The 40852-nt window shown below is 40.9% G+C and carries 37 protein-coding genes and 1 pseudogene; 35 read left to right on the plus strand and 3 right to left on the minus strand.

All coding sequences use genetic code 11. The annotated features are described in order from the left end of the window. Positions 1-152 precede the first annotated feature (152 nt). From argH to CYP05_RS10340, 3 genes and pseudogenes are all read left to right on the plus strand, one after another. Entirely contained in the window at positions 153-1553 is a 1401-nt protein-coding gene (argH, locus tag CYP05_RS03395) for an argininosuccinate lyase (RefSeq protein WP_103641999.1), read from the plus strand. Positions 1554-2010: 457 nt separating this feature from the next. Further along, positions 2011-2316 (plus strand): annotated as a pseudogene (locus CYP05_RS10335) (methyl-accepting chemotaxis protein); the annotation flags it as partial. Between the two features lie 57 nt (positions 2317-2373). Continuing rightward, positions 2374-2682: a CZB domain-containing protein gene (locus CYP05_RS10340; RefSeq protein WP_430747659.1), complete on the plus strand. Its 309-nt coding sequence runs from the start codon at positions 2374-2376 to the stop codon at positions 2680-2682. Positions 2683-2759: 77 nt separating this feature from the next. Here the strand turns inward: CYP05_RS10340 and CYP05_RS03405 are convergent, their stop codons facing one another. Then, entirely contained in the window at positions 2760-3113 is a 354-nt protein-coding gene (locus tag CYP05_RS03405) for a histidine triad nucleotide-binding protein (RefSeq protein ID WP_004317216.1), read from the minus strand. Positions 3114-3231: 118 nt separating this feature from the next. Here CYP05_RS03405 and pheS point away from each other — a divergent pair, with 118 nt between their 5' ends. The 9 genes from pheS to CYP05_RS03450 all read left to right on the plus strand — a co-directional run bounded on the left by pheS (position 3232) and on the right by CYP05_RS03450 (position 13691). Next, on the plus strand, positions 3232-4227 hold the full coding sequence (pheS, locus tag CYP05_RS03410; protein ID WP_103642001.1) for a phenylalanine--tRNA ligase subunit alpha: 996 nt from the start codon (positions 3232-3234) through the stop codon (positions 4225-4227). Next, a complete protein-coding gene (pheT, locus tag CYP05_RS03415) occupies positions 4224-6560 on the plus strand; it encodes a phenylalanine--tRNA ligase subunit beta (RefSeq protein ID WP_103642002.1) in 2337 nt (778 codons plus the stop codon). The genes pheS and pheT overlap by 4 nt, the downstream gene beginning before the upstream one ends. Then, positions 6557-7843 (plus strand): 3-phosphoshikimate 1-carboxyvinyltransferase, encoded by a 1287-nt coding sequence (gene aroA, locus CYP05_RS03420; protein WP_103642003.1) that lies wholly within the window; start codon positions 6557-6559, stop codon positions 7841-7843. Before pheT ends, aroA begins: the two co-directional genes overlap by 4 nt. Next, positions 7824-8648 (plus strand): 4-hydroxy-3-methylbut-2-enyl diphosphate reductase, encoded by an 825-nt coding sequence (locus tag CYP05_RS03425; protein ID WP_103642004.1) that lies wholly within the window; start codon positions 7824-7826, stop codon positions 8646-8648. Before aroA ends, CYP05_RS03425 begins: the two co-directional genes overlap by 20 nt. An 80-nt stretch (positions 8649-8728) precedes the next feature. After that, a complete protein-coding gene (locus CYP05_RS03430) occupies positions 8729-10405 on the plus strand; it encodes a 30S ribosomal protein S1 (RefSeq protein WP_103642005.1) in 1677 nt (558 codons plus the stop codon). Between the two features lie 5 nt (positions 10406-10410). Next, positions 10411-10893, plus strand: coding sequence for a hypothetical protein (locus tag CYP05_RS03435; protein ID WP_004317226.1), 483 nt, complete (start codon positions 10411-10413; stop codon positions 10891-10893). After that, positions 10887-12467 (plus strand): phosphoglycerate dehydrogenase, encoded by a 1581-nt coding sequence (gene serA / locus CYP05_RS03440; RefSeq protein WP_258031505.1) that lies wholly within the window; start codon positions 10887-10889, stop codon positions 12465-12467. The genes CYP05_RS03435 and serA overlap by 7 nt, the downstream gene beginning before the upstream one ends. A gap of 21 nt (positions 12468-12488) precedes the next feature. Continuing rightward, entirely contained in the window at positions 12489-13055 is a 567-nt protein-coding gene (gene efp, locus CYP05_RS03445; RefSeq protein WP_004317246.1) for an elongation factor P, read from the plus strand. 24 nt (positions 13056-13079) lie between these two features. Then, positions 13080-13691 carry a DUF4304 domain-containing protein gene (locus CYP05_RS03450; protein ID WP_103642006.1) on the plus strand — a complete coding sequence of 204 codons (612 nt, stop codon included), beginning with the start codon at positions 13080-13082 and terminating at the stop codon, positions 13689-13691. On the opposite strand, the gene CYP05_RS03455 is transcribed toward CYP05_RS03450, so the two are convergent. After that, positions 13681-14787 carry an FtsW/RodA/SpoVE family cell cycle protein gene (locus CYP05_RS03455; protein WP_103642007.1) on the minus strand — a complete coding sequence of 369 codons (1107 nt, stop codon included), beginning with the start codon at positions 14785-14787 and terminating at the stop codon, positions 13681-13683. The genes CYP05_RS03450 and CYP05_RS03455 overlap by 11 nt on opposite strands. 52 nt (positions 14788-14839) lie before the next feature. Here CYP05_RS03455 and CYP05_RS03460 point away from each other — a divergent pair, with 52 nt between their 5' ends. The 23 genes from CYP05_RS03460 (at position 14840) to CYP05_RS03570 (ending at position 40102) form a co-directional block, all read left to right on the plus strand. After that, complete coding sequence (locus CYP05_RS03460) at positions 14840-15811, plus strand: RluA family pseudouridine synthase (protein WP_103642008.1); 972 nt, start codon at positions 14840-14842, stop codon at positions 15809-15811. Continuing rightward, positions 15744-16418 carry a fibronectin type III domain-containing protein gene (locus CYP05_RS03465; protein ID WP_181001161.1) on the plus strand — a complete coding sequence of 225 codons (675 nt, stop codon included), beginning with the start codon at positions 15744-15746 and terminating at the stop codon, positions 16416-16418. Before CYP05_RS03460 ends, CYP05_RS03465 begins: the two co-directional genes overlap by 68 nt. A gap of 118 nt (positions 16419-16536) precedes the next feature. Continuing rightward, positions 16537-16950, plus strand: coding sequence for a hypothetical protein (locus CYP05_RS03470; protein WP_103581881.1), 414 nt, complete (start codon positions 16537-16539; stop codon positions 16948-16950). Continuing rightward, positions 16950-18137: a tRNA (guanosine(46)-N7)-methyltransferase TrmB gene (gene trmB / locus CYP05_RS03475; protein WP_103642009.1), complete on the plus strand. Its 1188-nt coding sequence runs from the start codon at positions 16950-16952 to the stop codon at positions 18135-18137. The genes CYP05_RS03470 and trmB overlap by 1 nt, the downstream gene beginning before the upstream one ends. Continuing rightward, entirely contained in the window at positions 18121-18792 is a 672-nt protein-coding gene (locus tag CYP05_RS03480; RefSeq protein WP_004317228.1) for a cell division ATP-binding protein FtsE, read from the plus strand. The genes trmB and CYP05_RS03480 overlap by 17 nt, the downstream gene beginning before the upstream one ends. Next, on the plus strand, positions 18779-19594 hold the full coding sequence (locus tag CYP05_RS03485; RefSeq protein ID WP_004317184.1) for a cell division protein FtsX: 816 nt from the start codon (positions 18779-18781) through the stop codon (positions 19592-19594). Before CYP05_RS03480 ends, CYP05_RS03485 begins: the two co-directional genes overlap by 14 nt. Next, complete coding sequence (locus tag CYP05_RS03490) at positions 19591-20808, plus strand: murein hydrolase activator EnvC family protein (RefSeq protein ID WP_103642010.1); 1218 nt, start codon at positions 19591-19593, stop codon at positions 20806-20808. The genes CYP05_RS03485 and CYP05_RS03490 overlap by 4 nt, the downstream gene beginning before the upstream one ends. Before the next feature lie 73 nt (positions 20809-20881). Then, complete coding sequence (gene pyrH, locus CYP05_RS03495; RefSeq protein WP_103596963.1) at positions 20882-21598, plus strand: UMP kinase; 717 nt, start codon at positions 20882-20884, stop codon at positions 21596-21598. 18 nt (positions 21599-21616) lie between these two features. After that, positions 21617-21832, plus strand: coding sequence for a DNA-directed RNA polymerase subunit omega (locus tag CYP05_RS03500; protein WP_004317259.1), 216 nt, complete (start codon positions 21617-21619; stop codon positions 21830-21832). Continuing rightward, positions 21819-24008 (plus strand): RelA/SpoT family protein, encoded by a 2190-nt coding sequence (locus tag CYP05_RS03505; RefSeq protein WP_103642011.1) that lies wholly within the window; start codon positions 21819-21821, stop codon positions 24006-24008. The genes CYP05_RS03500 and CYP05_RS03505 overlap by 14 nt, the downstream gene beginning before the upstream one ends. Positions 24009-24017: 9 nt before the next feature. Further along, complete coding sequence (gene tyrS, locus CYP05_RS03510; protein WP_103612969.1) at positions 24018-25226, plus strand: tyrosine--tRNA ligase; 1209 nt, start codon at positions 24018-24020, stop codon at positions 25224-25226. Then, a complete protein-coding gene (locus CYP05_RS03515) occupies positions 25227-26318 on the plus strand; it encodes a nitronate monooxygenase (RefSeq protein WP_103642012.1) in 1092 nt (363 codons plus the stop codon). Beyond that, the gene (locus tag CYP05_RS03520) at positions 26315-27760 is read left to right on the plus strand and encodes an N-acetylmuramoyl-L-alanine amidase family protein (protein ID WP_103642013.1); all 1446 of its coding nucleotides are present in this window, start codon (positions 26315-26317) and stop codon (positions 27758-27760) included. The genes CYP05_RS03515 and CYP05_RS03520 overlap by 4 nt, the downstream gene beginning before the upstream one ends. After that, positions 27757-29622, plus strand: a complete 1866-nt coding sequence (mnmC, locus tag CYP05_RS03525) for a bifunctional tRNA (5-methylaminomethyl-2-thiouridine)(34)-methyltransferase MnmD/FAD-dependent 5-carboxymethylaminomethyl-2-thiouridine(34) oxidoreductase MnmC (protein ID WP_103642014.1) — start codon at positions 27757-27759, stop codon at positions 29620-29622. The genes CYP05_RS03520 and mnmC overlap by 4 nt, the downstream gene beginning before the upstream one ends. 73 nt (positions 29623-29695) lie before the next feature. Further along, positions 29696-30340 carry a cupin domain-containing protein gene (locus tag CYP05_RS03530; protein WP_012140225.1) on the plus strand — a complete coding sequence of 215 codons (645 nt, stop codon included), beginning with the start codon at positions 29696-29698 and terminating at the stop codon, positions 30338-30340. A gap of 119 nt (positions 30341-30459) precedes the next feature. Further along, complete coding sequence (locus CYP05_RS03535) at positions 30460-31620, plus strand: multidrug effflux MFS transporter (protein WP_103642015.1); 1161 nt, start codon at positions 30460-30462, stop codon at positions 31618-31620. Then, complete coding sequence (locus CYP05_RS03540; protein WP_103642016.1) at positions 31613-32251, plus strand: uroporphyrinogen-III synthase; 639 nt, start codon at positions 31613-31615, stop codon at positions 32249-32251. Before CYP05_RS03535 ends, CYP05_RS03540 begins: the two co-directional genes overlap by 8 nt. A gap of 232 nt (positions 32252-32483) precedes the next feature. After that, complete coding sequence (gene purD / locus CYP05_RS03545; protein WP_103642017.1) at positions 32484-33731, plus strand: phosphoribosylamine--glycine ligase; 1248 nt, start codon at positions 32484-32486, stop codon at positions 33729-33731. Then, a complete protein-coding gene (locus CYP05_RS03550) occupies positions 33713-34177 on the plus strand; it encodes an RDD family protein (protein ID WP_258031503.1) in 465 nt (154 codons plus the stop codon). The genes purD and CYP05_RS03550 overlap by 19 nt, the downstream gene beginning before the upstream one ends. Further along, a complete protein-coding gene (locus CYP05_RS03555) occupies positions 34170-36332 on the plus strand; it encodes an LPS-assembly protein LptD (protein ID WP_103642018.1) in 2163 nt (720 codons plus the stop codon). The genes CYP05_RS03550 and CYP05_RS03555 overlap by 8 nt, the downstream gene beginning before the upstream one ends. Before the next feature lie 13 nt (positions 36333-36345). Further along, on the plus strand, positions 36346-37044 hold the full coding sequence (locus tag CYP05_RS03560) for a sodium:proton antiporter (RefSeq protein ID WP_002941705.1): 699 nt from the start codon (positions 36346-36348) through the stop codon (positions 37042-37044). Beyond that, complete coding sequence (locus CYP05_RS03565; protein WP_103608246.1) at positions 37034-39232, plus strand: polyribonucleotide nucleotidyltransferase; 2199 nt, start codon at positions 37034-37036, stop codon at positions 39230-39232. Before CYP05_RS03560 ends, CYP05_RS03565 begins: the two co-directional genes overlap by 11 nt. A gap of 18 nt (positions 39233-39250) precedes the next feature. Beyond that, on the plus strand, positions 39251-40102 hold the full coding sequence (locus CYP05_RS03570) for a universal stress protein (RefSeq protein ID WP_009294271.1): 852 nt from the start codon (positions 39251-39253) through the stop codon (positions 40100-40102). 281 nt (positions 40103-40383) lie between these two features. On the opposite strand, the gene CYP05_RS03575 is transcribed toward CYP05_RS03570, so the two are convergent. Then, positions 40384-40852: methyl-accepting chemotaxis protein (locus tag CYP05_RS03575; RefSeq protein ID WP_258031504.1), on the minus strand; the 469-nt coding region annotated here is incomplete at its 5' end.

The following is a 40852-nucleotide window of genomic DNA, read 5'->3' on the forward strand; positions in this document are numbered from 1 at the left end:
ATATAAAATTTAATATAACTTTTTATCTTGATTTATATCATAAGCTTATAAAAATAAAGTCAATTCAAAGCATTTACATTAATTTTAAAGCTAATTGAGCGCCTTAAGCACCATTTTGTTAAAATCACGCAAAACTAATCAAAGGCAAAGCTATGAAAAAAGATGAAAATACTCACAAAAAGATGTGGGAGGGTAGATTTAGCGAGGCTAGCTCGAAGTTGCTTGAGGAATTTAACGCTTCTATAAATTTTGATAAAAATCTTTTTGAAGAGGACATCGCTGGCAGTAAAGCGCACGCTAAAATGCTGGGAATTTGCGGAATTTTGAAAAAAGACGAGTCAGAGGCGATCATAAAAGGGCTTGATGAGGTTTTGGCTGAGATGAGAGCTGGTAAATTTGCTTTTAAGATAGAGGACGAGGATATCCACATGGCGGTTGAAAAGCGCCTTAGCGAGATCATCGGAGCTGAGCTTGGTGGCAGACTTCACACAGCTAGAAGCAGAAATGATCAGGTCGCGCTTGATTTTAAATTTTATGTTTTGAAGAAAAATTTAGAAATTTCATCTCTCATTAAAGAGATCATCGCCACGCTTGCAAATTTAGCCAAAAACCACAAAGATACGCTAATGCCAGGCTACACGCACCTTCAGCACGCCCAGCCAGTAAGCCTTAGCTACCATTTGCTAGCTTACGCGTTTATGTTTAAAAGGGACTTTGAGCGATTTGTCAGCTCGTATGAGCGAAATAATCTAAGTCCGCTTGGCTCAGCAGCCCTTGCAGGCACGCCTCATAAGATAGATAGAACTATCGTTGCAAGCGAGCTTGGCTTTGCAGGTTGCACGCAAAATGCGATGGATAGTGTGAGCGACCGCGACTTTGCGCTTGAAATTTTATTTAACATTAGCGTTTTTATGACGCACGCTTCTAGGCTTTGTGAGGAGCTCATACTCTGGAGCTCGCAGGAATTTGGCTTTGTAAGCATTAGTGACGCTTACAGCACGGGTAGCTCCATCATGCCTCAAAAGAAAAATCCAGACGTCGCTGAGCTCATACGCGGCAAAACTGGGCGTGTAAATGGAAATTTAGTAGCGCTGCTAACTACGATGAAGGGCTTGCCACTTGCTTACAATAAAGATATGCAAGAAGATAAAGAGGGCGTTTTTGATAGTGTTGCGACCATTTTAAGCTCGGCTACTATCCTAAACGAGATGATAAAAACTGCTAAATTTAATGAAAAAAATATGCTAAAAGCGACAAAAACAGGGCATCTAAGTGCCACTGATCTAGCGGACTACCTAGTGCGTGAGAAAGATATCCCATTTAGAACGGCGCACTTTATCACCGGCAAGGCTGTTGCAAAGGCAGAAAGCTTGGGGCTTGATCTAAGTGAGCTAAGCAAAGAGCAGCTAAAAAGTGTCGATGAAAATTTAGATGAAAATGCCATCAAATTTCTAGATCTGCACGCTTCAAAAGAGGCTCGCACTTCAAAAGGTGGCACGGCAAATAAAAGTGTTGAAGAGCAAATTCAAATTTTAGACGACTGGCTTAAGTAAAAAGAGTTATAATTACGTGTAATTTACAAATTTTAAAGGGTGAAAAATGTTTTTTGACAGCAAAAGCAAAGAGCTTGGTAGTAAAAATGAAGCTTTAGAGAGAGAAAATGAAGCTTTAAGGGCTGAAATTTTAGCACTTAAAAATGAGCTAAAAAATGCCAAAACTTGCGAGCCAAAAGAGCAAGCTAAGGATAAGCAAGAGGCTGTAAATTTGCTGCTTACTAGCTATCAAGATGGTATGAATTTCTTGCAATCAACCATTGAAGAAAACCTAAAAATGCTTGAAAATATAAACCATTTAAATGAGAAAACTTTTAAAGAAACAGGCGAGCTAAAGTCTCAAACGGCTGAAATTTTAAGCTCGATCGAGCAAGTGAGCCAGATGAGCGGCGATCTCTCAAACGACGCCTCTTCGCTTGATGGAAGCGTAAATTCTATCGTTGAGATCATAAATCTCATAAAAGACATCTCAGATCAGACAAATTTGCTAGCGCTAAATGCTGCTATAGAGGCGGCTCGTGCTGGTGAGCATGGACGAGGCTTTGCTGTCGTTGCAGATGAGGTTAGAAAGCTTGCAGAGCGCACGCAAAAGGCGACGCTTGAGGTTGAAGTAAATATAAATGGCCTTAAGCAAAGTGCAAACACAATGATCGAAATGAGTGAGAGTTTCTCTAAAATTTCAGCAAATGCGATGCAAATTTTAGGCGGTTTTGAGGGCAACATCTCAAGCGTAAATGCCAACACGCAAAACATCCTAAATCAAGCCCTAAACGTAACAAACGAGGTCAATGTAAGTAACGGCAAGATAGATCACATCAACATGAAGCTAAATGGCTACCGAGGCGTCTTGCTTGGCGAGATAAATAAAATTCAAGACGTGCATGAGTGTAGATTTGGAAAGTGGTATGAAAAAGATGTGAAAAATACCATCATAAAAGATCCAAAAACTCTCTCAAGCATAGCTGCGCACCACGAAAATGTCCATCACGGACTAGATAAGGCTATGGCGATTTTTGCTGACAAAGATAATGGACATTTAGCAGGTGTCGAGATACTAAAAGATGTCGAGCACTCAAGTAAAGCAGGCTTTGAAGAGCTACTTGAAGCGGTAAAAGCTGCTAGGAAATAAATTTATTTAAATTTAGATGTTTTAAAAGTAAAAATTTGAAGTGAAATTTAGACTCAAAAAGAGTCTAAATTTTATTTTTAAAATGTGCTTTGTGGATCAGCTACGCCTTCGCTCCAGCCAAGTTTTGCGCCAGCAAGTAGGTGAAAGTGTAGGTGCATAACCTCTTGACCGCCGTTTTCGCCGCAGTTTGTTATAAGGCGGTATCCGCTCTTATCAACGCCCATTAAGCTCGCCACTTCTTGGATAAATTTGGTCATCTCACCCATCAAAACTGGATCCATCTCTTGGAAGTTTTTGTAGTGTTTTTTAGGGATGATGAGGATGTGGATCGGCGCTTTTGGGTTGATGTCGTTAAAAGCTAGAAATTTCTCGCTTTCAAGCACTTTGTTACAAGGAATTTCACCAGCAACGATCTTTTCAAATATGGTCATTTTAGCTCCTTTGAAAGTTTGAGAAATTATATCAAAGTGTGCTTAAATTTCGCGCTTTTTATCTTGATTTTAACTCTTTTTCTATAAAATCGATGCAAAAATTCATAAAGGTAAAAAATTGCAAGATTTCATTAACAAAATCAAAAATGAAATTTCAACTCTTGATGATCTTGAGAAGGTCAGGGTAGAAATTTTTGGCAAAAAGGGCATCTTGGCGCAAGGCTTTGCGAAGCTAAAAGAGCTTGGCGAGGATGAGAAAAAGGAATTTGCAGCAAATTTAAATAAGCAAAGAGATGAGCTAAGCGCGCTTATCGAGGCGAAAAAGACCGAGCTTAGCGAGCAAGAGATAGATAGCAAGATGAAAAAAGAGGCCGCTGATATCACGCTCTTTAACGAGCCTGTTGCTAGCGGGGCGCTGCATCCTGTGATGGCCACGATGGATAAGATAATTGAATACTTTTTGGCGCTAAATTTCTCACTTGAAACTGGACCGCTTATAGAAGATGATTTTCACAACTTTGAGGCGCTAAATTTACCAAAATACCACCCAGCAAGGGATATGCAAGATACATTTTACCTAGATGATTTTAGACTTTTAAGGACGCATACGAGCCCAGTTCAGGTGCGAACTATGTTAAATCAAAAGCCGCCTATTCGCATGATAGCGCCAGGCACTGTCTTTAGACGTGATATGGACTTAACGCATACACCGATGTTTCACCAGGTTGAGGGCCTTGTGGTGGAGGACGCAGACAAAGTTAGCTTTGCAAATTTAAAATCAATGCTAGAGGGCTTTTTAAAGCACATGTTTGGCGACGTTGAAGTGCGCTTTCGCCCTAGCTTTTTCCCATTTACGGAGCCTAGCGCAGAGGTTGATATTAGTTGTATATTCTGCCATGGCAAGGGCTGCAGGGTGTGTAAGCAGACTACATGGCTTGAGGTGCTTGGATGCGGCGTCGTTGATCCAAATGTATTTAAGGCGGTTGGCTATAAAAATGTAAGTGGATATGCCTTTGGCCTTGGCGTTGAGAGATTTGCGATGTTGCTTCATAGAGTGCCTGATCTAAGGTCACTTTTTGAGGGAGATTTAAGATTGTTGGAGCAGTTTAAATGATAATTTCAAAGCATTGGTTAAACGAGTGGATCGACCTTGGCGAGGTTAGCGGCGAGACACTTTCAAAGACATTAAATTCAATCGGTTTAGAAGTTGATAGCTATAAAGAGATAAATTTACCAAAAAGCGTTGTGGTGGGCTATGTAAAAAGCAGAGAAAAGCACCCAGACGCCGATAAGCTAAGCGTTTGTCAGGTTGATGTTGGTAGCGAAACGCTTCAGATCGTGTGTGGGGCTAAAAACGTCGAGGCTGGTCAGTTTGTGCCAGTTGCGCTCATTGGCACAACGATGCCAAATGGTCTTGAGATCAAAAAGGCAAAGCTAAGAGGCATCGAGTCTTGCGGTATGATCTGCTCTTCAACTGAGCTAGGGCTACCTAAGACAAATGACGGCATCTTGCCACTTGATGAGAGTATCGGCAAACTAAAACTTGGCACAAGCCTTGGTGAATTTGAAGCGTTTAAAGATGTGATCATCGAGGTTGATGTCACAGCAAACAGAGGCGACTGCCAAAATTTACACGGCATCGCAAGAGAAATTTGCACTGCGCTTGATATAAATATGAAAGATAGCCACGAAAATGAAGATAGTGAAAATTTACTAGGCATCGGCAGGATCGCATCTGTGCGGACTGAAGATAAGGTAAATGGCTCATTTTTATATAAAGCATTTGAGCTAAAAAATGCATTAAGTGAAAATTTATTAACTAGGTTGAGGCTAGCTCTAATTGAGTGCCAAAAGACAAATTTAGTAGAAAGACTGCTTGAATACGCGACATTTTGCACGGGCGTTTTATTTAGAGCTTATGATCACGCTAAGCTTGTGGACGAGGGCGAAAAAGCAGTTTTTGACATCAAAAATGGCGAAAATGGCGAGTGCGTGGTTTTTTGCGAGGATAAAAATTTAGGTGTTGCTGGAATTTACCAAAGCGATGAGGCTAGGGTTGATGAGGGCTCAAAGGTGATCTTGATAGAGGCTAGCTATGTAAAACCAGATGTTGTCTCAAAAGCTATTTTTGAAAATAAAAATTTACCAAAAGGCGATCAAGTTTATCGCTCAAGCCGTGGTAGTGAGCCAAATTTAGCTTATGGGGCGGACTATCTTTTTAAAAGACTAGCTAGCTTTAAAGATAGCCTAAGTCTTTTTGCGGGCTCGCAGCAGTCGCTACTTGGCACCGAGCCTATCACGCTTAGCATCTCACTTGGCGAGCTTAAAAATATGATCGGTCAAGAGGTTGCAAGAAACGATGTCGTTAAAATTTTAAAGAAACTTGGCTTTGAGATCGCGGTAAATGTTGAGCAAGAGAGCTTTAACGTAAAAGTGCCGTTATTTCGCCATGACATCGTAAATTCTCATGATATCTGCGAGGAGATCGTAAGGATAATAGGTATCGACAATATCGCCTCAACGCCGCTAAATTTCTCTGAGAAAAATAGGCTAAATAAGACATATTTTGACTATAAAAATGCTTTAAATTTAAGGCACCGTGCAGCTGACAATGGCTTTTTTGAAAGCGTGCACTACGTATTTGACAGCCTTGATGAGCTAAGTGAGCTAAATTTCAAGCCTTGCAAGATCAAGATACTAAATCCTATAAACAACGAGCTAAACACGCTTAGACCGGCACTTGTTAATCACCTTCTAAGCTCAAGCGAGAAAAATATCAAAAACTCAAAACGCTTAGTTAGGCTTTTTGAGCTTGGCGAAGTTTTTGATGAAAATGCAAACCAAGGCTTAAATTTAGGCTTTGTCGTATCAGGTCTCTTAAAAGAGCCAACACTTATAAATGGCGCAAAGGGCGAGGAGGCAAATTTCTACGCATTTGCAGCGATGGTTCAAAATGTCATAGGCAAATTTGAGCTAAAACCTTGCCAGGGCATTTCATATCTTAGCCCATACGAGCAGGCACATCTCTACCAAAATGGCGAAAAGATCGGCTATATCGGCAGAGTCGATGCAAGAGTAGAGGCAAAAAGGGATCTGCCAAAAACTTATGTCTGCGAGATTGATTTTGCAAAGCTTAAATTTGAGCCGATCTTAGCAGTGTCATACTCAAAATTTCAAAGCACTATAAGGGATCTTAGCCTCATCGTGCCTGAAAATTTCGAGGCTGGACGAATTTATGAGTGCATAAGAGGGCTAAATTTAAAAGAGTTAAAAGAGTTCTTGCCAGTTGATATCTATAAAGATGCAAAACTAAATGGCGCGATTAGCCTTAGCCTTAAATTTACATTCCAAGATATGGAAAAAACGCTCGAAGATGACGATATAAACGCGCTTATGGATAAAATTTTAAGTGAGCTAAAAGAGAAACTAAATATCGGAATAAGATGAGAATTTATCCACTAGAAAAAAGTCTAAATTTAACTATCGATGACATCGCGGCTGATAAGTCTATTTCGCATAGATGCGCGATGTTTTCGCTTTTAAGCGACAAGCCATCTCATGTTAGAAACTACCTAAGAGCAGGCGACACGCTAAATACCTTAAAGATCGTCGAGCTCCTTGGCGCAAAGATCGAAGATAACGGAGCTGAGATAACGATCACTCCACCACAAAAGATAAAAGAGCCAAATGAAATTTTAGAGTGTGGCAACTCTGGCACGGCAATGAGGCTTTTTATGGGGCTACTAGCTGCACAGGAGGGCTTTTTTGTATTAAGTGGCGATAAATACTTAAATTCTCGTCCGATGGCAAGGATAGCAAAGCCTCTAAATGATATGGGTGCAAAGATAGATGGTGCAAACGACGCAAACAACGCTCCTCTTTGCATAAGAGGGACTAAATTTGAAAGATTTAGTTTTGATAGTAAGATCGCTTCAGCCCAGGTAAAAAGCGCGCTTTTGCTAGCGGCTCTTTACTCAAATGGCTGCAAATTTAGCGAGCCAGAGCTAAGCAGAGATCACACTGAGCGCATGCTTGCTGGCATGGGAGCTGATATAAAGCGTGACGAGCTAGAGATCACTCTAGAGCCGATGAAAGGCCCACTTGCGCCACTTGACATAGACGTGCCAAATGACCCAAGCTCGGCATTTTTCTTTGCAGTTGCAGCTCTAATCATCCCAAATTCGCATATCATTTTAAAAAATATCTTGCTAAATAAAACTCGCATCGAAGCTTACAGAGTTTTAGAGAAAATGGGTGCTGAGATAAAATTTCACAAAACCTCAAGCAAATACGAAGATATCGGTGATATTGAAGTTAAGTACTCGCCAAATTTAAAAGGTGTAGAGGTTAGCGAAAATATCTCGTGGCTCATCGACGAAGCCCCAGCTTTAGCAATCGCATTTGCCTGCGCAAAGGGTCAAAGCAAGCTAACAAACGCAAAAGAGCTTCGCGTAAAAGAGAGTGACAGGATAGCTGTCACGATAAATGCGCTGAAGCAGTGCGGTGTCGACGCTAGCGAGCTTGAAGATGGCTTTATCATAAATGGCTCTGAGGCTAAATTTGCCACGATAGATAGCCACGGAGATCACAGGATCGCCATGAGCTTTGCCATACTTGGACTAAAATGTGGCATGCAGATAGAAAAGAGCGAATTTATTGCCACTTCGTTTCCAAATTTTGCTGAAATTTTAAAGAAAATGGGAGCTAGAGTTGAAGATCGAGCTTGCTAGTAGTTATGGCTTTTGCTTTGGCGTAAAAAGGGCGATAAAGATAGCTGAAAATGCTGGAGATGCTGCAACTATCGGCCCGCTCATCCATAACAACGAAGAGATAAACAGGCTTGAGAAAAACTACAATGTAAAGACACTTGAGGGTATAGATGAGCTAAAAGATGAGAAAAAGGCGATCATCCGCACTCATGGCATCACTAAAAACGACCTTTCAGAGCTAAAAAAGACCGATATAAAAGTGATCGACGCAACTTGTCCGTTTGTAACAAAGCCACAACAAATTTGCGAAAAAATGAGCGAAGAGGGCTATGATGTGGTGATCTTTGGTGACGTGCACCACCCAGAGGTAAAAGGGGTGAAGTCGTATGCCAAGGGCAATGTCTATGTCGTGCTTGAAGAGAGCGAGCTAGAGGGCATTAAATTTAAGCAAAAGGTCGCGCTCGTTAGCCAAACTACTAGAAAAGTTGAGAAATTTATGCAGATCGCAAACTATCTCATGCTTCATGCAAAAGAGCTACGCGTTTTTAATACGATCTGCAACGCGACATTTGAAAACCAAGAGGCTGCTAAAAATTTAGCAAAAAGAGCCGACGTCATGATAATAATCGGCGGCAAAAACAGCTCAAACACAAAACAACTCTACCTAATATCTAAAAATTTCTGCGAAGATAGCTATCTCATTGAAAGCGAAGAAGAGCTTGAAAGATCATGGTTTGACGGTAAAAATTTGTGTGGCATAAGTGCGGGTGCTAGCACACCTGACTGGATCATACAAAAAGTCGTTGACAGAATCAAAAAAGTATAAAATTTATCCTAGCTAAAGCCACAATTAACTATAATAAGCCAATTTGCCTCTACTGGCATAATAAAATTTAAAGGATCAAGATGGCTGTGAACAAAAGTGTTCAATTAGGAAAAGCAAAAGACGAAGATATCGAAGATATCGATTTTGCTGCGATGTTAGAGGAGTCTTTTAAAAAGACTGAAGAAGATAGTGACGCAAAGATCGTCAGTATCAATGGCGATGAGGTTTTAATCGACGTTGGCAAGAAGTCAGAAGGCATTTTAAATGTTTCTGAGATCACTGATGCAAACGGCAACCTGACGCATAAAGTTGGCGATACGATCAAAGTTGTAATAACTGGATCAAGAAATGGAAGACCTATAGTGTCGCACAAAAAAGCACTTAGAAAAGAGAAAGTTAAAGCTTTCATCGAAGCTTACGATCCTGAAAATTCTGGCGAAATCGACGTAAAAGTAGTTGGAAAAAATAAAGGTGGTTTTATCACTCAAGATGCAAATGGCGTAGAATTTTTCTTGCCAAGAACGCACAGCGGATTTAAAAACGCTGATGGTGTAGTTGGAAAATCATACAAAGTAAGAGTTATAAAAGTTGATAAAGAAGAGAATAGCATCGTTGTCTCAAGAAAGAAAATTTTAGATGACGATCGCAAAAAACGTAAAGAAGCTCTATCAAACATAGTAGAAAACGATAGTGTTATAGAGGGCACAGTTAAGAAAATCACAACTTATGGTATGTTTGTTGATGTAGGCGGTGTAGACGGACTTGTGCATTACAGCGAGATAAGCTACAAAGGTCCAGTAAATCCTAGCTCTTTATACAAAGAAGGCGATAAAGTTTTAGTTAAAGTTATCAGCTATGACAACGAAAAACGCCATCTATCTCTATCTATCAAGGCTGCTACTCCAGATCCTTGGGAAGAGATCATAAATGATGGTCTAGAAGTTGGCGACACTATCAAAGTAACAGTTAGCAATATCGAGCCTTATGGCGCATTTGTCGATCTTGGAAATGATATTGAAGGATTTTTACATATATCTGAAATTTCATGGGATAAAAATATCAAAAATCCAAAAGATCACATTAGCGAAGGCCAAGAGATCGATGTTGAGGTTATCGAAATAGACGCAAAAGGACACCGCTTAAGAGTGAGTCTTAAAAATTTACTTCCAAAGCCATTTGATGAATTTAAAGCTAAATTCAAAGAGGGTGACGTAGTAAAAGGCGTTGTGACGACTATCACAAATTTTGGCGCATTTGTTAGAGTAGGCTGCGTTGAGGGCTTGCTACACAACGAAGATGCATCTTGGGATAGAAATGACAAGTGCAAAGATATGTTTAAAGCTGGCGATGAGCTAGAAGTAAAGATCGTCAAAATCGACAGCGCTGAGCAAAAAATTTCTCTAAGCCTAAAAGATCTAAAACAAAGTCCAGTTCAGGCATTTGCTAATAAATTTAGTGTAGGCGACATCGTAAAAGGAACGATCCGTGACATTAAAGACTTTGGCGTATTTGTTGAGCTTGGCGATAATGTCGATGCGTTAATCCGCAAAGAAGATCTAGGTAGCGTAGATGCTAGCACGCTAAAGATCGGCGATGAGATCGAAGCTGCTATCGCATTTATCGATGAGAAGAAAAATAGAATTCGCCTAAGCATACGCCGTTTAGCAAAACAAAAAGAGCGTGAAGTGTTAAATGAGATCAATGACAACGACGACAAAGTAACACTTGGCGACATCATAAAAGAACAATTACGCTAGTATAAATGGGCAGACGCACGCTTTTATTAGTAGTTGTTCTGCTTTTTGTGATGTTGGGTTTGGTTGGAGTTTATCTTGTTAAATTTGCAAGTGTAAATTTCAGCCAAACTACTGAAAAAAATATTACAAGTGAGCAAAATATAACCAAAAACACAGCTGGCAGTGAAAACTGGATCAATGAGCTGGCAACTATTAAGAAAAAAGATTACGTATTGCCCGTAAATGAAATTTTTATAGAATACAACCGACCTAAGATAGAAAAGCCAAAGATCACAGCATACGAACTTTTGATAGATAAAAACGACATCTACTCTATGTTCTGCTTGATGCAGACTTTGCGAAATAGCGAGGTTGATTTTACTGTAGTAAGAGATGGGGCTAAGAGCCAGATCTTTTTAAATACCCAAGACTCAAGGCTTTTGCAAAATATCATTTTGCAGCTAAGAGTTTACGATATCCACTCAAGTGTGAGAGAGGTAAAATTATGAAAACTATCATTGTTTGCGATGCGATACACCCAGTAGGTTTTGAACTTTTAAAAAAAGAACAAGATATAAATGTAATAGACGCAGTTAATACCCCAAAAGACGAGCTTTTAAAAATTTTAGGCGAGGCTGATGTCGCGATCACTAGAAGCTCGACTGAGGTAAATGAAGCGTTTTTAGAAGCTGGCAAGAAGCTAAAAGCTATCGTTAGAGCTGGTGTTGGCGTGGATAACGTTGATATAGATGGCTGTTCAAGAAGAGGCATCATCGCTATGAACGTCCCAACTGCAAATACTATCGCAGCAGTTGAGCTAACTATGGCACACATGCTAGCAGCTGCAAGATCACTTGAATACGCTCACAACGACCTAAAGCTAGATAGAATTTGGAAACGCGAGAAGTGGTATGGAGTTGAGCTGTTTAAGAAAAAGCTAGGTGTGATCGGTTTTGGCAACATCGGCTCAAGAGTAGCAGCTCGCGCAAAAGCTTTTGGCATGGATATCATTGCGTACGACCCATATATCGATCCATCTAAAGTTATCGATATGGGCGGCACTTACACTAAAAATTTTGATGATATCTTGGCGTGTGACTTCATCACGATCCACACTCCAAAAACAAAAGAGACCACCGACATTATCGGCGCAAAAGAGATAGCGAAGATGAAAGATGGCGTAAGGCTTATAAACTGCGCTAGAGGCGGCCTTTATAATGAAGAGGCGCTTTATGAGGGGCTAAAAAGTGGCAAGGTAGCTTTTGCTGGTATCGATGTTTTTACAAAAGAGCCAGCGACAAGCCATCCACTTCTTGATCTAGACAATGTAAGCGTCACACCGCACCTTGGAGCAAACACACTCGAGTCACAGCGCAATATCGCAGTTGAGGCAGTCGAGCAGGCTATCTTGGCAGCACGCGGCATAAGCTATCCAAACGCTCTAAATTTACCGATCAAAACAGAAGATCTACCGCCATTTGTTGAGCCTTATATCGAGCTTACAAGCAAGATGGCTTTCTTGGCAGCTCAGATCAACAAAAGCGCTATCAAGGCTATCCGCATAGAAACTCACGGGCAGATTAGCGAATATGCAAATTCGCTTCTAACATTTGCTATAGTTGGCGCGCTAAAAGAGAGTCTGGGTGATGCGATAAACTATGTAAATGCTAAATTTTTATGCGATGAAAAAGGCATAGTCACAGAAACCATTGCTGGCGGAGATAGCATTTTCAAAAACAAAATCACCGTTCGCATCACAACCGAAAAAGGCATCGCAACGGTTGGCGGCACGGTATTTGGTGAAAATCAGCAACGCATCGTGACGATAAATGGCTTTAAAACTGACTTCAAGCCAAAAGGCAAGATGATCATCTTTAAAAACCACGACGTACCAGGTGTTATCGCTCAGATCAGTAAAATTTTAGCTGATGAGAAGATAAATATCGCTGACTTCCGTCTTGGTAGAGATGAACACGGCATGGCACTTGCGGTCATCTTGGTTGATGAACATATAAAAACAGAAACGCTAGAGAGATTAAACGCACTTGAAGCTTGTGTTTGGGCTCAATACGCAGTTATATAACAAATTACGAAAGGATAAAAAATGGCTTCATATTCAATGGGCGATCTAAAAAAGGGACTAAAGATCGAGATCGATGGCGTTCCTTATAAAATCGTAGAATATCAACACGTTAAACCGGGCAAGGGTGCAGCTTTTGTTCGTGCAAAGATCAAATCTTTTGTCGACGGAAAGGTTCTTGAAAAGACTTTTCACGCAGGCGATAAGTGCGAGCAACCGCATCTTGAAGAAAAAGAGATGCAGTACCTCTATGATGATGGTGAGTTTTGCCAGTTTATGGACACGACTACTTACGAGCAAGTTGCGATCAGCGACGAGGATGTGGGCGATGTTAAAAAATGGATGATCGATGGCATGATGGTTGAAATTTTATTTCACAACGGCAACGCAATCGGCGTTGAAGTGCCACAAGTAGTCGAGCTCAAGATAGTTGAAACTCCACCAAATTTCAAGGGCGACACACAAGGCGGCAAAAAGCCAGCTACTCTTGAGAGTGGCGCGGTAGTTCAGATACCATTTCACGTACTAGAAGGCGAGGTCATCCGCGTTGATACCGTTCGTGGTGAGTACATTGAGCGCGCAAATAAATAATCATACATCTGGCGCGTTAAATTTATGAAAGAGAAATTTGACGAGCTTATCGCTCTGCTAAAGCCGCTATTTAAGGATAATGGCTTTAGCAAGAGCGCTTTAAATTTCTACAAAAATACTCCAAATTTTATCTATGTTGTAAATTTTCAAAAAAGCAGCGGCAATAGCTCAGAGCGCACGAGATTTTATATAAATTGCGGCATTTACACCCCTTTTATAGAGGCTACTCTTGGCAAAGAAGCGCTTAGCAAGCCAAAAGAGTATGAGTGCCACTTTAGAGCTAGAGCAAATGAAATCACTCGCACAGCTGCTGCATACTACGAGCTAGAGCCAGATAGTGACGTGGCTAAAATTTATGAAAATGTGGCAAACGACCTTGGCTTTGTTTTTAAATTTTTTGAGCAAACTAACTCTGAAGCAAATTTAATAGAGCTAATGCTCGAACAAAACGGCCTTGCAGCGATAAATCAGCTCTATGAATATCTTTTGATAAAAGATAAAGGTGAAATTTTGATCTCTCATGCCAAAAGACTCTTCGCAAAACACGGTGGCGAAGCAAGGTGGGGTAAATTTCAAAACCAGATAAATGAGCTGCTTAGAAAATATAAAAAAGATGAGATAAATTTTAAAATTTAAATTTCACCGAGCGGTAGGTTTGATCAAACCTAAATGTTAGCAGATTTTGCAGTATCCCAAAAAGTACCATGAAGGTGACGAAGCTGCTTCCGCCGTAGCTAAAAAACGGCAGCGGCACGCCCACAACCGGCGCAAAACCGATCGTCATCGAAACATTTACCCCCACGTAGACAAAGATGAGCGCGGCTATGCCAGTGGCGGTCACCTGCGTGAAATAATCATTCTTAAGCCCGTAGTTTAGGCTAAGTAGGTGCGTTATAAGCGCTCCATAAAGCCCCAGCAAAAGAAGCGCCCCGTAAAAGCCAAAACGCTCGATATTGTAGGCAAAGATGAAGTCACTTGTGGCGATTGGCAAAAATTTAAAGTGCGTTTGCGTCGCCTCGTCCTTTGGCTTGCCTTTTAGCCCGCCGCTACCTATGGCGATGATACTTTGCTTGACGTGATAGCTTGGCTCTTCGGCGATGAAGTCGTGGATCCTCTTTTTTTGATAATCATGCAAATTTTCATATAAAACTGGCGCCAAAAATCCTATGGCAAGGATGATGCAGATCCAAATTTTCTTATTTATGCCGATGACAAAAAGGATGGTGTAGCCAACTATTAAAAGTATGAGCGCGGTGCCAAGATCAGGCTCTTTCATGATGAGCGCAAATGGCAAAAGTATGTAAAAACTAAGCCTTAAAAAGTCTTTTAGCCCATACCCATCGACCTCTGGCGGGCGCTGCTTAACTAGATAGGCTAGCATCAGCAAAAAGGCTGGCTTCATGAGCTCTGAGGGCTGAAGCGTGAAGTGAACGAAAGGAATTTCAAGCCAGCGCCTAGCTCCAAGCTTACTAACGCCAAATATATCAACGCTTAAAAGCAGCACGATGCAGACCCAGTAAAACATCGGGATGATCCAGTCAATGCGTCTAATAGGCAGCAAAAATGCGATGCAAAATGAGACAAATCCTATACCAAAATATACAAGCTGTTTGTTTGCCAAAATGTCGTTTGCTTCGGAGACTAAGATGTATGAGATGGCTATGATTGGGATGATCAAAAACGGCTGAATAAAATCAAAATGTGTTAAAATACGCCGATCTAGTTTTATCAAGAAGCAAACCTTAATTTTTGGGCTAGATTATATCACAAACAAGGCTTTTATTTTGGTTAAATTTAATGTTTTAAATAGCTCAAGACTAGACGTTGCAGTGGCCAAAGAGCTTCAAATTTCACGTAATCAAGCTTTAAATTTGATAAAAGACTCCCTTGTAAGCGTAAATTTAAAACCAGTCTCAAAACCAAGCTTTTTACTGAGCGAAAATGATGAAATTTGCGTAAATTTTGCCCCAAAAAAAGAGGTGCAAAACGAATACGAAGTAAATTTTGACATCCCGATCATCTACGAGGACGACGATCTCATAGTGCTAAACAAGCCCCCGCAAATCGTCGTTCACCAAGCCCCAAGCGTCAAAGAGGCGACACTTGTTGAGTGGCTAAACAAAAAGGGCTTTATGCTCTCAAATTTAAACGGCGACGTAAGAGCTGGCATCGTCCACCGCCTAGATAAGGGCACGAGTGGCGCTATCGTCGTTGCTAAAAACAACTTCGCCCACGCAAAACTAAGCGAGCAGCTAAGCGATAAGAGCATGGGGCGAATTTATCTAGCGCTCACCGACTTGCCCCTAAAAGAGGACGTCGTCATCGATAAGCCAATCGGCAGAAATCCAAACAACCGCCTAAAAAAAGCGATCGTAGCGGACGCTAAATTTGCAAAAAGCGCCTTTGTAAATTTGCTAAGTGAAGGCGGAGTAAATTTGATAGCGGCAAAGCTTTTTACAGGCAGGACGCACCAGATAAGAGTGCATCTTGCTAGCATAAATCGCCACATTTTAGGCGATGATTTATACGGATTTAAGAGCCAAGGCGATAAAATAAGCAGGGTTATGCTTCACGCTTATATGCTCTATTTTATCCATCCGCGAACTGGCAAAAGGGTAGAATTTACCGCAAAAACGTATGATGACTTTAACCAAATAATTTATAAAAAAATTCCCAAGGAGATTTTTGATGAAAAAATTTGCCCTACGCATATTGACACCATTTTTAGTAGCTTTCTTAGCGGGATGCGGCTCTAGCGTACCGACCCAGCAAAGCACGTCACTACCAACGATTACAAGCTTAAAAACCATTTCAGATATGACAGAAGTTGGCTTCGAGTGGAACCCAGTGACCGATGAGAGCGTCGTTGGCTACTACCTTTACCGCTCAAATCCAAACGATGCAAACTCAAAAATGCAACTAGTTGCAAACATAAAAGACCGCTTTGCTACGCACTACGTAGATCGCGACCTAGCTCCAGAGACGACTTACTCATACCAAATGAGAACCTACTCAAGTAACGCCATCTCTCAACCAGGTGCGATCGCAACTGCGACAACTAAGCCACTGCTTGAGTCTGTACCATTTGCGCAAGCTATCACAGGGCTTCCAGGCCGTGTAAAAGTGATCTGGAGACCACATCCTGATAGCACAGTAGCAAGCTACATCATCCAAAGAAGCGATGCAGGAGCTAATAAATTTAGCCAGATCGCAGAGGTAAATGGCAGACTAAACGCCGAGTATATCGACACTGAGGTAAAACCTGGCAGGTCTTATGAGTATAGGATCTTAGTTAAAACTTCTTCTGGCGTCATCTCAAAACCAAGCCAAAACATAAGCGCCACAACAAAGGAGTTACCCTAAATCAGTAACAAATGTCCAAGCGACCAAAAATGCACCAAAAAAGATCATCTTAACGTGGGATTACGCACCGGCTGAGGATTTTGCTTATTTTAAGGTTTATAGAACGACAAGTAAAATTTTGCCTTACACATACCTAGCAAAAACGACTAGCAACACCTATGAGGACCTCATAAATACAAACGCGGCGACAAGGTATTATAGAGTGACAGCTGTTGATAAAGACGGTCTTGAGAGCTTAAAACAAGATGAGCCGATCGTTGGTAGCACACTTGGCGCACCAAAAACTCCAAGCATAAGCGCTAGCTACGATGGTAGCGGCGTAAATGTAAGCTGGAGCGCAGTTGATAGAGCTAGCTCATATACAGTTTATAGAAGTGGTGCTAGCGAGAAAGTCTTTAGCGGTATAAGTGATACTGGGCTTAGAGATGACAGCGTCCAAGCGGGTGCTAGCTACTCTTACAGCGTCGTAGCAGTCGATGAATACGGCATCGCCTCTGATAAGTCATCAAAAGCAGAAGTTAGCATAAAATAATGCCAAATTTCATCGCTTCGTCCTTAAAAGAGCTCTCGTTTCCATTTGGTAACGATAAGATCAAATTCCTTTGGCAGGCAAATGGCCGAAACGAGAGGCTCATCTACACAAAAAATGAAGATGAAGGTTTTTTTCTAGTCGTAAAGCCTGGTAAAACTGGCGTCGTCGTAAAGGGAGAAAAGCTTACAAAGCCTGCTAAAGTCGGACTTTTGCAAGAGGCACTGGAGCTTTTTAAAGAGCAAAGTTGTAACGGTATCATCAGTCAAGCATTTGCTGTAAAAAAGACAAATTTGACCAAAAAAGTGAGCGAAATTTTAAGCCTTGAAGAGTTTGTGTCAGCTTTTTGTGAGCTAAAAGATAAATTTAAAGAGATTTTTATCGAGATCGGCTTTGGCTCTGGCAGACACTTGCTCTATCAGGCTAAAAACAACCCAAATGCCCTAGTTATCGGCATAGAGGTCTATAAACCAAGCATCGAGCAAGTAGCAAAGCTAGCTAGGGCAAATGCCCTAGAAAACGTGCGTCTGATAAATACCGACGCAAGGCTCTTACTCTCGCTTGTTGGATCAAATTTGGTTGATAAAGTATTTTTACACTTTCCAGTGCCGTGGGATAAGGCTGAGCATAGACGCGTGGTCTCATCGGCGTTTGCGCTTGAGTGCGAGAGGATACTAAAGCTTGGCGGTAAATTTGAGCTAAGGACTGATAGTAATGAGTATTGCGACTTTAGTTTGAGTAAATTTTTAGAGCCTACAAACTCAAAGATAGAGGCTTTTAAAAATAGAAATTTAGAAGTAACTAGCAAGTATGAAGACCGCTGGAGACGCCAAGATAAGGACATTTACGATGTCATTTATACTTGTGAAGTTAAAAGCGATGAGAGCGTTTTGGCTGGGGATTTTAGCTTTAAAGAAAAGACAAGCGTAAAAAATATCATTAAAAATTTCAAAAATTTCATCATAAAAAAAGAGGATTATTTTTTACATTTTGAAGAAATTTATACCATAAACGAGGGTGAAATTTTGCTAAAAGTCGCCTTTGGAGCGTTTAACAAACCAGAGCAATGTTTCATCAAAATAAGCGATGAAAAAAGCGAATATTTTATAAAAAAACCGATCTTAATACGTGAAAATTTAGCAGCACACGAGCTTTTGAAGGAGTATTTGGCTGATGCAAGAGATAATTAGCGCAAGAAATTTAAGCCTAGCTTATGAGCGCAACGAGGTTGTGATCAATAGCGTAAATTTAGACATCTACGCAAATGACTTTGTCTTTATCACAGGCAAGAGTGGAAGCGGAAAAAGCACGCTTTTAAAGTCATTTTACGGAGAAATTTCGCCTCTAGCTGGCGAGCTAAATGTCTGCATGACGCAAATGGACGATATCGATGACAAAAGACTTTGCGAACTTAGGCAGCGAGTTGGCATTATATTTCAAAACTATCGCTTGATAAATGAATGGAATGTCGAAAAAAACGTCATGCTGCCACTCATCATCAAAGGCGTCAATCAAAATGTGAGCAAAAAGCAGGTGGCTAAACTTTTAAAACATGTAAATATGCTTCACAAAGCCGATAAATACCCTCGCGAGCTAAGTGGCGGCGAACAGCAAAGGGTTGCCATGGCAAGAGCACTCGCGCATAATCCAAATTTGCTCTTATGTGACGAGCCAACGGGAAATTTAGACGAATACTCAAGCGACGTCATCTGGTCGCTTCTAAAATCAGCCAGAGAATTTCTAGGCACAAGCGTTGTCGTGGTTACACACCACATCCCATCAACGCTTCGCATCCCATACCGCCACTTCGTCATAGAAAATGGAGGCGTGCATGAGATCGCTTAAAAACCACCTTGGATTTATCCTGCCGTTAATTGCACTTTTATTTTCAGTGCAGTTTAGCCTCACAGCGGACAAGATCGTAAGAGAGTATGAGAGGCTTATGGGAAATGACTACAACATCGTGGTGGTCTCAAACAAAGAGCTAAGCGAGCCAGTGCTAAAGCCAGTGGTTAGCACGCTAGCAAGTGTCGAACCACTAAGCCCGCAAAAGATCATAGACCGCCTATCAAACGACATCTCGGCTAAAAATTTATCCATCCTTCAAAATGCCTTGCCTAAATTTTACTCGCTAAGACTTAGCGAATTTCCATCGCCAGAGTATATGGAGGAGATAAAGCAAAAGCTTTTGAAATTTGATGGTATAAGCAAGGTTGAGACATTTTCAAAGACCCATGATAAGGTCTTTAAGATGCTAAATTTAGCCAAAAGCATATCTTATGCATTTATGGCGATACTTTGCGTCGTTGGGCTTATGCTTATGCTTAAACAGACTAAAATTTGGCTATTTGAGCATAGAGAGCGCATCGAGATCATGACGCTTTTTGGCGCGCCATTTTGGCTAAAATCAGCCATGCTTTATAAATCAGCCATGGTTGATAGCATAGTTGCGACCATTGTTGTTGGCGCGTTTTTCTTTTTCTTGCCTAGTATTGAAATTTTTAGAGAAAATGCCGCAAGCATCGATGTAGTCTTGCCTAGCCTTGATCTTTCAAGAGATATTTTTATCTTATTTGGCGTGGCTGTGGTTTTAAGCATTTTTGCTGTTAGTTTAGTGATGAGTAAGGCTAGAAAAAGCACGATATGAAAAAAGGAATTTTTACACTTTTGCTAGCATTTAGTCTAGCTTTTGCATCAAATACTAAAGAGAAGATAAAAGACTCCAAAAACTCGCTAAGATCGACGCAGGCTATGAGCGAGCAGCTTAGTAAAAAGCTTGATGACTTGGCTGGAGATATCGTAAATGGCGAGAAAAAACTGCGCGGCATAAGCGGCGATATCACAAATTTAAAAGGTCAAATTTCAGTTCTTGAGACAAATGCTTCAAAAGCGCTTCTTGAGCTTGATGATCTAACAAAGCAAAACAAAGAGCTAGAGCGCACCCAAAAAGAGCTAGAGCAAAATATGATAAGGATCATCGCAGAAGATCTCTCATTTGATCTTATGATGTCAGCAAGCGAGGGCAAACAAAGCGAAGAGAGCATCATCTCGTTGCAAATTTTAACCAAGCTAAACGCCATAGCAAAAGAGGACTTTAAAAGGCTTAGTGAGAACTACGAAGACACGATAGAAAAGATAAAAAATAAATCAAGTAAGATAAACGAGATAAACTCAAGCATAAAAAACTATAGGCGCAAGCAAAATGATCTACAAAGCCTAGAGAGCACGCAGAAAAATACAATAAACGGGCTAAAACGTGATAAAGAAATTTACAGCAAAAAGCTAGCCAAGCTTCAAGCCCAACAAGACGAGCTAAGAAAGACACTTGAGCAGCTTGCTATCATGCAAAAGCAAGAGGATGAAGCAGCCAGAGCAGCTAGAGAAAAGCAAGAAAGAGCAGCTAGCAAAGGTGGCAAAAAGGGCGAAAAGAGCCAGCCAATGGGTGGGGGCTATCAGACAAGCTCGGTTAAAAGATACTCAGGTGCAAGGACGATCGCTCCGCTTGATAGCTACTCTGTAAAGCAAAAATTTGGCAACTACGTAGATCCGATATATAACATCAAAATTTTCAACGAATCAGTCATACTTCGCTCAAGCACGCCAGATGCGAAGGTTAAAAGCGTGCTAAATGGCAAGGTCGTCTTTGCAAAAGCAACTCCGATGCTTGAAAATGTCGTCATCATCGAAAACGAAAACGGCATCCACACGATCTACGCCCACCTAAGCCAGATCGCGCCAACTGTAAAGGTCGGCTCAGTCGTGCAAAAAGGCTATGTTATAGGTAGGGTAAGGAACGATCTAACCTTTGAAGTAACGCAAAGAAACTACCATATCGACCCGCTTGAAATGATCTCAAAATAGTCACTTTGTAAGCGTTATTAGCTAAATTTAAAGCCTTTTTGGCTAAAATGCGTGAATTTCAAGGAGCATGACAATGAGTAAGAGAAAACGCGTATTGGTCAAATTTTCAGGCGAGGCCTTGGCTGGGGAAAATGGTTTTGGTATAGACACAGCTGTACTTAAATTTATAGCAAGCGAGATAAAAGAGCTCATCGACAATGGAATCGAAGTTGGCATCGTCATCGGCGGTGGTAACATAGTGCGCGGCGTGAGTGCTGCAAAAGACGGTATCATCAAACGAACGAGCGGCGATCACATGGGCATGCTAGCAACCGTTATCAACTCGATCGCGATGCGTGAAGCGCTTGAGAGAAGCGGGCTTGAAGTAAGAGTGCAAAGCGCGATCAAGATGGAAGCGATCTGTGAGACGTTTATCGTGGGACGTGCGCAGCGTCATTTAGAAAAGGGCAGAGTTGTTATCTTTGCAGCAGGCACGGGCAATCCATTCTTCACAACAGATACAGCAGCCACGCTAAGAGCTATCGAGATCGGCTCAGATATGATCATAAAAGCGACAAAAGTTGATGGCGTTTTTGACAAAGACCCAAAAAAATTCAAGGATGCAAAACTTTTAAAATCACTAAACTATGAAAAGGCGATGAGCGATGATATCAAGGTTATGGACGATACTGCCATAGCTTTGGCAAAGGACAACGCACTGCCGATCTTAGTTTGTAATATGTTTAAGGCTGGAAATTTATTAAAAATAATAAATGAAGAAGAAGCAGCCCTATACTCAGTTGTAAAATAAATTTCAAAAAGGATAAAAATGAGAACAGAACAAATCACAGCAAGAGCACTAAAACAAGTAGGAGATGACAGATATAAGCTTTCACTTATCGTTGCAAAGCGCGCAGAAGCGCTAGCAAATGGTGCAATAGCTTTAGTCGATGCTGATACTTCAAAGATGAAATTTGCCGACATCGCACTACTTGAAGTGGCTGAGGGCAAAATAGGCTTAGAGGCAATAGTTGAAGGAAAATAGTCTTTTTTTAGAGCAGTTGATAGAGCAAATTTTAGCTTGTAAAAACGTTTCTGAAGCGATAAAACTGCTCTTTTCTCTTTGTGAGAGAAGTGAAATTTTAGACAAAGCCGTAGATAGCTGCGTCACATCTCACGCTGGACAATACCGCAAAAGTGGCGAACCATACGCCATCCACCCCATCTTAGTAGCCTCTATCGTAGCAAATATGGGCGGCGATGAGAGCATGGTCATAGCTGCACTTCTTCATGATGTGGTCGAAGATACCGATGTAACGTTAGGTGAGCTTCAGGCTGAATTTGGCGATGAGGTGGCAAAGCTGGTTGAGGGGCTTACAAAGATAGTTGCCATTAGAGAAAACAAGCTCGCAAGCTCAGATAGCAACGAAAAACTAGCAAGCTCAGCGCTAACTTTTAGAAAGATGCTCTTAATCTCTATAGAAGACGTCAGAGTCCTTGTCGTAAAGCTTTGCGACAGACTTCACAACATGCTAACTCTTGAGGCGCTAAGGCCTGAAAAGCAAAAACGCATAGCCGAAGAGACGCTTATGGTCTATGCTCCGATCGCTCATAGGCTGGGAATTTCATCGATCAAAAACATGCTTGAAGATCTAAGCTTTAAATACGCGATGCCAGAAGAATACGCAAAGATCGATAGCTACCTAAACAAAAATAAGCAGCAACTTAGCTTAAAACTAAATGCTTTTCACGAAAAGGTAAGTCAGATTTTGCTTGAAAATGGCTTTATTGAAGGCACTTTTGAGATACAAAAACGCATAAAACACTACTACTCGATCTATCTAAAGATGCAAAGAAAGGGCATTTCTATCGAAGAGGTGCTTGACTTGCTTGCCATTAGGATCATCGTGCAAAAGCCGCTTGATTGCTACCTTGCACTTGGAAATTTGCATATAAATTTTAATCCTCTCATCTCAAGATTTAAAGACTATATCGCGCTTCCAAAGCAAAATGGCTATCAAACGATACACACAACCATTTTTGATAACAAAAGCATATTTGAGGCGCAAGTTCGCACTTATGATATGCATAAAACCGCTGAATACGGCGTCGCTGCTCACTGGAAATATAAAAACGGCGAGGGTAGCTTACTCAATCCAAAGCTTGACTGGCTAAATGACATCAGCATGCAAAATAGCGAGAACGAGAGCAATGTCGAAGAGCTATATGAATATGCAAAAGATAGCCTTTATATCGAAGATATCGCAGTTTATTCTCCAAAGGGCGAGGTCTTTACTTTGCCACGAGGTGCAACGGCGCTTGATTATGCTTATGAGATACACTCAGAGATCGGACTTTACGCAAAAGAAGCTTATATAAACCGCGTTAGAATGCCACTTCTAACAGAGCTAAAAAATGGCGACATCGTTAGGATAGTAACTGGCGAAGAGGCTAAATTTCGCTGTTCGTGGATAAATAGCGTGCGAACAGGCAAGGCAAAGGCGACGATAAGGTCATTTTGTAAGCAAAAGATAAGAGATATAAACTACAAAATGGCGATAGATATCTTAAAATCAGTATTTAACGTCTCAAAAGATAGAATTTTAGAGTGGGTAGAGAGTGAAAATTTAGGCAAAAAGGTCTTTCGTGCAGCAACCGATAGCGAGTATCTGCAAGAAGTGGCAAATATGCTTAAAAAATACATCAGAAAAGAGCGTCCATTTATGATCTCTTTGGGCGACAAGTACCAGATCAAAAAGCAAAAATTTGAAAATATAGTGATCTACTCAAACCACAAAATTTCAAATGTCGAGTTTGATTATTGTTGTAATCCAAAAAGGGGCGATAGTATAGTTGGCTTTAAAAATGGTCACACCGTGACGGTGCATCACAAGCTTTGCGAGCGTGCTGGCAAGCTAATGGATAAAGGCGATGAGATCATCTTTGTCAAATGGACGAGAAATGCCCCGCATAGGTATAAAATTTTATTAAATTTAGAAAACAGAAAAGGTGCGTTGGCTGAATTTTTAACATATCTTGCTAGACTTGATATAAATTTAGCTACAATCTCGCTAAACGAAGCAAATGATCTTAGCGGAGATACGTTTGAAATAAGCGTCGAAATAGCAGAAAACATCGACGCAAACGAGATCAAAGAGAAGATCAAAGATAGATATAAGATTATTAATTTTGTTTCGCAAAGCGATCCATATCATAATTAGGAGAGAAAAATGGTTCAAGATATAGACGATATTTTACAAGAGATAAACCGCGGCGTTGCCGAGATGATCGATGCTGAGAGAGTTGAAAATTTGGTTAAAAATTATTATGAAAAAGGCGAAAATTTCTACGTAAAAGCAGGCTTTGACCCAACAGCTCCAGACCTTCACCTAGGTCACACAGTCGTTTTAAACAAGATGGCTTTGCTTCAAAAACATGGCGCGATAGTGCAGTTTTTGATAGGCGATTTTACCGCTCAAATAGGCGATCCAACAGGCAAGTCAGCTACTAGAAAAAAGCTAGATCAAGAGACTGTTTTAAAAAATGCTAAAACTTACGAAGAGCAAGTTTTTAAAATTTTAGATCCAAAAAAAACCGTGATAATGTTTAACTCAAAATGGTCAAATGAGCTAGGAGCTGCTGGGATGATCGAGCTAACTAGCACATTTTCAGTAGCTAGAATGCTAGAGCGAGATGACTTTGAAAAGAGGATAAAAGCGGGCAATCCTATATCAATCTCAGAGTTTATGTATCCGCTTCTTCAAGGCTACGATAGCGTTGCTATGAAGTGCGACATCGAGATGGGTGGCACAGATCAGAAATTTAACCTTCTAATGGGCAGAACTTTGCAACGAACATATAATATCGGCAAAGAGCAAGCTGTCATCATGATGCCACTTCTTGAGGGGCTTGACGGCGTAAATAAGATGAGCAAGAGCCTTGGCAACTACATAGGCGTAACTGAAAATGCAAATGATATGTTTGCAAAAACGCTTAGCATAAGCGACGAGCTTATGTGGCGCTGGTACGAGCTACTTAGCACAAAAACTCTTGGCGAGATAGAAGAGCTGATGAATGACGTAAATAACGGCAAATATCACCCAAAAAAGGCAAAAGAGGATCTTGCTTATGAGATAACAGCGAGGTATCACGGCGAGGAGGCTGCAAAGGCTGCGATGGCTGAATTTAACAGCGTTCACTCTCAAAATCAGCTCCCAACTGATATGAAAGAATTTAGCTTAAAAGCGCCGATTTGGATAGTTGAGGCCTTATCTCAGTGCGGGCTAAGTGAGTCAAACTCTCAAGCAAGGCGAGATATAAAAGCAAATGCAGTTAGCATCAATCAAGAAAAAATTAGTGATGAGCAGTTAAAATTAGGAGCAGGCGAGTATATCTTGCAGGTTGGTAAGCGTAAATTTGCGAAGATAAAGGTTGAATAAATGGAGTTAAAGCCGTTAAAAATAGGTAAATACGAGATAAAATACCCGATATTTCAAGGCGGTATGGGGCTTGGCATCAGCTGGGACAAACTAGCTGGCAATGTGAGCTTAGAAGGCGGTCTTGGCATAATTAGCTCAGTTGGCACAGGCTACTATGAAAACCGCAAATTTATAGATAAAGAGCTAAATGCAAAGCCTTTTGGAAGCGAAAATTTCTACTCTACAAGAGGTCTTCGAGCTGTCATAGAAAACGCACGTAAAATTTGTGGTGACTTGCCACTTGGCGTAAATATAATGTATGCTGCAAATGACTACGCAAGGGTGGTTAAAGACGCCTGCGAGGCTGGTATAAATATCATAGTATCTGGTGCAGGTTTGCCTACAAATTTGCCAGAATTTACACAAAATTTTAAAGAGATAGCACTAGTGCCGATCGTCTCAAGCGCAAAAGCACTAAAGATCATCTGTAAGCGCTGGCTTCAAAGATATGAGCGTTTGCCAGATGCTGTCGTACTTGAAGGGCCACTAAGTGGCGGACATCAGGGCTTTACATACGAGCAGTGCCTTGATCCTGAGTTTTCACTATTTAACCTTATCCCACAAGTAAAAGCCGAGATCAAAGAGTGGGGCGACTTTCCGCTCATCGCAGCTGGTGGAATTTGGGATAAAAACGACATCGAAAAGGCGATATCACTTGGATCAAATGGCGTCCAGATGGGCACACGCTTCATCGGCACTCACGAGTGCGACGCAGACATAGGCTTTAAAGAGGTCTTGCTAGCAGCTGAAGAGAAAGACATCGAGCTTATAAAGAGCCCAGTTGGCTATCCAGCTCGCGGCATAAGAACAAATTTGATAAATTTAGTCGATAAAAGAATGGGTCCAAAGATCCAGTGCATAAGCAACTGCGTGAGCCCTTGCCAAAGAGGCAAAGAGGCAAAGCAGGTGGGATACTGCATCGCGGATAGGCTATTTGACGCATATAGTGGCAAAAAGGAGAGCGGGCTATTTTTCACAGGGGCAAATGGCTACAAACTAAAAGAGCTAATAAGCGTAAAAGAGCTAATGCATAAGCTGGTACATGGTGAATGAAACGGGTTTTAATATCTCTTTTTCTAGCATTTAGCTTTCTTTTTGCGGCGACAAATTCGGAGACTTTTGCCAAATTTGATAGAAATTTTATGGGCCTAAATAGAAGCGCTAAGATCAAGCTTCACAACGATATAAAAAATATCTACGTTGATGCGATCATCAAAAATGATAAAAACACGAAAAAGCAGGCACTCACTAGGCTTATAACAAGCTCAAAAGCGCTTGGCTTTGACTCAAGCGCATATATAAGAGATCTAAATTCGATAAATGGCGTAAAAGGTACCAGCGCACCAGCTGTTTCGCCAGCTTTAACGCTACTAAGTGCCACAAAGGTAAATGACACTTTGGTGCTTAAATTTAACACAAAGCTAGATACCGCAAGGCTAAAAACATCGTTTGCCAAACAGCAAAATGCCTACAAAAATATCATGGACATCGATGGCAGGCTAAATGGCAACCCACTAACTTATAAAAATTTCATCTCAGACTACATCCACATCTCTCAGTATGATAAAAACACCGTAAGGATCATCTTTTCTGACAAGGTGCAAAAGACGATAAAAGCAAATGCAACTGGGGATTTGCTAATAATTAGCGCTCAAAATTTCATCTCAAATGAAAATATAAGAGCACCACTTCATAAGCTTAAAAATAAAAACGAAAAGCCAGCACAAAGCGCAGTAGAGCCAAATTTAAAGTCTGAGCCAGCACAAAGTGAGCCAGTAGAAGAGCCTTTGCCTCCAGTTGCTGCGGGTAAATTTTCACGCAACAAAACGATCGTCATCGATCCAGGGCATGGCGGCACAGATCCAGGTGCGGTAAATGGCAGTTTAAAAGAAAAAACAGCCGTTTTAGGTGTAGCCAAAAAGCTTGGCGAGATACTAAAATCTCGTGGCTACAAGGTCTATTTCACCAGATCAACTGATGTTTTTATAAATTTAAGATCAAGAACTAAATTTGCAAATGACAAGATGGCCGATCTTTTCGTCTCTATCCACGCAAACGCCGCTCCAAACGCTGCTAAAGCAAAGAGCATGCACGGCATCGAGACATTTTTCTTATCGCCTGCAAGAAGCGAGCGCAGCAAAAACGCAGCCGCACTTGAAAACAAATCAGACATCGAAGAGATGAACTACTTTTCGCAGCAAACGTTTCTAAACGTGCTAAACCGCGAGAAGATCATCGCCTCAAACAAGCTTGGTATCGACATCCAAAAAGAAATTTTAGCAAGTGCTAGAAAGGTCTATGCAGCCAGCGACGGCAGCGTGCGAGAGGCGCCATTTTGGGTGCTCGTGGGCGCTCTTATGCCGGCAGTTCTTGTCGAGATCGGCTACATCACGCATCCAGTCGAGGGTGAAAAACTCTTTGACGAGGCCTATCAAAAAGCCCTTGCAAACGGCATCGCAAACGGCATAGATGGATATTTCGCAAAAAATAGATGAAAAATGCAAATTTAAGCTTTAAAGGGCAAATTCCATTTAACGAAGAGTTTGGCGATATCTACTTTAATACCGACAAGCCTTGTCTTGAGAGCGAATTTGTCTTTGCAAGCGCACTTGATGAAATTTGGCAGAGCAAAGATAGCTTTATAGTCGCTGAGACTGGCTTTGGCGCTGGGCTAAATTTCTTCACACTTTGTAAGAAATTTAAAAATAGCTCTAAAAAACTTCACTTCGTTAGCATCGAAAAAAGCCCTATTAAAAAAGAAGATCTTTTAAAAATTTATGAAAATTTAGGCATTTTTAAAGCCTATGCTAAAAAGCTAGTTTCGCTCTATCCGCCGCTGATTTCTGGCATACACCGCATAAATTTCGCCCCAAATATCACCCTTGATCTTTGCTACGGCGAGGCAGATCAAATTTTGCCCGAGCTTGATTTTAGCGCTGATATCTGGTTTTTAGACGGCTTTGCCCCAAGCAAAAATGGCTCGATCTGGAGTGAGGACGTCTTTAAGCAGATCGCAAGGCTAAGCAGGGTTGGCACCATAGTTAGAACTTACTCGTGCGCAAAAATGGTGAAAGAGGGGCTAAAAAATGCTGGCTTTTTTCTGAGCCTAAAAGAGGGCTACGCTAGAAAACGCCAGATGAGCAGCGCCGTGCTAGAAAAAAAGGATGAAAATTTAAAGGACGCTTGGTTTGCGAGGTGCGAGCCAGTTGCCAGCGTAAAAGGCAAAATAGCGCTTGTTATAGGAGCAGGAGTGGCTGGACTTGCCACCGCTGGAGAGCTAGCCAAAAATGGCCTTAAAGTGGTGATCGCCGAGGCAAAGAGCGAGGTCGCGACAAATGGCTCAGGTAATCACTGTGGTGCCTTGATGCCACTAGTTACGAAGCCTGGGGTAAATTTAGGCCGCATGCATATAAATGCGTTTTTGCAAGCAGTGAGATTTTACAAGGCAAATTTACCAAAAAGTCTCATCAAATTTAATGGCTGCATCGACTATGCATTTGATGACGAGCTAGTTAAAAGGTACGCTTCATGGCAGGATCAAAACGCGGAGGATGTTTTTAAATTTGATGAGAGCTTAAAGCCATATCCTGGGATATTTATAAAAGAGGCGGCTTATGCTAGGCCAAGAGAAATTTGTAAATTTCTATCAAGTAACTTTGAAATTTTATTTAACCACGAGTATGAGAGCAGTACACATCTGAAAAATGGCAAGATAAGCGTTAAATTTAAAAATGCCAAAAGCTTGGAGGCTGATATCTTAGTCTTTTGCACAGGTAGTAAAAGTAGTGAAATTTTTAAAGACTATGACATGCAAATAAGTAGCGTCAGAGGTCAAGTCACGCACCTAAAACCAGTGCTAAAAAACACCCTGCCACTAAGCGCAAAAGGCTACATCTGCCCAGCCGTAAAAGGGGTGCAAGTCATTGGCGCAACCTACGCTAGAAATGAAATTTGTGACACGCCTAAAGACGAGGATAACGCTAAAAATTTAAGCGACGTGAGCGAGTTTTTTAACACCAAAGAAACCACCATCATCGGCTCACGTGTGGGATATAGAAGTTATAGCGGAGATAGATTTCCGATAATCGGCGCCCTGCACGACGAGGAGTTTTACAAGCAAAACTACAAAGGGCTATTGTGGAGTAAAAATAAAGATAGTAACCCAAAAGCAAGCTACGAAAAAAATCTCTTTGTAAATTTCGCTCACGGCTCACGTGGTCTTGGCACGGCGATACTTGGAGCAAATTTGATAATGGATCTTGTACTTGCTCGTCCGCTTTGCATAGAAAGATCGCTATTTTTTGAGCTTCATCCCGCTAGATTTTTGATAAGAAAGCTAAAAAAAGGACTAAAATAGTCAAATTCCTTAACATAAGTTAAGAACTGTTATCAAAACTTGCATTATAATCCTTCGCAAAAAAGGATAAAAAATGAGCCAAATTTATAATCTTGACAAAGACACAAAGATAGTTGAAAAAAGCGTCGTTAGCAAAAGGCTCTTTCAAAACAAAAACGCAAGTGTTGATATATACGCATTTGACGAGGGCGAGGAGCTTGATCACGAGATGCTTTTTATAGATAGCCTTGCCTTCGTCATTGACGGCGAAGCGCAGCTTGAATACGGCGAAAAGCAGATGAAGCTTGGACGCGACGAAGCCTGCCTTATCGAGGCAAAAACTTGGCGAAAGCTCAAATTTACAAAGAAGACAAAATATTTACTAATAGATTTTAAGGAGAATGTTATGATAGATCATTTAGACAAAGCGAGTGTCTTTAGCCTCGCAGATGCCGTTAGCTACGAGAGTGGCAAGATAGTTAGCAAGACGCTTGTCAAAAACGAAAATGGCTCGATGTCGCTGCTTAGTTTTGACAAAGACCAAGAGCTCTCAACTCACGCAGCACCAGGCGATGCGCTACTTATCGCGCTTGATGGCGAGCTTGATTTAAAGATAGCTGACGAGAGCTTTCATCTTGTAAAGGGCGATAGTATCGTGCTTCCAGGTAAGATCCCACACGGCCTAAAAGTGAAAGACAAATTCAAAATGCTTCTAATCGTCACAAAAGACAAAATGTAAAAATAAGCCCTATTTTAGGGCTTATTTTATATCAAAAACTACAAATTTAACTTTAAATTTACCTTTAATAATCAAAAAAGCAAAGCCATAATATAATCGTTTTTAAAAAAAGAAGAGCGATGAGAAAAGAAAATTCTAAGATATTTTTACTGCTATTTTTGGGCGCGCTTTCGGCATTTGGGCCGTTTGTCACAGACCTTTACCTGCCAGCACTACCAGCCATAACTGAGTGGTTTGGCACAAGCGTTTCAGCAACCCAGCTAACTCTTACGACCTCGATGGCAGGCCTTGCGATCGGTCAGCTAATAGTTGGTCCAATCAGTGATAAATTTGGGCGAAAAACACCACTTACCATCTCGCTCATCATCTACACGATAAGCACGATTTTTATATTTTTTGCGCAAAATATCCAGTTTTTTATCTTTATGCGCATCATCCAAGGGCTTGCAAGTGCGGGCAGTCTGGTTATCTCAAGAGCCGTTGTGAGCGACCTTTACAAGGGTCATGAGATGACAAAATTCTTTAGTCTTATGATGGTTGTAAATGGTCTTGCTCCGATATTTTCACCAATTGGCGGCAGCTTGCTGCTTAAATTTACCGACTGGCGCGGCATCTTTATGGCGCTAACGATCATCGGCATTTTGCTATTTATCGCAAATTTTTACTTCAAAGAGAGCCTAAGTCCTGCTAACCGCCTAAAAGTGCCTTTGCTTCAGACCTACGGCGTCTTTGGCAAAATTTTAATAAAAAAGAAATTTATGCTCTTTATCGCGATCCAGACATTTACGATGGCTGCGATGTTTGCCTATATCGCGGCATCTTCTTTTATCTTACAAGAGTTTTACCTGCTAAGCCCAGTAAGCTACAGCTTTTGCTTTGCGGCAAATGGCCTAGCCATCGTCATAGGCGCTAGGCTTGCAAGCTTGCTAAATGAACGAAAAGCGCTAAAAACTGGGCTTTTTGGCACCTTGTTTGCTAGCATTTTTATAGCGTTTGTGCTTTGCTTTAAATTTGAAGTGATCGGCGTTATCATCGCATTTTTCTTGCTTTTGCTCTTTACTGGTTTTATCTTACCAACGGCCTCTTCGCTAGCGATGAACGAGAGCAGAGAGTACGCTGGTTCGGCCTCAGCGGTGCTTGGATTTTGCCCATTTTTCCTAGGTGGCATCATCTCGCCGCTAGTTGGCCTTGGTGACATTTTTTACTCGACTTCAATAGCTATTTTAGCTTGTAGCGTGCTTGCTTTTATCTCATTTTTAGGGCTAAAAAGAGTTGCGTAAAATTTATCTTGTCTCAAACACAAAAACAGCTGATGAGAGCGTTGTAAATTTAAGCGTTAGCAAGATAGAGTTTTTGAAATTTGAGATAAATTTAAGCGAATTTAACGCGCTTGTAGCAACCTCTAAAAATGCCTTTAAAGCTTTAAAATTTAATGGCATTTTGCCTATAAATTTACCAGTTTTTGCTATCGCAAATAGTTGCGCAGCGGTGGCAAGAGAGTTTGGTTTTAGTGAAATTTACACTGGGCAAAATGCACACGGAGATGACTTTGCAAGAGAAATTTTGCCACTTTTAAAGGGCAAAAAGGTGCTTTATCTAAAAGGCAAAGATAGCGCTTCAAATTTCTTAGAAATTTTACAAAAGGGTAGCGTAAATATAAAGGCGATCGTTGCTTATGAAAATGTCTTAAATCCTTGCAAAATGGAGCTAAAACCACCAAAAAATAGCATTTTGATCTTCGCATCTCCGATAAATGTGAGAAATTTTCTTACTAATTTTGGCTGGGACGAGAGCTATCAGACGATAAGTATCGGAAAGGTCACTGCAAAAGAGCTAAAATTTACCACGCCAATAGTGAGCCAAAACCAAGATATAAACGCTTGTATCGCACTTGCCAAAACGTTACTTTAAGCAAAAAATTTATATAATTTCTAAGCCTGAGTGAAGCGAGTCAGCATTTTACGGGGTCCAACACTTTTTTGTTAGCGAAAAGGTATGGGTGTCTTGTGATGTGGCTTCGTTTGAGCCTTAACCAGCGAGAAGTTGCAACCTTTTGGCATTCATCTATTTGCAAGATTGGCTTTGTTTATGGGCCACTCTTCTATGCGACGCCCACTCGGGTTTTTAAATTTACGGAGATAATATGAACATTCTCATAATAGGAAGTGGCGGCCGCGAATACGCCATCGCTCTAAAACTAAAAAGTGAAAAAAACGATATAAATTTATACTTTGTGCCTGGAAATGGCGCTACTTCACGTCTTGGTGAGAATTTAGACATAAAAGATTTTCGTGAACTAGCTAAATTTGCCAAGAAAAACGAGATCGCTCTAACGATCGTGGGACCTGAAGCGCCGCTTAGTGAGGGCGTAGTGGATATCTTTAAAGAAGAGGGTTTGCTCATCTTTGGACCAAGCAAAGCAGCTGCTAGACTTGAGGCTAGCAAGGCCTATATGAAGGACTTTTTAGCTAGAAATGATATAAAAACTGCAAAATATTTAAACACAGACGACAAAGAAAAAGCATTTAAATTTATCGATACCCTAAGCGCTCCGATGGTTGTAAAGGCTGACGGACTTTGCGCTGGAAAAGGCGTGATCATCGCAAATTCCAAAGAAGAAGCCAAAGAGGCAGTTAGCGATATGCTAAGCGGGGCTAGCTTTGGCGATGCTGGTAAATTTGTGGTCGTTGAAGAGTTTTTAGACGGCTTTGAGTTAAGCTTTTTTGCCATTTGTGATGGCGAAAATTTTGTAAGCTTGCCAGTGGCGCAAGACCACAAACGCTTGCTTGATAACGACGAGGGCCCAAATACCGGCGGTATGGGTGCGTATGCTCCAAGCCCGCTTGCTTCAAAAGAGCTGATAAAAAGGGTCGAAGAAGAGGTTGTAAAACCTACGCTAAAAGGGATGAAAAACGAGGGCAGTCCGTTTTGCGGAGTGCTTTTTGTGGGGCTGATGATCGTGAAAAATGAGCCTTATGTGCTTGAGTTTAATGTGAGATTTGGCGATCCTGAGTGCGAGGTTTTGATGCCATTAATCGACGGAAATTTGAGCGAAATTTTACTAAACGCTGCAAAAGGCGAGCTAAAACCTATCAGACTAAAAGATGAATTTGCTGTTGGCGTCGTAATGTCTAGCAAAAACTATCCTTATAAAAGCAGCCCAAAGGCTAAAATTTCAGTTTTAAATGATGTAAAAGATGCCCATATAGCTTACGCAGGCGTGAGCAAAGAGGGTGATGAAATTTATGCAGATGGCGGCAGAGTGCTAGTCTGCGTGGCGACTGCAAAGAGCATAAAAGAGGCACGTGATAAGGCCTATGAGCTTTGCGAAAATGTCAAATTTGACGGAGCTCACTTTAGAAAAGATATCGCGTGGCAGGCTCTAAAATGAGTATGCAGATAGAAGAGAAGCTTCAAAACGAAGAAATTTCACTTGCTCCTTTTGCTAAGAGGATCATGGCGTTTTCTATCGATGAGACCATAGTTTCGTTTCTTTTTATGATCATCTATTGGGAGCCTCTTTCTACTAGCACCAACTATGATGACGCTAGAAATTTGGTATTAAATTTATTTTGGCAAGTGGTTGCTTTAAAAGTCATCTATCACACATTTTTTGTTTGGTATTATGGCGCAAGCCTCGGGCAGATGATAACAAAGACGATGTGCATAAATGTAGAAATTTTAGATAAGCCAAATTTAACTCAAAGTCTTGTTAGGGCGATCTTTAGGATAGTTAGTGAAGCTTGTTTTTATCTTGGCTTTGCTTGGGCACTTTCAAACCCTGCAAGGCAGACGTGGCAAGACAAAATAGCAAAAACAGTGGTGATAAATGCGTAAAATTTTATTTTTAATTCCGGTTTGTGTTTTTAGTTTAAGTGCAGCAGTGCAAGATGTGCAGCTATTGGCTGATGATGTGAAGCAAGATAAGGGCATCGTAACGGCAAATAAAAACGTCGTTGTATATTCGCAAGAGTATCTTGTGACGGCTGATTGTGCTGTTTATGATCAAAATAACTCAGTCATTGAGCTCTTTGGCAATGTCAATATGATGAAGGGCAAAGATGAGGTCTCTCGCTCAAACTACGCTAAGCTAAATTTGAAAAATAACAACGCTGCTTTTGAGTCGCTCTTTATGATGAATAAAGACATGGAAGTGTGGATGAGAAGCGATGAGAGCAGCTCTGATAGCGAGTACTACAGAGTAAGAAAGGCGATGGTTTCAAGCTGCAACGTCCAAGATCCTGACTGGAGCATCACCTCAAGCTCAGCCATGCTAAACAAACAGAGCAAATTTCTGCACCTTTTTAACCCAGTCTTTCGCATAGCAAACGTGCCAGTCTTTTACCTGCCATACTTTGGCTTCTCAACTGATACTACAAGAAGGACAGGGCTTTTGCCACCAGAGCTTGGATATGGCAAGTCAGAGGGCTTTTACTACAAACAACCAGTCTATTTTGCTCCTTATAATGAGTGGGATCTGGAGTTTGATCCGCAGATAAGGACAAACAGGGGCGCTGGAATTTACGGTGCTTTTAGATTTACTGATTCGCCTGATTCAAGAGGGGAGATCAGCTTTGGTTCATTTACTGATAAAAACAGTTACCGAGCCAAGCAAAAAAGAGAGACTTCAAACAGAGCTGAGCTAAAAAACAAAACTCATAAAGGTATCGGACTAAAATATGAAAGAGATAAACTCATAAAATACCTTAGCGAGGCTGATCTGCAAGAGGGCATGTGGATAGATGCAACCAAGCTAAATGATATAGACTATCTAAATTTAAAGGGCAGAGATGATGACTATGACTCGCTTGTGACCTCTAAATTTAACTACTTCATAGCAAATGACGATCACTACTTTGGCGCCTATGCGAAATACTACATAGATACCGAAAAGATCGGCTCAAAGAACGAAAACAAAGATACGCTTCAAGAGCTTCCATCGCTTCAGTATCATAAATTTACAGACGATATAGTCTTGCCAAATATCTTATATTCAATCGATCTTCAATCACATAGATATGATAGAAAGATAGGCGTTAGAGCAACTCAGTATGAATTTACTTTGCCAGCTTCAGTGCATGTGCCGCTATTTGATGATAGCCTAACATTTTCATTTTATGAGTATCTTTACGCTTCAAGGATAAACTACGAAAACAAGATAAATTCATTTGATGACAAAAGAGAAGATAAGCACGCAAATTTTGTAAATAACTACCATAAATTCGCCCTTCACACAGACCTTGCAAAGGCGTATGAGAGCTTTTACCACACTTTAAATTTTGGTGCTGAATACTTGCTACCAGGCTACAGAAAAGGAAATTTAGACGACGAGTTTATCTATGACAAAGATCTAAATGAGTATGAAAATTTCTTAGCTCAAGATCAGAGCAAAGAAGAGGTTTCTGGCTATTTGACGCAGTATTTCTTTAACGGCAGTGGCAGAAAGGTTGTCAAACACAGCATCTCACAAGGTTACTACACAAAAGATGATGAGTATTCAAATTTAAAAAATGCCATCTACCTATATCCGTTTGAGAATTTTAGCGTTTATAACAAGCTTGAGTACTCACACAAAGACAGAGAGCTTAAAAAGGTGCAAAACGGACTTTACTATACGCACGATCTATTTTGGATAAATATGCTCCATACAATGAAAAAGAGCGACAGCAAGGCTAAAAACAGCGCAACAAAAGATAGCTACTTTACAAGCAGCGCTGGCGTGAAGCTCCCTCATCAATATAGCCTAATTGGCGGCTGGCAATACGACCTTGAAAGGAGCTACACAAAGAGCTGGAGAGTTGGCGTGCTTCATCAAAGGAAGTGCTGGAACTACGGGCTGATCTACCAACACGATGTCGAGCCAACAACAACGACAAATGGCTCAGCCTCAACTAAGAAAAGTGGCATCTACTTTACTATAAATTTCTATCCGATGGGCGGCTTGCACTATGACTTTTCACAAAGCAGCACCACTTCATCAAGTAGTAAATAAGATGGCTAGATAAATGGCAAGCGTTAAATTTAAAGATCAACTAGATGCAGCTAACAAGCTCATCGAGATCTTGCCAAAAAAAGAGCTAAATGACGCTAAGACGATAGTTCTTTGCATGTCGCTTGAGTCTGTTATCCTGACTGATGTGGTTTGCAGGGGGTTAAATTTAAGCTATGAGATGCTCTTTAGCGAGCCAATCCCTGCGCCAAACAACAGCGAATGTGACGTAGCGATAGTTAGTGAAACAGAAGATATCGTGCTAAACGATCCTCTCATAAAAGCTTTTAACATAAGCTATGACTACATCTACGGCGAAGCGCATAGAAAATATGAAGAGAAAATTTTAAAAAATGTCTATAAATACAGAAAAGGAAATTTGATAGGAGAGCTAAAGGGCAAGAATATTTTACTAATCGATGAGGGGTGTGAGACTGGCATGACGGCACTCATCTGCATAAAGACGCTGCTTGATGTGAAGGTAAAATCCATCTCATACGCAACGCCGATGATAGCCACTGATGTCTTTGCAAATTTAAATGATATGGTCGATGAAATTTACACGATAAACAAGATCGTTGATTTTATCGATGTGGATTCGTATTACGAGAAAAAGATCGAGGCTACGAGCGAGCGCATCATGTCGATATTAGAAGAGAGCCCTCACTATTTACCGTTACAAAAACAACAAGGAGATAAAAATAATGCAATATAGTATAGAAGTCAATAATCAGGTCGAAATTTTTGACCTTAATAAAGTAGCTAAACAAGCTAGCGGGGCAGTGCTTTTAAGGGTGAAAAACACCGTAGTTTTAGCAACTGTGGCAAGAGAAGATGTGCAAGTTGAAGAGGACTTTTTGCCTCTAACGGTGCAATATATCGAAAAAGCTTACGCAGCTGGTAAAATACCAGGCGGTTACGTCAAGCGCGAGACCAAGCCAGGCGACTTTGAGACGCTAACGGCTCGCATCATAGATAGATCACTTCGCCCACTTTTTCCAAAAGGCTACGCATACCCAACACAGATCGTTGTAATGGTACTTTCAGCTGATCCTGAGGTTGATTTGCAAGTTGTGAGCCTAAATGCAGCTTCAGTTGCGCTATATCTTAGCGACATCCCAGTAAATCGCCCAGTTTGTGGCGTGAGAGTTGGCTATATAGATGATAAATTTGTTATCAATCCAAGCAACTCTGAGCTAAAACAAAGTGCGATAGATCTTTATGTTGCTGGCACAAAAGATGAGCTTTTGATGATCGAGATGAGAAGCTTGCCTCAGCAAACTACGCAGCTCATACCGATGGTAGCGATAGAGCCGATGATAGATCCTAGCCTAAGCGATAGTATGGCGCAAAAGCAAGTGATGAATGAATTTAGTGAAGATAAGATGGTTGAGGCCATTGACTTTGCTGGTAAAGCGATACTAAGAGCTAGCAGCGCTTATGAAGAGGCGTTTAAAGAGCACAAAAAAGAGGATGCCGCACTTGAACTAAAACCAGAGATAGAAAACGAAAATATCGCTATTTACATCGATAAATTTTATAAAGCAGAGGTTAAAAACGCGATCAATCAAATGGCAAAGAGCGAGCGTGCAAGCGAGCTTGGCAAGATCGCTAAACAAATTTCAAGCGATGAGGTAGCTCAAAAAGAGGGCTGGGACGAGGCTGTCATCTCAAACGTCCTTGGTAAATATAAAAAGAAAATAGTAAGAGAGCAGATCATAAACGAGGGTGTTAGAGCCGACGGACGCGGGCTTGAAGAGGTTAGACCTATTAGCATCGAGACAAATGTCCTTCCAAACGCTCACGGCTCATGCCTCTTTACAAGAGGTCAAACTCAGGCGCTAGTTGTCGCCACTCTTGGCACAGATAGCGATGCTCAGATGTATGACATCCTAACTGAAAAAGCTCCTTTGGTTGAGAAATTTATGTTTAACTACAACTTCCCAGGCTTTAGCGTAGGCGAAGCAAGCCCGCTTAAAGCTCCTGGCAGACGTGAGCTTGGACATGGAAATTTAGCCAAACGTGCCCTTGCACCAAGCATCGATCTAGCATCTCCATATACGATAAGGGTCGTTTCAGAAATTTTAGAGAGCAACGGCTCAAGCTCTATGGCTAGCGTTTGCGGTGGTTCGCTCGCACTTAGAGCTGCTGGGGTCAATACCCAAAAACTTGTCGCTGGTGTTGCGATGGGTCTTATATTTGAGGGCGAGAAACACGCAGTTTTGACTGATATCATGGGCCTTGAAGACCACGACGGCGATATGGACTTTAAGGTTGCTGGCACAAGTGATGGCATCACAGCGCTTCAGATGGACATCAAGCTTGGAGGCATCAGCTTAGAGGTGCTAAAAGAGGCGCTTTATCAAGCAAAACGTGGCAGAGAGCACATCCTTGCTCTAATGACACAGGCTGATAAAAATATAGAGATAAACGAGGATGTATTGCCAAAACTTGAACTATTTAACGTTGATCCAAGCAAGATCGTAGATATCATCGGTCAAGCTGGCAAGACTATAAAAGAGATCATCGAGAAATTTGAGGTTTCGATCGACCTTGATAGAGAAAAAGGCGAGGTTAAGATAGCAGGTGGCGCTAAGAAAAACGTCGATGCAGCAAAAGACTACATCATCTCTATCACTTCAAAAGAGAACTCTCGCTCATTTGGCAAAAAGCCGTTTAAACACGACAAAGAGCGTGTAAAACCGACATTTAATATCGGAGATGAGTTTGTTGGAAGCGTAAAAAGCGTGGTTGATTTTGGAGTATTTATCGAGTTAAAAGACGGTGTTGATGGTCTGCTTCATATCTCAAAGATAAAGAGCCCATTAAACGTAGGTGATCAGGTAAAAGTGTGTGTGAGCGAGCAAAAAGGAAACAAAATTTCGCTCTCTTTGGTTGAATAAATTTTTAAAGGATAGATGATGAAATACAAAAAGTTGCTTTTTCCAATAGGAGCAGGGGACGATATCGAGCCAAGAATTTACGGTGCTTTAAAGGTTGCACAATGGTTTAAAGCTCACATGGAGATCCTCACTTGCCAACTAGATCCAAGCGTGGTTTATAATATGAAAATGACGCTTCGTGGCGGAGTGCTTTTTGAGGAATTTTTAAAATCAGCCAAGTCTGAGCTTGCGGTTGAGCACGAAGAGAACGAAAAGCTTTTTAATAAAATTTGCGCTGAGCTTGGCATAAAGGTGAGCGATGAGATCATCGAAGATGTCTGCACTGCAAATTTCACGATCCACAGCGGAAAAAGAAGCGCTATAGTCGAGCAAGAGAGTAAATTTTGCGATCTAGTCGTAGCTGCGGTGCCACTTGATGGTAAGATCACAGGTACATTTGAGTCAGCTGTTTTAAAAAGCGGCAAAAATGCTATCGTTATCCCTAGAAAGTTACGTGAATTTAAGGCTGATAACATCCTTGTAAGCTGGACAGGAACGACTCAAAGCTCAAGAGCCCTAACTGGCGCGATCGATCTTTTAAAGAGCGCTAAAAAGGTTCAATGTATCACTTCAAAAGCAAGCCTTGGCGATAACGCCGAGCTAAATCTTAAAAAGCTTGAAGAGTATTTTAAAATTCATGGTATTAGCGCGTCTTTTGAGATCATAGCAACTACAATGATACCTGGTGAGGCACTTTTAAAAGCTGCAAATGATAGAAATGCGGACCTTATCGTAGCCAGCAGATACGGTGAAAACGGACTAATGGAGATGGTCCTTGGCGGAACATCAAGATTTTTCTTAGAACATACAAATATCCCAGTTTATCTATAATGGATTGCGGCTTGGTCCGCAATCTAATTTTTTTGCTTTACAAATTTTTTAACTTTCACTCACTCGCAAGAATTGACTACTAAAATTTAACTTTGCTTATCGTTTAGCTTAAATTTTAGAGCCGAAATTACTCGCTCATGAAATTTTAAAATTTGTTAGATATTTTTGTAAGTTGAATTTAGATTTTATAACCGCCACCAAAGATTAAATTTAAAAGATCACCCCCCCCCAACCCAGCTTAAACCAGGTTGAAATTTATTAAGATTTATGAAGCAGTTTGATTAAAATTTATTCTTTCTTACTTCACTTACTATTGTCTTTGCCATGTTATCAACATCACTTGTTACTTCATTAGCTCTATTAGCAATTACCACATTTTCTTTTGTTAGATTATCTATTTGAGCAACTGATTGATTTATCATATTGATGCCTTCACTTTGCTCTTTTATAGATTCACTCATCTCATTTATTGATTGAGCTAATACATTTGCATTTGCCTCTATCTCACTTAAAGATTTTTGAGTTCTCTCTGCTAGTTTTCTAACTTCATCAGCCACTACGGCAAATCCTCTACCATGTTCTCCTGCACGTGCTGCTTCAATAGCAGCATTAAGAGCAAGTAAATTTGTTTGATCTGCTATATCTCTTATTATTACGATGATATTTTTTATCTCTTCGGATTGTCTTGTTACATCTTCTGCTTTTTGACTTATTGCATTCATTGAGCTAGACATTTGTTCAACTGCAGCT

Origin of the sequence: Campylobacter concisus, assembly GCF_002913545.1 — a bacterium.
GTDB classification, from domain to species: Bacteria; Campylobacterota; Campylobacteria; order Campylobacterales; family Campylobacteraceae; genus Campylobacter_A; species Campylobacter_A concisus_AV.

Bases quoted from the DNA above. Each gene is read 5' to 3' on its own strand.
- trmB (WP_103642009.1), top strand. From the start codon at position 16,950: ATGCCAAATTTCATCGCTTCGTCCTTAAAAGAGCTCTCGTTTCCATTT.
- aroA (WP_103642003.1), top strand. From the start codon at position 6,557: ATGAGAATTTATCCACTAGAAAAAAGTCTAAATTTAACTATCGATGAC.
- argH (WP_103641999.1), top strand. From the start codon at position 153: ATGAAAAAAGATGAAAATACTCACAAAAAGATGTGGGAGGGTAGATTT.
- CYP05_RS03570 (WP_009294271.1), top strand. From the start codon at position 39,251: ATGAAATACAAAAAGTTGCTTTTTCCAATAGGAGCAGGGGACGATATC.
- CYP05_RS03535 (WP_103642015.1), top strand. From the start codon at position 30,460: ATGAGAAAAGAAAATTCTAAGATATTTTTACTGCTATTTTTGGGCGCG.
- pheT (WP_103642002.1), top strand. From the start codon at position 4,224: ATGATAATTTCAAAGCATTGGTTAAACGAGTGGATCGACCTTGGCGAG.
- CYP05_RS03565 (WP_103608246.1), top strand. From the start codon at position 37,034: ATGCAATATAGTATAGAAGTCAATAATCAGGTCGAAATTTTTGACCTT.
- CYP05_RS03450 (WP_103642006.1), top strand. From the start codon at position 13,080: ATGAAAGAGAAATTTGACGAGCTTATCGCTCTGCTAAAGCCGCTATTT.
- mnmC (WP_103642014.1), top strand. From the start codon at position 27,757: ATGAAAAATGCAAATTTAAGCTTTAAAGGGCAAATTCCATTTAACGAA.
- CYP05_RS03490 (WP_103642010.1), top strand. From the start codon at position 19,591: ATGAAAAAAGGAATTTTTACACTTTTGCTAGCATTTAGTCTAGCTTTT.
- CYP05_RS10340 (WP_430747659.1), top strand. From the start codon at position 2,374: ATGAAGCTAAATGGCTACCGAGGCGTCTTGCTTGGCGAGATAAATAAA.
- efp (WP_004317246.1), top strand. From the start codon at position 12,489: ATGGCTTCATATTCAATGGGCGATCTAAAAAAGGGACTAAAGATCGAG.
- CYP05_RS03530 (WP_012140225.1), top strand. From the start codon at position 29,696: ATGAGCCAAATTTATAATCTTGACAAAGACACAAAGATAGTTGAAAAA.
- CYP05_RS03465 (WP_181001161.1), top strand. From the start codon at position 15,744: ATGAAAAAATTTGCCCTACGCATATTGACACCATTTTTAGTAGCTTTC.
- CYP05_RS03435 (WP_004317226.1), top strand. From the start codon at position 10,411: ATGGGCAGACGCACGCTTTTATTAGTAGTTGTTCTGCTTTTTGTGATG.
- CYP05_RS03430 (WP_103642005.1), top strand. From the start codon at position 8,729: ATGGCTGTGAACAAAAGTGTTCAATTAGGAAAAGCAAAAGACGAAGAT.
- CYP05_RS03560 (WP_002941705.1), top strand. From the start codon at position 36,346: ATGGCAAGCGTTAAATTTAAAGATCAACTAGATGCAGCTAACAAGCTC.
- CYP05_RS03515 (WP_103642012.1), top strand. From the start codon at position 25,227: ATGGAGTTAAAGCCGTTAAAAATAGGTAAATACGAGATAAAATACCCG.
- CYP05_RS03405 (WP_004317216.1), bottom strand. From the start codon at position 3,113: ATGACCATATTTGAAAAGATCGTTGCTGGTGAAATTCCTTGTAACAAA.
- tyrS (WP_103612969.1), top strand. From the start codon at position 24,018: ATGGTTCAAGATATAGACGATATTTTACAAGAGATAAACCGCGGCGTT.
- purD (WP_103642017.1), top strand. From the start codon at position 32,484: ATGAACATTCTCATAATAGGAAGTGGCGGCCGCGAATACGCCATCGCT.
- CYP05_RS03500 (WP_004317259.1), top strand. From the start codon at position 21,617: ATGAGAACAGAACAAATCACAGCAAGAGCACTAAAACAAGTAGGAGAT.
- CYP05_RS03480 (WP_004317228.1), top strand. From the start codon at position 18,121: ATGCAAGAGATAATTAGCGCAAGAAATTTAAGCCTAGCTTATGAGCGC.
- pyrH (WP_103596963.1), top strand. From the start codon at position 20,882: ATGAGTAAGAGAAAACGCGTATTGGTCAAATTTTCAGGCGAGGCCTTG.
- CYP05_RS03520 (WP_103642013.1), top strand. From the start codon at position 26,315: ATGAAACGGGTTTTAATATCTCTTTTTCTAGCATTTAGCTTTCTTTTT.
- CYP05_RS03485 (WP_004317184.1), top strand. From the start codon at position 18,779: ATGAGATCGCTTAAAAACCACCTTGGATTTATCCTGCCGTTAATTGCA.
- CYP05_RS03555 (WP_103642018.1), top strand. From the start codon at position 34,170: ATGCGTAAAATTTTATTTTTAATTCCGGTTTGTGTTTTTAGTTTAAGT.